Origin of the sequence: Lacrimispora sp. (assembly GCF_032078915.1) — a bacterium.
Taxonomy (GTDB): domain Bacteria; phylum Bacillota; class Clostridia; order Lachnospirales; family Lachnospiraceae; genus Lacrimispora.
This window is the reverse complement of record NZ_DAMAUN010000007.1, coordinates 57672-112719: the sequence shown is the minus strand read 5'-3', so window position 1 is coordinate 112719 and position 55048 is coordinate 57672. Positions and strand designations below refer to the sequence as shown.

Annotated in this window: 50 protein-coding genes and 1 riboswitch (1 of these 51 running past the window's edge); of the genes, 1 reads left to right on the top strand and 49 read right to left on the bottom strand. The window is 36.8% G+C overall.

The annotated features are described in order from the left end of the window. From RT269_RS04890 to RT269_RS30340, 44 genes are all read right to left on the bottom strand, one after another. Positions 1-253, bottom strand: a 253-nt coding sequence (locus RT269_RS04890; protein WP_313180911.1) for a hypothetical protein, incomplete at its 3' end; no start/stop codon positions are given. 636 nt (positions 254-889) lie between these two features. Further along, positions 890-1075 (bottom strand): hypothetical protein, encoded by a 186-nt coding sequence (locus RT269_RS04885; RefSeq protein ID WP_313180909.1) that lies wholly within the window; start codon positions 1073-1075, stop codon positions 890-892. A gap of 253 nt (positions 1076-1328) precedes the next feature. Next, the gene (locus tag RT269_RS04880; RefSeq protein ID WP_313180908.1) at positions 1329-2150 is read right to left on the bottom strand and encodes an AbiH family protein; all 822 of its coding nucleotides are present in this window, start codon (positions 2148-2150) and stop codon (positions 1329-1331) included. A gap of 87 nt (positions 2151-2237) precedes the next feature. Beyond that, on the bottom strand, positions 2238-3458 hold the full coding sequence (locus RT269_RS04875; protein ID WP_313180906.1) for a hypothetical protein: 1221 nt from the start codon (positions 3456-3458) through the stop codon (positions 2238-2240). Positions 3459-3863: 405 nt separating this feature from the next. After that, entirely contained in the window at positions 3864-4703 is an 840-nt protein-coding gene (locus tag RT269_RS04870; RefSeq protein WP_313180904.1) for a hypothetical protein, read from the bottom strand. A gap of 42 nt (positions 4704-4745) precedes the next feature. Further along, positions 4746-5339, bottom strand: coding sequence for a DUF6037 family protein (locus tag RT269_RS04865; protein ID WP_313180902.1), 594 nt, complete (start codon positions 5337-5339; stop codon positions 4746-4748). Then, positions 5340-5672 carry a DUF6429 family protein gene (locus tag RT269_RS04860; RefSeq protein WP_313180900.1) on the bottom strand — a complete coding sequence of 111 codons (333 nt, stop codon included), beginning with the start codon at positions 5670-5672 and terminating at the stop codon, positions 5340-5342. Positions 5673-6178: 506 nt separating this feature from the next. Continuing rightward, positions 6179-7804, bottom strand: coding sequence for a Cthe_2314 family HEPN domain-containing protein (locus tag RT269_RS04855; RefSeq protein WP_313180898.1), 1626 nt, complete (start codon positions 7802-7804; stop codon positions 6179-6181). Positions 7805-8062: 258 nt separating this feature from the next. Then, positions 8063-9193 carry an MBL fold metallo-hydrolase gene (locus tag RT269_RS04850; RefSeq protein ID WP_313180896.1) on the bottom strand — a complete coding sequence of 377 codons (1131 nt, stop codon included), beginning with the start codon at positions 9191-9193 and terminating at the stop codon, positions 8063-8065. A gap of 449 nt (positions 9194-9642) precedes the next feature. Further along, positions 9643-10797: an RNA-binding domain-containing protein gene (locus RT269_RS04845; RefSeq protein ID WP_313180895.1), complete on the bottom strand. Its 1155-nt coding sequence runs from the start codon at positions 10795-10797 to the stop codon at positions 9643-9645. Between the two features lie 300 nt (positions 10798-11097). Next, a complete protein-coding gene (locus RT269_RS04840) occupies positions 11098-11628 on the bottom strand; it encodes a hypothetical protein (protein ID WP_313180893.1) in 531 nt (176 codons plus the stop codon). Positions 11629-11710: 82 nt separating this feature from the next. After that, positions 11711-13669 (bottom strand): P-loop NTPase fold protein, encoded by a 1959-nt coding sequence (locus RT269_RS04835; RefSeq protein ID WP_313180891.1) that lies wholly within the window; start codon positions 13667-13669, stop codon positions 11711-11713. Positions 13670-14059: 390 nt separating this feature from the next. Continuing rightward, complete coding sequence (gene dprA / locus RT269_RS04830) at positions 14060-15454, bottom strand: DNA-processing protein DprA (protein ID WP_331664071.1); 1395 nt, start codon at positions 15452-15454, stop codon at positions 14060-14062. Next, positions 15447-15911 (bottom strand): helix-turn-helix domain-containing protein, encoded by a 465-nt coding sequence (locus tag RT269_RS04820; RefSeq protein WP_313180890.1) that lies wholly within the window; start codon positions 15909-15911, stop codon positions 15447-15449. The genes dprA and RT269_RS04820 overlap by 8 nt, the downstream gene beginning before the upstream one ends. A gap of 186 nt (positions 15912-16097) precedes the next feature. Further along, entirely contained in the window at positions 16098-16352 is a 255-nt protein-coding gene (locus RT269_RS04815) for a CPCC family cysteine-rich protein (RefSeq protein ID WP_313180889.1), read from the bottom strand. 29 nt (positions 16353-16381) lie between these two features. After that, entirely contained in the window at positions 16382-17491 is a 1110-nt protein-coding gene (locus RT269_RS04810) for an RES domain-containing protein (RefSeq protein WP_313180888.1), read from the bottom strand. Between the two features lie 222 nt (positions 17492-17713). Then, positions 17714-18322: a hypothetical protein gene (locus RT269_RS04805; RefSeq protein ID WP_313180887.1), complete on the bottom strand. Its 609-nt coding sequence runs from the start codon at positions 18320-18322 to the stop codon at positions 17714-17716. Between the two features lie 134 nt (positions 18323-18456). Then, on the bottom strand, positions 18457-19953 hold the full coding sequence (locus RT269_RS04800; protein ID WP_313180885.1) for a DUF3800 domain-containing protein: 1497 nt from the start codon (positions 19951-19953) through the stop codon (positions 18457-18459). 166 nt (positions 19954-20119) lie between these two features. Further along, entirely contained in the window at positions 20120-20608 is a 489-nt protein-coding gene (locus tag RT269_RS04795; RefSeq protein WP_313180884.1) for a YcxB family protein, read from the bottom strand. A gap of 45 nt (positions 20609-20653) precedes the next feature. Then, positions 20654-21100, bottom strand: coding sequence for a hypothetical protein (locus tag RT269_RS04790; protein ID WP_313180883.1), 447 nt, complete (start codon positions 21098-21100; stop codon positions 20654-20656). 360 nt (positions 21101-21460) lie between these two features. Further along, positions 21461-22390, bottom strand: coding sequence for a DUF5688 family protein (locus RT269_RS04785; protein WP_313180881.1), 930 nt, complete (start codon positions 22388-22390; stop codon positions 21461-21463). Positions 22391-22513: 123 nt separating this feature from the next. Next, the gene (locus RT269_RS04780) at positions 22514-24160 is read right to left on the bottom strand and encodes a recombinase family protein (RefSeq protein WP_331664070.1); all 1647 of its coding nucleotides are present in this window, start codon (positions 24158-24160) and stop codon (positions 22514-22516) included. Positions 24161-24177: 17 nt separating this feature from the next. Next, complete coding sequence (locus RT269_RS04775) at positions 24178-25110, bottom strand: recombinase family protein (RefSeq protein WP_313180878.1); 933 nt, start codon at positions 25108-25110, stop codon at positions 24178-24180. Then, entirely contained in the window at positions 25055-26722 is a 1668-nt protein-coding gene (locus tag RT269_RS04770; protein ID WP_313180877.1) for a recombinase family protein, read from the bottom strand. Before RT269_RS04770 ends, RT269_RS04775 begins: the two co-directional genes overlap by 56 nt. Before the next feature lie 80 nt (positions 26723-26802). Next, positions 26803-26964 (bottom strand): SHOCT domain-containing protein, encoded by a 162-nt coding sequence (locus RT269_RS04765; RefSeq protein WP_313180875.1) that lies wholly within the window; start codon positions 26962-26964, stop codon positions 26803-26805. Between the two features lie 57 nt (positions 26965-27021). Next, a complete protein-coding gene (locus RT269_RS04760) occupies positions 27022-27390 on the bottom strand; it encodes a type II toxin-antitoxin system PemK/MazF family toxin (protein WP_313180874.1) in 369 nt (122 codons plus the stop codon). A gap of 659 nt (positions 27391-28049) precedes the next feature. After that, positions 28050-28469: a sigma factor-like helix-turn-helix DNA-binding protein gene (locus RT269_RS04755; protein WP_313180872.1), complete on the bottom strand. Its 420-nt coding sequence runs from the start codon at positions 28467-28469 to the stop codon at positions 28050-28052. A gap of 398 nt (positions 28470-28867) precedes the next feature. Then, a riboswitch (cyclic di-GMP riboswitch) is annotated at positions 28868-28956 on the bottom strand. A 262-nt stretch (positions 28957-29218) separates the two neighbouring features. After that, positions 29219-30502, bottom strand: a complete 1284-nt coding sequence (locus RT269_RS04750) for an AAA family ATPase (protein WP_313180871.1) — start codon at positions 30500-30502, stop codon at positions 29219-29221. A gap of 253 nt (positions 30503-30755) precedes the next feature. Further along, the gene (locus tag RT269_RS04745) at positions 30756-31958 is read right to left on the bottom strand and encodes a TolC family protein (RefSeq protein ID WP_313180870.1); all 1203 of its coding nucleotides are present in this window, start codon (positions 31956-31958) and stop codon (positions 30756-30758) included. Positions 31959-31960: 2 nt separating this feature from the next. Continuing rightward, on the bottom strand, positions 31961-33109 hold the full coding sequence (locus RT269_RS04740; RefSeq protein WP_313180869.1) for a TolC family protein: 1149 nt from the start codon (positions 33107-33109) through the stop codon (positions 31961-31963). A gap of 12 nt (positions 33110-33121) precedes the next feature. Then, positions 33122-36169, bottom strand: a complete 3048-nt coding sequence (locus RT269_RS04735; RefSeq protein WP_313180868.1) for an efflux RND transporter permease subunit — start codon at positions 36167-36169, stop codon at positions 33122-33124. 11 nt (positions 36170-36180) lie between these two features. After that, positions 36181-37305: an efflux RND transporter periplasmic adaptor subunit gene (locus RT269_RS04730; protein WP_313180867.1), complete on the bottom strand. Its 1125-nt coding sequence runs from the start codon at positions 37303-37305 to the stop codon at positions 36181-36183. 132 nt (positions 37306-37437) lie between these two features. Continuing rightward, positions 37438-38016, bottom strand: a complete 579-nt coding sequence (locus RT269_RS04725) for a TetR/AcrR family transcriptional regulator (RefSeq protein ID WP_313180866.1) — start codon at positions 38014-38016, stop codon at positions 37438-37440. A gap of 417 nt (positions 38017-38433) precedes the next feature. Continuing rightward, positions 38434-39135 (bottom strand): GTP pyrophosphokinase, encoded by a 702-nt coding sequence (locus tag RT269_RS04720; RefSeq protein WP_313180865.1) that lies wholly within the window; start codon positions 39133-39135, stop codon positions 38434-38436. A 67-nt stretch (positions 39136-39202) separates the two neighbouring features. Beyond that, a complete protein-coding gene (locus RT269_RS04715; protein WP_313180864.1) occupies positions 39203-39904 on the bottom strand; it encodes an SIR2 family NAD-dependent protein deacylase in 702 nt (233 codons plus the stop codon). A gap of 50 nt (positions 39905-39954) precedes the next feature. Then, entirely contained in the window at positions 39955-41817 is a 1863-nt protein-coding gene (locus tag RT269_RS04710) for an ABC transporter ATP-binding protein (RefSeq protein ID WP_313180862.1), read from the bottom strand. Continuing rightward, entirely contained in the window at positions 41814-43577 is a 1764-nt protein-coding gene (locus RT269_RS04705) for an ABC transporter ATP-binding protein (protein WP_313180861.1), read from the bottom strand. Before RT269_RS04705 ends, RT269_RS04710 begins: the two co-directional genes overlap by 4 nt. 34 nt (positions 43578-43611) lie before the next feature. Continuing rightward, positions 43612-44316 (bottom strand): FAD-dependent oxidoreductase, encoded by a 705-nt coding sequence (locus RT269_RS04700; protein WP_313180859.1) that lies wholly within the window; start codon positions 44314-44316, stop codon positions 43612-43614. Between the two features lie 71 nt (positions 44317-44387). Next, positions 44388-45518, bottom strand: coding sequence for a flavodoxin (locus tag RT269_RS04695; RefSeq protein ID WP_313180857.1), 1131 nt, complete (start codon positions 45516-45518; stop codon positions 44388-44390). A gap of 51 nt (positions 45519-45569) precedes the next feature. Continuing rightward, a complete protein-coding gene (locus tag RT269_RS04690; RefSeq protein ID WP_313180856.1) occupies positions 45570-46013 on the bottom strand; it encodes a flavodoxin family protein in 444 nt (147 codons plus the stop codon). Positions 46014-46062: 49 nt separating this feature from the next. Beyond that, the gene (locus RT269_RS04685; protein ID WP_313180854.1) at positions 46063-46764 is read right to left on the bottom strand and encodes a nitroreductase family protein; all 702 of its coding nucleotides are present in this window, start codon (positions 46762-46764) and stop codon (positions 46063-46065) included. A 172-nt stretch (positions 46765-46936) separates the two neighbouring features. Then, positions 46937-47686 (bottom strand): MBL fold metallo-hydrolase, encoded by a 750-nt coding sequence (locus tag RT269_RS04680; RefSeq protein ID WP_313180853.1) that lies wholly within the window; start codon positions 47684-47686, stop codon positions 46937-46939. Between the two features lie 867 nt (positions 47687-48553). Further along, on the bottom strand, positions 48554-48799 hold the full coding sequence (locus tag RT269_RS04675) for a hypothetical protein (protein ID WP_313180852.1): 246 nt from the start codon (positions 48797-48799) through the stop codon (positions 48554-48556). Between the two features lie 35 nt (positions 48800-48834). Then, positions 48835-49056, bottom strand: a complete 222-nt coding sequence (locus RT269_RS30340; protein WP_442913811.1) for an ATP-binding protein — start codon at positions 49054-49056, stop codon at positions 48835-48837. A gap of 184 nt (positions 49057-49240) precedes the next feature. Between RT269_RS30340 and RT269_RS04670 the strand changes: the two genes are divergently transcribed. Further along, positions 49241-49831, top strand: coding sequence for a TetR/AcrR family transcriptional regulator (locus tag RT269_RS04670; protein ID WP_313180851.1), 591 nt, complete (start codon positions 49241-49243; stop codon positions 49829-49831). 1129 nt (positions 49832-50960) lie between these two features. On the opposite strand, the gene RT269_RS04665 is transcribed toward RT269_RS04670, so the two are convergent. The 5 genes from RT269_RS04665 to RT269_RS04645 form a co-directional block, all read right to left on the bottom strand. Beyond that, positions 50961-51170, bottom strand: coding sequence for a hypothetical protein (locus RT269_RS04665; protein ID WP_313180850.1), 210 nt, complete (start codon positions 51168-51170; stop codon positions 50961-50963). Between the two features lie 257 nt (positions 51171-51427). Beyond that, entirely contained in the window at positions 51428-51922 is a 495-nt protein-coding gene (locus RT269_RS04660) for an SDR family NAD(P)-dependent oxidoreductase (protein ID WP_313180849.1), read from the bottom strand. A gap of 63 nt (positions 51923-51985) precedes the next feature. Next, positions 51986-52957 carry an aldo/keto reductase gene (locus RT269_RS04655; RefSeq protein ID WP_313180847.1) on the bottom strand — a complete coding sequence of 324 codons (972 nt, stop codon included), beginning with the start codon at positions 52955-52957 and terminating at the stop codon, positions 51986-51988. A gap of 485 nt (positions 52958-53442) precedes the next feature. Further along, positions 53443-53667: a methyl-accepting chemotaxis protein gene (locus RT269_RS04650; protein WP_313180845.1), complete on the bottom strand. Its 225-nt coding sequence runs from the start codon at positions 53665-53667 to the stop codon at positions 53443-53445. Positions 53668-53964: 297 nt separating this feature from the next. Further along, a protein-coding gene (locus RT269_RS04645) for an alpha/beta hydrolase family protein (protein WP_313180843.1) crosses the window boundary here: on the bottom strand, positions 53965-55048 show its 3' portion. The gene runs 140 nt beyond the window's last position; 1084 of the gene's 1224 nt are visible here — the last part of the coding sequence; its start codon lies beyond the right edge, outside the window; it ends in the stop codon at positions 53965-53967.

The following is a 55048-nucleotide window of genomic DNA, read 5'->3' as shown; positions in this document are numbered from 1 at the left end:
TTGATAAAAAAACCTTTTTTGAGTCTAATTCCCTTATAGCTGACACTACTTCACCTATTGAGATTTTATGAAGATTCTCTACAATTTTTACCTTTTTTTCAATTTCAATATCATCAAAATTTTCATTCCATAAATATCCTAATATTAAAAAAAGTATATATTCCAATCTCTCTCTTAAAAGTGTTTGCCTTTCTACCGTTTTCTTCTCACTTACCTCTATTAGTCTATTTAACTTAGTTAGTACAAAATCCATTTTTTCCCTCCTATAATATACTCTTGGATAAATCACATAATGACTATTCAAATGCCCCAATGTGTCCTTGAATATTTCCTATTTTGGTTATTTTAAGATCGATATTTCTTGGTTAATCTTTCAAATAGTAGAAAAATGTCTATTATAATTTGTATAATCTTTACCTCAAGTGATAAGTATTATATGTTATTCCTTCTTTTTCATGGGGGAGCACACCCGATATCCTGCGCCCCCGAAAAAGATTACCTCTATTAATTTAACTCCATAGCCAACTTGACCTTATAACTGTGGTTACAGATATCATTCTCTTCCACATAATTTTTTAACCGAAAAATGATTTCGGTATCATCTTGAGGGCTACATCTAAAATATAGGCTTCTACATCAGTATTTTTTTCTCCCAAATCCACGACATCTTGTGGTTAAACCCTACTTTTTGCTTTCCATTCCACAACGCTGCATCAGAATCACGCACTCAACGTTCCTGTGGTAGAAGTTTTATACTACATGGCAGAAATAAACTGATGGATTTTTAGGCGGGGTAATATTTTTACCCCACTTGGTACAGTTTACTTCTGCTAAAGCTTTCAATAACGTAACGTCAATTGCTAAACCTTACAAACTGGAATTTGATTAATTACTTTTCTTTATATTCATTGTCCTTTTTCCTACTCACCTCCTTCACACCAAGAATCAAAAACATTAAAGCGAAAAAAATATAGGAAATCTCCATAAGTATATCACTATTTGTAAAATTCATTATTGCAGCAATTAAGCATATTATTGCTAAAACTATATTTACTACCGATGCTACTTTTTTCATATTTACTTTCCTCATAAATTCATAGTTATCTTTCAGCCACAAAATTAATCTATACCTTCTGATATTTCTCAATATCTTGAAGTTCAACAATTTGATCCTGTATACTCCAACAAGAAGCATTTACAAAATGAAACTCATTCCAATCATTTGCAGACAGTTGCAGTATGTTTTCAGCTACTTCTTTATTTCTAATCTTATCTCCATCACAAAAATAAGAAAAGCTCCAATTTGCATCAGGATAACAATTTTTTATCTACTTTAAATAAGGTATATCTACATCTCCCATTGACATTCCATAAACTCTTACAAGATCTATGCTCTTTCGTATTCTGGAATAAAAATATTTGCACTCACCCATACAGACTTCAACATCTTTTCTAAGTCTTTGTATATATCTTAAGAGGCATTTATATTCATTTTCCTCATTTTTGCTTTTCTGAGTATAATCATAATCTTCTTCACACATTGCTATCTTTTTTTTCAGTTCAATAATCCTATTATCATTTCCATGACCTACTATCAGATTATCAACTCCATCAAAACATTCGCCATGAACATAACAGATATTTTCATCTGAAATTTTATAAACTTCTTGAAGTGTATGTGTATAATTGATATTCAAGAAATAGTCATCCTTTGTAAAATATAGCCTTGAAGAATTATTTCTTATATTTTTTCGGATTAGTGTATAATTCTCATCTCTATCAAGCGTAGAGTTTACCCATTGGATAAATGCCGTCTTCAGTCTTTCTGCAACAATATCATCTTCCATATCAATATCTATAGGATCATCATTCTCCAAATACAAATCATCTGGGTATGTATCTAAAATAAAATTTTCATCAACAGCCCCCAAATGTTTCTCAAATTCTCTCCAAAAGATATCTTCTACAACCAAATCATATTCAAAATCCGGATATGTTCTATGTATTTTACGAAAAAATAATCCATACATATTTCCTATAGTTTCATATAAATCCGGTTGTTCCTTTATCAAATAACATCCAAAATAATAGTAACTACTAGGTAATCCATGATATAAATCAAATCCATTTCCAATAATATTAAGATTCAAGTTATCCCCCCCTATTTTCTGACCCCTTACCAATTTCTTATTATTTCTCTCTTTTAAATAATTTTCACTCTGGGGTAAAGTAATCTGCTATTCTTCGGAAAAATTATTATCTAACTTCTCAATCAAATTATTTTTTATTATATAACTTTCTATAGTTCGAAGATTCGGAACCACATTAAAGCCATTATTTCCTATTTTTGTTACTCTACCAAAAAAATATTGACTCAAAGCTGATTCTTTACAGTCTCTATCTCTGAAATAGCTTTTAAGATTCCAATCCTCAGAGATAGATCTGTCAAAATATAATTCACAATTAGTGATTACCGCATTCGCCGCCTGTCTTTTAGTAACATGTCCTTCTTGAAAATACTTCGCTGCTTTAGCAATATTACTATATATAATGCCATATATCTGACTAACAGAATAATATTCTAAACAGTGTTCAAATATGTATAGCGTTTTTTTACCTGGTGAAAAATCAAACTTTATTCTATCCATAGAAATCAAAAAGTATTCTAATACTTCTTCTAAAGCAATTTTTTTCCACATATTTATACATTCATTCAAATTCACTTCATATTTTCCAGAGAGAGCAACTGAGATCACTTCTTGATATTCTTCTTCACATATGTTGATTCTATAAGAAGCTCTCCTAAAATCAAAAATTTTTCCTGCTGCATCGAAAAAATCTATATCAGATCCTATTTCAACTAAAATCACTTCACTTTCATACAATTGCTGTAGAATCTCTCTTTCCATTGATTCCGAAGGAGCTAATTTCAATTTTTTATTATATAAAGATTCAATTTTTTTCAAATCTTCTGACAATGCACATTTGATTAATGCTCCAAGAAATATTTTGTTCGTAGTGGATAAATCATCCCACCTTTTATGATTTATATTTTTACAGTTATAATTTTCATAAATTAACTCTCTTTTTTTTATAATCCTCTGCTCCATTTCAATTCTGGCTTGTTCCGCCTTAACATGACGCAGATTCTCACATTTAGAACAATTACAAAAATCTTTCAATACATGTCCACATATAAGACAAAATTTTTCTGGTCTATTCCATGAATAACTTGACTTTGATTGTCTTGCCTCATATAAATTAATATTACAATATTGACAAAATTCATCTTCACATTTTCTAGGCGGAAAAACAGTATACAATTTAGATGGTGAAACATCAATTGCATATTCTTTAATCAGATCTTTCGCTTTGCCATCTCCATAATATTTGTTTATCAATTCATCAATCTGTTGTTCATCTAAATGTGCAATTTTATCATTCACTTTATCTTTCAACTGTATCACCTTTCAATATGCCATTGGTTTTCTTATTTTTATTTTCATAGGCTAATCTAATTTTTGTTTTAAACATATAATCTATCTTCTCTTATATAAAATTTCTTACTCCCTTTAGCATAGAGCCGCGCCATCCGTAATCAATTTAAATTTATCGCAGCGCAAAGTCCATAATCCCTTTGCATATTAATCATACCTCTTAAGTTTTTTTCCATGGACTACCCATCAATTCAAAAAACTCACGTTCATTTCATAATCCTTTTATTTACAGGGCTTTCCGCTACAGCAATACAACGGTCTCCACTTTATACTACATGGCGAAAGGAAATCGTAAAATTTGAGGTGTGGAATAATGATTTACCCAATCTAGGTGTTACCCCTTCTCCTGCTTATTATCTATATATTTTATTTAATCTGTAATAATAGCGGTAATAACGCAATTCCTACATCAACTCCCTTATCAGAAATCCATTTAATAATACCTTTTGCATTTTCCCACTTCTTTGATTTTCGATCTGAAGACTTAACAATTCCTTCCAATTCATTTATTTTACTTAAAATTTCTTCTATTTCCGTGTCCGGTAATGCTGACATATGTTCAATCTCTTTTCTAACATCGCCAAATGAAATACTAATATCAATTTTATTCTCATTTGTATTAGTTATTTGCACCATTGGCATCGTGCTATGAGGGATCGCTTCTTTCAATGAAGGATACCGCAAAGCCTTAAAAGACAACAATTTATTATATATTTGCTTAAGATTGTGAAATAACGCTTCTCCTGACACATCATCATAAAATGCACAGTTTTGAACATACTCATATAATCCATCACTAAGTTTAGGTACATAAGGATGATATCTTGCTGTTACATCTTTATATAATTGCAGTTTTGCTATTTCAGGTGTATCCTTATTATCATAATCAGAAATTGCCTTTTTCAAAGATGCCAAATCTTCTTCGTACATAGCTTTGAAACCAAATAATGGGTCTTTTTCTTTATCTGTTGCAATAATCATTTCCAATTTTTCTTTGATTGCGTTTAGTTCCGGTCTGTAATTGAACTCCCCGCCTCCAGTGCATGCCTTTCCAGACTTTGGTATATCCTTTTCAAAGCCTTCAAATATACCATCATATTTTGCAATTAGTGCTTGATATAAACGATATGTACCATTATTTGAACCCTGAGCCTCCTCACATCGCTTTATATCGTTTCTCATTATTTCTAATAATTCTGCAGTCACTATATTTCCTCCCATAATAAACTAAAAGTAGGTTTGATGCTATTAGATTACAATTATCTCACTTAATCTCTTTAATTCTTCATCATCATCACGATCCGTCCAACAGGAACTAATATTTTTTTTTCTGCTCATTTCTGCCTTTTCATCCCCAAAAGCACTCCTCGTCTTCTCATAATTTTTTTCACTTACGCTTTGTCCAATAGCATTTCTTCTCCATCCACAAAAATATATTTTTTCCTCTTCTTCAATTTTTCTTCTTTTGGAAACTACTTTTAATGTTTCTTTATAGTCTGGACGCACTTTGAATTCTTTCGGAATTTTTTTATTTAATGCTTCAAAAAAATCAAATGGTAGGAACTTATGTTTCGGATCATATTTTATTTCAAGATACTCTATTAACATTTTGTAATCTTCAATAAAACTCTCGACTTTATAACCCTTTTCGATTTCAAATTCAAAAACTTTTGGAACAGCACCCAGTGTTGTCAAGTATAGACGATACGGAATTATATCTGTCAAAAAAATACAACTAAAGCTCTTTCCATTATATTCAAACGGAAATGTTGCTCGTTCCTCTTTCTTTACCTGCATATCTCTATGCAGAACTTTTAAACCCGTAAATTCAAACATTTTCATCTAATCATCTCTCTTCCAATCTTCTATCCCGTATTTTTCAAGCAGCGCTTTCGCCTGTTCCATTCCTTCAACATAAATATGCACGTATTTGGACCGATGACTCCCCTGATTAATCATGCCCTCTTCTTCCAGTTCATCCAAAACCTTAAACGGATATCCTTTCCATGCGTTATTATCTAATACAGAAAACCTATCCTTCTCACTGAATCTTGTCAGATACATCAATGCCAGTGTCAATTCTTTTACTGCATCCTTTGCTGGAGTTTTTTCCATTCCCATCCCTTCTTTCTCTTTTGCGGAAAAGTATCCTTTTGCCAAAATATATACTGCCATTTTCCAAATTCCTTACCCTGGGGTAAAATCAGTTCCCTCATAGTTACTCCGCAGAAACAAAAACACACATGCATTTTTTCTCTAAATCGGCTGAAACCTTTGATTTACTGAGCCTTCCTCTCCAGCAAACAAACGGTCTCCACGTTCCTTGTTGCTGTAATTCGGATGACCATCGAACCCATTCCCCCCTTGGCGTCAGGTTATACTTTTAATAATTCTGACACTCATCTTTTCTTTTTCACAAATCACCTATGCTAATTATAACATGGCAACTGTTATTTATTAGTGTATATTTTGATAAATATACGTTCTGCCAATAATATAGTAAGAGCTAAATTTTACGGTGAAGATATAAGTATTCCCATCCATGTTAGAAGGACCAGCTATGCGAGTATTTTACTCGTCATTCTTGATAAATTCATTGCTACATACTTTCTGAATCTCATCATTCCATGGAACCAGAAGTTCCAGCATCTCAACATATAAAAAATCAGATTACCACGCAGCTATCTAATGTCCAAAATACTATCTAATAAATCCCCTAAATATTCTAGGTTATAGCATATTGCAACCAACAGATACCCCTCATATTTTTCCATAACATTTGTATAGATAGCACCTTTTCTAATTATATGAGTAATTTCATTCCTGTAATTATCTAGAAATTGATAGAAAGGATTTCTTTGAATCATTTGGCACGTTTTCATAATTTTATGATTTATTGGTTGATCCCTTAAGAAATCATTGAAATAAATTTCTTTTCCAGTATATTCAGGTAAATATTTTTCTATTAAAAAATGCGCAATTTTATCATAACTAGAAATGGTCCGAACTGCGGATAAGTAAATTAAATATTGCTTGTCCATCATATCAGTAACTATTTCTAAATCATATTTCATAAACTCATATTTTATATTAGTTTCAAAAAAAAGTGCATAATTACAACCTTTAATTATCTCAAAAAGTCGAAATACTATGTCTCCAATTATAATTCCATCCCGTCTATTTATATAAAATAAACGTTTTTCATTTCTTTTATATTCATTTTTCAAAATAACTGAAATATCAACAAGTTCAGATATTGCTAAATGATTAATTTGTCCTGTGGATTTTATTATGGCAATTGCGTTGGAATCCAAAGTTATATCAATATAGCTTATTAAATGCTTAATAACTTCCTCCAATAATTCAAATTCTGTATTTATTACTTTTAAAACATCAGCAAGATTCTCTTGAATCATTTGTTTGTCCACAAAAAACCTATCCTGATTTACATTTACCCTTTGGGTTATAACTTTTGTGAGATTTGCGGATTGGTTATGAGAAGATTCTTCACGATAACGCTTTAATTCTTCATACCCCTTTTGAGACTTTATTTCTTGAAATTTTTTCTTTAACTCCGAATTTCTGTATGAATCATTTTTTTTCAACATCTTTTCTATATAATATCTTGTATTATCTTTAGCATTTTTTTGAAATTGAATTTTAAACATAAGTCCAATGCAAATATAAAATCGTTCTATACTCTCATAAAAATGCTGAGCTAAATTAAAATAATAATACGCTGGAGAAAACATTAGATTTCTTTCATCATCATACAGAGCCATTTGATAAGCTAAATCCATTAACGTAAAATCTTTCGATATCCAATTCATAATTACATGGATATCTTCCACTATATTAAAGAGATAATCATAATCTTCAAGCATACGGTCTTTAGTATCTTTATAGGGATGTTTCTTAAAAAAATAAATTGTACAGTCATCTAACAAATCATTTATTCTCGCTGATTTTTTTACTATCAGTTTCATTTTCTCAATTTGTCCCTTTGTATACATACTTGATTTTATATTTCCACAAACGGATCCTATTTCAGTTCTCTTATTTTCTTGAAATTTGATATCAATATCGGCTGTAGTATAATAGCCTTCCCAATCTGAACTTTTTACTTCATACATTAATTTTTCTGGTATTTCATTACATCGCTCACAAATACCTCGATTTCTTCTTATCCACAAAGTGTTTTGATAACATATTGGACAGCGATATCTTCTTCTATGGTTTATTCCATCGCGTATATTTTTTGCATCACACATTATTATATTTTTTATAGTGTAATTAAAAGATATCACACCTATATTCCTTTCTCTTTAGTAACTACCATCTCCTTATAATTCAATACAAAAAGGGGATTTAACTTTCATTTAAAAATGCTATATGGGCTCTTATTCCCAACCAAAAACGGACACTGGGAGATATAGCCGGCCTCCTGATAAACGAACCATTCTCCATACCTTTACAGTCCTATATATTTTTTTGTATAGTAAACATTAATTCATTTCAATCAATAATCAGAACTTGCGAATCTATCTATTTATTTTATTTAGAATCTAGTTCATGATATAATATGTTATCTCCGTTTTACTATCTTCACTAACTATACTGAGCTCTTTGCCATTAAAAAGTATTTCTTTTATCACACCGAAATCTGGATGTCCATATGTATTTTTCTTTCCTGCACATAAGAAGAACTCAAAGTTTTCTTTTGCGATATCTTTAAAAAAATTTTTCGTGGAGCCATGATGCGGAACTTGCATGAACTGAATACTATCCCAAATACTTTTATAATTTTTTTTCAGCCACCCCCATCTTATTCCATCCGAAATGTTAATATCTCCAGTATAAAGGCAACCTGATTTTACTAAACCTCTCCACATTTTAATATCCATACCCCGCATTTTACATATTCTGTAATCTTCACCTCTAGCCCCTGAAAAAATAACCATTGAACTTTCATTTAAATACTTCTTACCAAAAACATTTTTATAAACATTAATTATTTTATATTTGGTACGTTTATCTTCCATAATACATTTTATTTCATCATACGATGAAGGCATTTTACCTAAAGCTTTAATAATCTCCCCCTCCAGAAGAGGATAATAAAAGCTTTGTCTATAGTTATATGGAACATATCTCCATTGATAAAAGTTTATGATAATACTACATCCAGAAGAAATTTTAGAAGGAATATCATCTATATTAATTTCTTGTTCAGAATATTCTTCAACAACTGGAATAATCTGTGGAGCCCCATCTATATTGATTCTATCTCTTCGATTATCTCCTGCACTTTCTATAATCCGTGCAAGAAGCATTTCTTCTTCTGAGTTAATATTATTTTTTAAACAGTATATTATTAATTCAAACAAATGAATTATAATTTCATTTTGCTTTAGATAAGGAACCACCATCTTATCAACCTTACATTTTTGAAGTAAATATGGCAATCCATTTATATGATCACTATGAAAATGTGAAATGAATACTAAGTCAATTTTTGAATCATCTTCAAATCTGCTGTCTATTGCTTTCTGTAATAACTTAAGGCTGGTTGTTGACCCACAATCATAAACAACTTTTATACCATTACAAAACTGTTCTGTATAAAAAGCCCCCTGCCCAATAGCGTTTATCGTACGCTCCATAAACATATTATCATTCCTCCCGCTTTCTTTCACTTTATTCTCCAATATGTTTTAAAAGGCAAACCGTCTCAACTCCGCTTGTTGCTGTAATTCTAATGATCGTTGAGTCTTATACTTTCTTAACGTCAGGATACTTTTCAAACAATTCTGACGCTCTTCCTCTTTTTTTAAGCACTGATTATAACATGATAACTCCCTCTTATTTTTAAGAGTCGAATTTTCCTATCCTTGTGCTTCCTAAATTCAAATCTACTACCTTAGGCCTCATATGAGTGTCGAGGATGAAATGTCTGCATTGTTCACTTTTCAAGGATGAGCGTCAAACTGTCTTTATACATGTATTTCCCATAGTTCTTTCCATTTTAGTTTACAAATAAAACAGCTTATACTGCTTTTATAATTCAGATAATAAAGATGGCTTAACTTTTTTCGACTCCTTAGAAAAACAAAATAACGTCACCAAAAAATAATATTTTAGACTCCTAATTATTTAACTTCGAAGTTCCACTAAACCCAAAAGCATGGGATAGGGAATTTAGAACTGGACTTAGTGCTAACTTAAAATTATTATCGTCAGTCCATATTCCATCTAACGAATTAACAATATTTCGGTCAACTACTTCCGAATCATTCCAACCTCCATAGCAAGTGGTATATCCCTTAGCGTTAAGTAGTGTTGCAAAAATGTGCCATGGTTTTGGAACATCTAATAATTTTAATATATCTCCGTAATTTTCAGTGGCTTCTATAATTGCTTCCTCGATTTGTGCCCAATCATATATTTGTTTTTCATGATATTGTGAGATTAACCGTATCTCAACCACTTCAATAATACCGTTATGAAAAAGTTGGGTATACGTCTTTATCAATTCATCATTTTTGTTTTTAGAAAAGATGCAGTACCCATCTGCATTATACCTAAAGTTCCAACTACTTCCGGAAAAAGGTCTAAAATTACTGTTTCTATCTACCTTTTCGATATTTACGAGATTCCCTAATTCAAAACTCCATTCAGGAATTATATGAAAGACAATTTTTGCACTATTACCTAAATTCCCGACGCATTCATTTGCCAATATCATGGAAATTCTGTCCCTACGAAATTGCCGCATTTTATCCTGCACACTATTCGTGTATAGAAATTCTTTACGCAAGTCGTCGATATCCATATAGGTAATTCCATTTGCATAGCGCATAAAAAATTCATCCTTATTACCATCCCAAAAACTATGGGGACGGGCATAGCTCTTAGGAACAGAAATGACTATTGCAATATCGTCACCATCCAATTCAACGGGTATGCACTCTACACCATGTAAATGTGGTCTGATTCGTGACAAAACAAGTTGTCTAAAAGAAGATAGCCAATTATCAAATTCCTTTAAGCTAAATCCTGCACCACTTAACTTTGTAGGCAGTCTATTTTCATCCTCCTGCATACCGATGATGATTGTTCCACCGTTTGTATTAGCAAAAGCAGCAATTTCTTTCATGAATTTGTCTTTATGTTTGTCGGTCATCTTTCCATCTATAAAAGAGTAATCTTTGTATTCTAATTCTTTGTTTTCAAAAATTTTATTATCTATTAATTCTTGCAAATGTAATTTAGTAATACCTTTAAAATCAAATAACATCATAAACATTCCCCCTTTTGTCTTTATTATATCATAATTTTTCTTAAAGTTAATCTTGAAATTTCTCCGATTGCCGCCATAGCCTTGCAAAGCCGGGTGTCAGTCAGAAAACAGTCGATCAACAACAAAATTGCGTTTCTGTAGAATAGCAAGCCCCAACCGCTTCATTTTGGGAAATGTACTTTACCTTCTATGGCGAAATCTTGATCCATTTTGCAACAGCCATTTAGTTGAATCGGCACGAAAAATGACCCATTATTCATGCTTCATATCCAGAAGAACTCATAATTTATGTACAAAAACTTAGAAATCCTCAAAAGACCCTTGTAAATTATCAATATATATTTTTGTTATAGGGTATGGATCAATATCGATAAGTTCTCGTGCAAGTTTATCTAATGATTCTGCTAATTGATAAAAAAATTGTAACGGCACTGAAAAGCTTCCACTATATTGAGGAAATTCAGATCGATAACGCATCCTATTAAATAAATTAGAATGTTGCTTAATTAAACTTTTTAATTGAGTTTGACCCATTTTTAAACTTTCGGATATTTTTTTCTTCTTTGCATCATCAAGCTGATTAAATAGATTAAACAGACTATGCTCCCTAATGACTTCCTGGTTTTTGTATAAAAGAACCTTAAAATATAATTCACATGAAAATGCAATATTTACGCATTCTGGAATAAGCAGATTTTGGTTTAATCCGCTTTCCTCACATATTTCCGTTCTCCCACATCTCTTTGCGGCAAAAAAGAAACCTCTTGCCTGAATATAACATTTTTCTTGCTTTGCTGGATTATGATCCACTATCGTATTTGTTTGTGCCATTAGTTTACCTCTTATAAAAATATATATTTTACTAGCCCTTTTGTAATAAGACTGCACCATTTTTACTATTTAATGAGGAATGTCAAATATTCAAATATAATTGATAAATACTACTTAGCTGATTACTCAACCATTTAAATTGCATCTTCTTAATCAAGTCGCTCTCTTCTTCATATATCTGAAATTCATCAATCATCTCTTGTATAATTGACATATCCCCCTTTCTATGTTCCCAAATCACATTGTCTGGATATAGCTCTTTAAGACACTCTCTAAATGTATTAATTTCATCTGGTTCAGAACCTTTAAGTTTTTCAATCCACGATGATGCAGGTATCTTATTTAAAAATGTTGTCCGATCTTGATTTTTATATTCTTCAGAGTTTATATAAAATTTCATTTGCTTAGCCCAATGTTCTTGATTTCCCAAGACTTTTTCAAGAGTTTGCTGCATGGTCAGGTCTTTTGCACCACTTAAAGAATGATTTATTTTATTGATAAGCATTTTACATTCTGCTATGGTTTCTGCATCTTCAATCATGAATTCTGTTGAAATATGTGGTTGATCACTTTTTTTCTTTACATTAGCTATCATGAAATCTACAGCTTTTTGTAATATCCCAGGATCAAACCCAAAATCCTTCAACCTTTTGAATTGAACTAAAATTTTTCCGTATAAATTAGTTGAGTATACACCATTATCTAATCGATCCAAAACTTGATTTATCTTCTCTTCTACCCAACTTTGCGGTTTAAGGTAGTAGTGATAATAAAGCAAACTATAGGGATCATTATCATCTAACTTATCCATTAACTCGGAAATAATATACTGTCTCGTTTCCTTTTCAAACTTCTCCCTTTCAAATACACTTGCCTTTATGTAGCTATCAATAGAGTGCAATACAAGCCTTTTTCTATATAAGATTTTTGCTAACTCATCTTCTGGTTCATGAACATTCCCTTTAAACTCTACACATAACATAAAACAGTTTTCAATGAGTACATCTAATATCTTGTCCGCATATAATGCATAAATATCTTCAATTATTTTGTATTCGTTAAAAATAAATTCTATCTTTGAGAGAAAAAACTGGAATGTTCTTAAATTATAATGTCCATTTTCATCTAGCTTATCAATAAAGAACTTCACCTTTCCATTTAATTTTTGCTTTAAATCACTACTTGCTTTACATCTATCTATTAATTTATGCATGATACTTGAAAAATCAGGTTCGTAAAAAATTGTTATACCAATTAATTTTTCTCGAATCTGCTTATATTCATAATCATATTTAATGTCAGGAAATATGCTTTTTCTTCTCCTCTCTAATTCTTCCACAGTAAGTTCCTCAACTTTTTGATTACCTACACTTCTAAACATATTATCAAGAGAGTTTTCTTTTGAAATTTTAATATCAGTCTGGGACGCAATTAAATACTGAAAAACTTTATTCTCATCCCTACTCACGCCAACTTCTTTTTCATTAGCCACTAGGATGACTTTTGCTCCTTCATGCTCTACTAAACCATTAATATATCCCAGTAAATCATTAATCTGACAATTACTTCTTTCCAAATCATCAAATACAAAAATATTCCGATTTAAAGCGATAAAATCTGCTATATACTCAAATGATTTATAACTCAAATCAAATTTTTGAATTATAGTATTAATAATTTTTTTAGTGGTTGCCAACACTGCGCTCTGTGTTTTTTCACTCTTTTTTTTATTTTCCCCATATATCTCAGGAACTGGTATGTTATTACTTAATCGTTCTTTCATTTCATAGATCTTTTTATCAATAACCGACCAGAAAACTTTTTCTTCTATTTCTTCTACTGACTTACAGCCATATAATGAAATATATTTAAAAGCCCTCTTTTTTCCATTTTCCTCGTGTTTTTCAATTTTCTCTTTTAAACCATGATTTATAAAATAGGTTTTGCCACTTCCCCAGTCGCCATCAATTAATATAGCGTAATTGTAATTTTCATCATCCAGGTATCGGATTACCTCTTCCTTTATATTTATCTCTTTCATATCCTTCTCCTTATATCTATTCTACATTTTCGAAATCATACTAAAGCATAGTAGGTATAATCTTAGATATACAAAGCACTCCAGACAGAAAACACTCCATATATTAATTTTGTATGAATAAGATTCGTTGATGGATTCAACTCATCTATATTCTAAGGTCATTTTATCAGTTTGACATTTAATGTTCATTTTAAACACAAAATACTTTTTCTTGCACACCGAAGTCATATATATCCACTATATTTTCTCCCGAATATTCCGTATAGAACTTAGTTTACATATTATTCAATTTTACTAATTATTTTAACATATTATATAACCTTTGTCTTTCTTTCCTTTCATAAATAGATGAGGCTGTCAAGAAGACAGCCTCAATTCTTATATATTTTGTCATTCATCTTCCTCATCATGAACATAGTTAGCCGTGATGACACTTACAAATATGCTGATAATTTCATCCAAAGTGTAAATAGATTCTTGAATCAAATCCATTAGATAATTATATAACATGCTCATATTTGTAAACTTAGATTGATAACTTATCTTTAGCTTTTCTAAAGCATGAATTTTTATATCATCATTTTCTATAAAATGTAATATCGCCTTTAGATACTGTTGCTTGATATACGGAGCCATTAATGTCGGATTGTTGATTTCATACCCTGCAGCATATATAACATTTTTATAATCCATACCACTTTTGATTCTATTCCCTATTTTATTATCAAGAATATACTTCAATCCTGTTTGAGAATTATTCAGCTTTTCTCCTGGATCTGGGCAAAAAATAGGGCAATTCTGCTTTTGAGCAAACTCAACCGAATGCATAGAGCCACTTTTTACTTCGCATTCCATTGCTACAGTAACCTTTGATAGGCCAACGATTAGTCTATTTCTATTTACAAATCTGTATTTTTCTGCCCTAGTCCCCACGGGATATTCGGATAACAAAGTACCTCCGTTAGATAATATATCCTCCGCCAGCTTTCTGTTTTCGGCAGGAGACACTTTTTCAAGGCCATGAGCAAGCACTGCAATAGTTTTCCCATTATTTGTTAAGCATGCAATATGAGATAAACGATCAACACCTGCTGCAAGTCCTGATATAATAGCAAAACCTTCATTTACCCACTGCGGTATTAAATAATTGATTGCATTAAATCCGAATTGTGTAGGTTTTCTTGTTCCAACAGATGCAATAGCCTTTTCAAATCCTTTATTGGGATTAGCACCTTTATAATACAAAAGTGCTGGAGGATTTTCTATTCTCATTAGATTCTTCGGATAATTATCTTTTGAATATATGGCCGTGTGAATATTGTTATCATCATTGATTTTCAAAACTTCATCTGCCTGTCTCAAGGCCTCAGCCATTTTATCATATGATGCCAATACATTTCTATATTCTATCCATTCTAAGTTTGTTAGGAAGATATCAGAATTTCCCTGGAACAGGCTAATTATCAAATCATGCTCATATTCAATGAGTTTTTTTCCTCCCTCTGTAAAATCTCCACAAGCTACCACTATCTTTTCTTTCCCACGTGGATCAGTATAGGTCCCAAGCAGAGTCTCCTGGGTCTTGAATCCGAGGGAGGCAAAGATACGGCAAGATAGATATTCACTGATACACCCATTGGTATAACTCATGGATTTATTGCGGCTTGGAACAGGTGGAAACTTGAGCATATAGCTACTTCCGTTATAAAGAATATTGATCTTATTTCCGTTTGCCCCACCGTAGGCCCTAAATTTATTTACCTCGCACGATGTAAAATCAATCATGAATATTTTCCTCCTCTCCCTCTGTGCCAAGATATTTTACGCGCAGATAGTCTGCCTGTTCCTCCGTAATCAATCCTGCCCAAAGATTAGAATTAATGGCTCCGTATAATTCTCCCCATAGACAGTCAAGATAGAGTACCTGCTTCTTTTCACCTTGTAAATATTCCTCTATAGCTTTTTGGACACTCCCCGGTAATCCAGCCTCTAGATATGTTTTTCTGTTTATATTTCCAGACACCGACCCTATTTTCTGAACCGTTTCCGGCTCCAGTTCCAACAGTTCCTCAATAGATAATCCAAGGGCCTTGGCCAACTTTGAAAGTGTTCCCACATTGCATCGGTCTAGCCGTGTTTTTCCAGAATAAATATCAGCAAGAGTCGACCATGGTATCCCACTAATTTTTGATAAACGATACCGAGATATATTCTTATCTCGCAAAAGTTGTTGTATTGTCATTTTCATCACCTGTTAATATTATATCGGTGTTCCGATGCAGTGTCAAGGAAAGCACTGACAGGAAAATTCAAAAGATTCCAACAACTTTTTAAGCAGAAACTATTCAATCTAGTTCTACTTATTATTTCTCCTTACAAATTTTAATTTGTCCCACATAACAACTTATCGACAAATCGGAAGTTCTCATTATACATTTCTCATTTCATTATCTCTTAGCTTGCGAACATAACATAGCATTTTCTTATCACAAGCACCAAATTGCCGGAAATTATCTTTTGCTTCGTTCAATGTCATTTCATGATTAGAGTCATTTGGCTCACTGTCAAAAGCTATAAACGGGTCATTTTCCCAAAAGCAAACAGGACAAATGTATCCACAATCTTCATTTGTAGGCACATTATAGGTGAAATATCCACAACAAGGACATTGATATTTTTTCACTTTTGTATTCCCCCTTTACAACTTCAAATTTATTGTAATGCATTTCCCCAAGGAATAGTATCTTTATCATTCCAAGATGTAAACATGAATTTGTCAAATCTAAAAAACTCTGTTTCATCATATGGATATTGTCTTCTATAATTTCCTATGTTAGTAATTAATCCTGTTCTTCTTACTCTTAATTCATAATCTTTATATGAAAGTGAATATGCAAGTTGTTTAAATAAAGCAAAATTATAAGAATCATCTATTTTAATGTGCTCACACAAATCTGAATACGCTTTTCCCTTCTTATACGTTGCAAATAAGGCTACATTAATTGCAATATTTGCAAATATTTCATCATCAACTCTTTTGGAGAAATATGCCACTCCATCAAACTCGAGTTCATTACATGCAAGCATTACACTCTGAGAAATTATATACTCTGACTTAAAAACACGATTTGATTCTTCAACTGTATAAGATGTTGCAATCATTAAAATCAAGAGCTTTAACCAACAATTCACCTTATCTTTTGAAAACTCATTTAAGCAATGATAATCCCTCATTCGAACTGCAAGATTAAATATTTTTTGCGTACCATCAACTAAAACTGGTGAAACATTAAATAAATGATCTGACGGTCTACCGGTCTCAATCCAACAAGCATATGATGAATTGCCTAAATACAGGCTCGGTATTCCAGAAATACTAAATCGGTAATTTCCCGTTTTGCCCCTTAACTCAATTGGTAGATGCAACATATCTTTTGATTTAAATCCTCTTGGATCATCCGATATTCTTGCTCGAAAAAGTTGAATTTCACTTCCCTTAATTCCTGGAAATGCATCACTATTAATAATCGCATTAACCGCAAAATTATTATCTGAACAATCCTTAATATAATTCTTAATTATTGCATGAGAACTTGATATATTTCCCTTGTAATACAAATTAATTGCATTATAAATCTTTTGTACATATTTATTTATCAAATCAATACTCTCTTGATTTGCGCCAGCTGACACTGCTTGACTTTTTAACAACCGATATTTACTTTTCAAATCCGAATAATAATCAATATCTTTATTTACTACGAATGGTGCATATAATTCTTTACATATAAAACCGTTATTTACCCAAGCTAGTCTTTCCATGATACAACATCTCCTTTATCATTATCCCCATAATTCTACAAAAAATTTGAAATTTGTCATGAACTCATTATATCAAATCAAAGTCTCAATAACCATCTTCAAATGCCCTATTTTCAGGTTTCCTTTGAACACCTAAATTCGGAGCTGTAGGCATAAAAAAGAAGAACAAGATTTCTCTTATCCTTCCCTTTTTAGATCTTACAGATCTTAAGTTGTGTTTGTTCAATCTTCAATAAAAGATTCTCTTTCACATAGATAATTCATTTTTTTAATGAATTTTTTCCTTGTTTGTGTATCACCACTATATAATCTGTTAATATAATCATTTATATATTGGATTACACGATTTGAAAAATCTATAACGTTTACATTAATTTTTGTATTTAGCCCATTTCCCTGCACTTCTATAATATGGTTGCAAGTTACACTTAACATACAACCACTTTGTGTTTCTCCTGAATGCAAAATTCCGCAACGAATACCTTTATAAAAGGCTCTTGCCATATCAAGTGAAATAAACACATCATTCAAATATGTCATTAACATTTCTTCATATTTTACTTCATTATAATTAGTTGAAATGCTACCATGCTCGAACTTATACATCGTATCAATCAAAAGACAGCAAAGTGCCATAGATGCAAAACCATTTCGCTGAACATTATCATTTAATAATTCGATTTGATTTATAAATCGACCATAGATTCTTTCTCTGAATATATTTATTGCAAAATTCCATGCTTCACTATCTGAATTAATTCGTAAGCATAATCTTCTATAATCAGAACAGGAGTAATTATCAGATATGAATATGCCTCTTTCTGTTTGCATTATTGTCTCCTCCACAACTTCTAATTTAACTTCCCATTATGCTTATAATGGGAAGTGCAAAACTCTTTCAGTGATAATTATTTAAGTTTAATTGCTGATTTAAATTTAACAGATATAAAGCTGGCTTTCATACATTATAAAATATCAGCGTACAATCCGTCTTTTACCTTAGTAAACACAACTTTAGACGGAAATAAGTTTTCTCCCATATCGGCAAAACCAACTATAGTCATTGCCCATTCTGATAATGCGATTGGAAGTCGGTAGCAATTTACATTGCCTGCTTCCACTATTGTAATCAATGGAATCATCTCCTGACTACAACCGACTGCTAAAGCATCGCAGACAATTCGGTCTTTTGTTATTTCGAGCAAAGGTTGCTTAGTGATGTCAAAATAAACTTTTGCTCCTTGTTGATTTAAAAAGTAATCCTTTGAGGCTTTACCTACTGGCTCAATCGGCAGTTTATGATGCATCTGTGTATAATAGTCAGATAAACATTCACAAGCATATGCGTTAAAATATTCACCTTGCATACAAATATCGCTTTTTATGGCTTCTACCGATTCAAAATGACTCATAAAATTCAGAAAAGCAATAAACACTATCAAATCATCTGAGTATATCCCAGAAAAAGACTTGTACCAAGATGTATTTAAATCAACCGCCACATTGTGTAACTTCTTGTAAAGGGAGAGTTGTTGTTCGCTAATGACAAACCAACTACTATTGAGGATTTTTTTACTTACTTGTTCTTCCTCTGACGTATACCTCAATGCATTATGTAAGGATTTCAGTAATTTTGAAATTAAACCCGCAAGCATATCAGCCATACGAATTCCACAGGAAGTTATTGAGTCCGCTTCTGCAACTGTAGTTAAACACCCGCGTTCAGCTGCTATTGCCGTTTTACCGTTTTCACCTTCTTTGTCTATGGTCAATGAATAGTTATCTATTGACCTTTCATTAAGATATTTTTTGAAACCATAGAACGAAATATCATAATTCCAGTCAATAGTCTTAATTATTGAGACATCATCCAGAAGTATAAGTATTTGGTTATATTGTTCAATTTCCTTTTCTTTCAATATTTCATTTGCTTTATCCTTTTCGATTTGAACAGCAAAGAATTTTTTCAAAAGTGTAACGAGCTCACCGGTATTCTCGTAGAAACCATTGATTATGTCTGCAGGCTGATATAAAACTACGGCTTTTGTAATTGAGTATTTCATGGCATCCATATCAACCAAAAAGCTGTTTTTATAATCTTTAAATAATTGTCTGATTATATATTCAATTTTACTTATGACTGCATAGTAAATAAGAGTTTTTTCATTAAACAGAGCTAAGAAATCTTCCAGCAAACTAACATTATCATTATTTAACGAGGCAAATCCATGCTCCAGTTGACTCTGACGGATAGTGGTGCTTTTCAGCTCACCTTTTGATTGACGATATTTATATTTTTCTTCAAAAGCAGTATATCTGTTAGACAAGTCAGTTTCGTATTCAGAGCGCCAACCAACGACCACAGTAATAAAGTTATCATAGTAGTTATCCGCAGTTATTGTCTTGGGGTTTATCTTCCTGCTATGCTCTGATTCATCGTAGTAGAAATTATATTCACTCATTGATTGGCCTCCTTTAGTGCTCGGTTAATACATTTAATGTATATTGAAATCTATATACTCCAACTTTCTATAATTGCTATAATATACTATAACCACAAAAATTCATAGTTTCCATTATTAAAAATAATCTGTATTTCAAATTGGAATTTGCTGATTCGTATTATGCTCATTTTATAAAGTGATTTAACAACAACTTTTTGAACTGCAATTCATCTTTGTCTGATAAAAATGCTCGTTTCGGAATCAATACATAGTTTGGTTTTCCCTGTAATAAATAAAAGTACCTATCATTCTCTATATAAGAGGAATAAATATCCCAACTTAAAACAGAGGATATGCCTTGTGATTCAAAACTGATATTTTCAGAAGAAAATTTCATTTTATATGGATGGTGGTATTTTTCTGTCAACCGAAATATCCATATTGGCTGCAACACATAAAGAAGCAATAGCATTGCTGTAAAAACAGCCACAATAATACTGAGTATAATATTCAATGTATTAAACTTGTAAATAATAATAGAAAATATGGATACTACTGCCGCTATAATTAGAGCAATAATATCTGATTTTTTTATTGTTTTAGATAACAATAAATATTTACGTCGTCCGTCAATCCATTCATTTTTTGTATATGAAAATGACACTTCTATCATCAAGTAACCTCCTTTGTTGGAATTTCTAATCAAATATATGTAGTTTTATAGTGGGCATACTTCATCCCTATAAGTTAACAGAAACTCCCTCTGCCACTCGCCCAGCTTTTGCTCGTTGTTCCAAATCCATTTATCAATGGATTCCGATTCATCAATCCATTCCTGCGGATAATTGAAATTTCCAACAAATCGAGGAGACTGGTAATCATGTATCCCTAGACAGAACATTTGATGAAACTCTTTCCATAAACAGCATGATAAGTATTGTGCTGTCAATTGTAAATCTTGCATATCTGCAATTTCATAATAAGTCCAGACCCCACCTCGCAAGGAGTTCCCATACCACTGAGAGATTACGCTGTATATTCGAAGACAATCAGGAATGTCAGCCGTTCCCATTTTAATTATCTCTAACATGAAATCCATATCAACATGATAAAAATCATTTATATCTGTTTCCTCAAGTTTTTTATATAACTTTTCAAATTCCATACTGTTCTCCATCAGTGGAATAATATAAATAATCCGTAGTTCAAAGCTACTTGACAACTTCCTATTTATATTCTTAAGATTCTTCCTTTATTGTAGTTATACAGCTATAATTTCAAAACTTACACCTCAATATGCTTCTATATAAAAGGTATACTAATTATAACATGACAACCTGTATTTTTCGATATCTATTTAGTAAGACTAAGATCCCCAATCCACTGAAAACCTTAGTCTTAACATTTTCAGAAGGAGCTTAAGTCTTTCCTGCCGAATCCTTCACATTTAGTACTACTCTTTGCTACCTAATTCCAGGGAAGCGGTATATCCGCATGTCATACTCATACTCAATCGGAAACATTATTACTGCATTTTCATTCCTAATTCCATATCACTCCCATCAATCATGGACAAGGTCTGTTTTTGACTATCGTACCTGTATATATTATCTGAAAGAAAATCCTCCTCAGTAAGTTCCGTCCGGTTTACTTCTCTTACAATCTCAATGAGAGTACCAATATCGGCATCAGCCATATCCTTTATAATAATCAGCTCGTGCACAGAAGAAGGCATAATCAAAAAATCTCCCCCCATTTTCTCACTGACCTCCTGCAATACATCCGGGCAGCTTAAATACGCAGCACCATAATAATCATGGTCATTGCCCAGCAGAAAAAGATTCTGGTCAAATAGAATTTCTTCAATAGGAATATCCAACATACCAGATATTCTTTGAGCCAATACACAAAATTCAAGCTTAAATAAACGATCCATATTCATTAATGCCTGCTCATGGATCTTCCCTTGATCTACATTCCAATGTTCCAATAATTGATTATTTATCAGCATGGAACCAATCTGCTCTCCATCAGTACAAACCAAACTTCGGTATACCACCGCCAAATCCTCCAACTTTTGATGAGGAATATTCTCTAATAATTCCTGATTTCTTTCTGCATTAACAATGCAGAGGAACAGATTACTTTTTATATGATCATAGGATAAATCTATATTGTTCTGAACTTTTATTTCATTCCGGGCTAAAATGTAGTTATCGACCATTAAATGCAACGTATCTCCCATCCCCATGCCCCTTTTTAACAGTTCAAAATAATCTTCTGCATACAAGAGCGGAGAAACAGCCTCTTTAGGATGGTGTATGGATATCCCATGAAAAAGCACTCCATTATTTTTTTCTCGTGGAATGACCGTTACTTCCACATCATTCAAATCCGATGGCAGGTATTCTTTTATCTTAAGTTTTACCTGCTCTATATAATCTTCTAATGTCATAATAACCTCCCATTTTTAAATATTTCACTACATGGCTACCACCACAATATTCTACAATCTATCCATTCTATAAAAAGCTATCACCTCCCTCCTATTCTTGTGCACCCATTCCAAAAGGTGATACTAATCTTCATAAAAATCCACTTTTTGTTCCAGGATAATACCGCATTTAAAGTGGATTTCTATTTTGGACTCACTGATCACCTTGATTCGGAGTACCAGATTCCTGATTAATTCCTCGTCAAATTCCCCAACTCTGCAGCTTACACCGTTTAAGCATGATTTCATACCGTCCACTCGTTGCTCATATTCACCAGCCAGTTTCTGCTCTCTCGCCAGCTTTAGTTTCTTTATTTTAAGGGCCTGCATCTCTTCCGCTATTTCCCTATACTGCTCATCAAAATCTTCATTAATGGCCCCTTGCTTGGCATTTTCTTCAATCAGGGCAAGAAGCTTCTTTTGTAATTTAGCTATTTCATCATCAAACTCCGTCTTTATGTTTTTGGTTGTGTAGCTACCAATCACTCTGATGAAGTTTTCTCTAAAGGCTCCTACGACTTCTCTCTGGTTCTCTACTACGCTGTTCACAGCCGTCATAATCGCTTCTTGCAGGTTTTTTTCCTTTAGGGTTGCGGAATGCTTGCATATTTTTGTTCCCTTTAACAAACGGCTCTCGCATCGCCACACGGGGGTAAGATTTCCGTTCCTCGACCAGGTCTGTCTCCGGTAAGGATGGGAACATTCTCCGCAGACAAGAATGTCCGAAAATACATATTTTGAACTGTACTTACTTTTCTCTTTTTTTGCACGCCTTGCAACGGATGGCTTATGCAGGCTTGCCCGCCTCGCTCTTTCTTCCTGTACCTGATAGAAAAATTCTTTAGGAATAATCGCTTCATGGTTATCCTCGATATAATATTGGGGTACTATACCATTATTTTTTACCCGTTTCTTTGTAAGGAAATCTACCGTATAGGTTTTTTGCTGCAGGACATCCCCCATGTATTTTTCATTCTGGAGTATCTTTGCAATGGTCGTATCATGCCATTTATCGTTTCCAGTCACCGTCTTAATGCCCTCCGCCATGAATGTATCCGCTATCTGCTTTGTGCTTAAACCTTCCATGTAAAGGCGATAGATTCTCCTGACTAACTTCGCCTGTTCTGGTACAATGACTAATTCGCCCTCCTCATCTTTTGTATATCCGAGAAACTTTTTATGGTTAACCATTACCACACCATTTTCATATCTTCGTGCGATTCCCCAACGTGTATTTTCACTTATATTACGGCTTTCTTCCTGGGCCTGGCTGCTTAAAATAGTAATTAAAAGTTCACCCGTAGCTTCCAGTGTATTGATGCCTTCCTTTTCAAAAATGATGCCGATATTTTTCTCCTTGAGTTTCCGTATGGCTTGCAGGGAATCCACCGTATTTCTCGCAAAGCGGCTGACCGATTTGGTTAGTACCAGATCAATTTTTCCGGCCATGCAGTCCTCTATCATTCCCTTAAAATCATCCCTTTTATTGATATTGGTAGCGGACTTTCCATCATCGGCATAGATACCTGCCAGTTTCCAGTTTGGATTCTGCTGAATCTTCTCTGTATAATAAGATATCTGGGCTTCGTAACTGCTTTCCTGCTGTTCTAACAACGTGCTGACACGGCAATACGCTGCTACACGCAGGGCTCTCAGCTGCACCTTGACACTTTTGTCATAAGCAGATTGCGGAGGTATAATGGATATGTTTTTCTTTTTTAACGCTTGCACGCATCTCATCCTTTCTCTCAGTTTTTATATGTTTCATCATCTTTTTTACCATCTTTATAGATTTCATAGACTTTCAGTCCATTAATAAATTCTACATCGATACGTCCATCTGCATAGATTGTCATCCGCTTGACGATCTGCAAAAAAAGTTCTTCATGAAATTCTGTTTGCAAATCCTTTTCAGAAAGAGCCTGTTTCATCTTTTCTGTATGATGGTCATAATCATGAACCTGCACAGTCTGATAAAGTATTTCTGCTCTTTGAAAAATCAGCATCGCCAGTTCTTTGGAGGAATATTGCTCATCTGCCTCCAGTTCCTTTATCCTTTGATCAAGTTTCCAAAATTCCGGTTGAAAACGTCTCGGAGATTCCTTTGGCTTTTTCTCCATTAAAGAAGGGGTTTTTATAATCTTGTTTACAGCCAGGACAAAAATTTCTTTTATCTGTTCTTCTGTAACCGCCCCGCTGATACAATGGACCCGGTTTTTATAAACATAATTTTTACACTTCCATTTTCTTTTTTCTGAGGGTCTTCTACAATTCCCCGCATACTTTCGGAAAACTTCTCCGCATTCTCCGCACCAAAGTTTGCCACTGAATGGGTTCTGGGTATTCATACTGTTGGGATGCGTGACTCTCCCTAACCTTCTGCGCTGCTTCTCTCTGTAATTTTGCACTTGTTCAAAGATTTCCGTCTCAATCATTTGAGGATGCATCTCATCCCCCAGATATTTGACATTTTCCAGGATCTTGCCGATAGAGCAATGATTCCAGGAGGGCTTATTATTTGCATTCATGATTCCATTAGCTGTCAGTTCCTTGGCTATGGCGTAGGTAGATATTCCTGAAAGGTAATCCGAAAAAACCCTTCTTACAATCTGTGCCTTTGTTTCCTCAAGATATACTTTTCCGTCTCGCATACGGTATCCTATCGGCATATGTCTTTGCATCGTCTCTGTCCTCCTTTCCACCGTTCTCTGTAAGCTCCAGTTTATTCTTTAGGAGGAAGGTTATAGATTTTCCTTCTTTAATGATTACCTGTTCCACACTTTGTAAAAATAAGTCCTCACGATAGTTATCCTGTATCCCTGGATGGCTTTCCAAAAGTTCTATAAGTTTTTCTGTGTAAAAAATTTCGTTCTCAAATCCACTTTCATCCAGAAGAACCCTACTCTTTTTCCGCATGGCATCTAATTCTATCTGAAGTGCAGTCTGTTTCTCTATAAAAATAGCAGGGTCAAGATATCCCTTTGCGGCCACGCCGCTTAAGATATGACTCTGCTTTGACAGTTCCATTATTTTTTCATTACACTCTCTAATTTCCTTTTCCTGCTGTTCATCTGCACGCAGTCTTTTTAAGGATTCCAGCAGAGGAGAAAGAATTTCCGTATAATTACTTGAGAGTTTATTCCACATCGAGGTAAATGCCTGTTGTATGACATCTTCCCGGATTGCTGTCATACTGCATTTCTCTTTATCTTCTATGTGCTGTATACAGCACCACTGCACTTTCTCATAAGGTTTTCCGATATAGATTTTCTGCCTCCTGAATACCCTGCCGCATTCCCCACATATAATCTTGCTGCTGTATGCGTACCGATTTTGTGGCTTTATGCTATCAACCTTCATCTGACCGCGGCGGTATTCATAAATCTCTTTAACAGCTTCCGCTTCCTCCCTGCTGATGATAGGATCGTGGTTTTCAGAAATTAAATACTGAGGTAATTCCCCTTTATTTCTTTTTCGTTTAAAGGGGACTACCTCAGTAGAATAGGTTTTTTGCAATATTAAATTTCCGGTATAAACCGGGTTTTGAAGAACTTTCAAAACCACACCGTCGGTCCATTTTTCAGCCCCCCTTACAGTTGGGATTCCTTTCTCGGTCAGTTCTCTGGCAATGACATAGGAGCCTTTCCCATTTAAGTATTCTTTATAAATAAAGCGTACTGTTTCCACTTCCTCTTCGTCAATCCTCAGTTCGCCATCTGAATTGGTGTATCCTAAGGCAGGGGTCGAGATGATAAATGTCCCCTTCTGAAACTGCTTGATTGCAGCCCATTTATTATTCGTTGAAATGCTCTCAGACTCTCCCTGAGCCAGAGAGCTTAAGATGGTCAGCAACAGTTCACTGCTCTCAGATGAGGTGTTAATATTCTCTTTTTCAAAAAACACCGAAATACCAAGCAGTTTCAGCTTGCGGATTGCTTCCACACTGTCAACGGTGTTTCTGGCAAATCGGGTAATTGATTTTGTTATGATCATATCAATTTTCCCATTTTCGCAGTCTCTCATCATCCGTAAGAAATCATCCCGCTTTTCCAGCTTCATACCGCTCTGTGCTTCATCCGCATAAATACCGGTATACTGCCAGTCACTTCTTTTGCTGATCATATCTTCATAATAAGCTGTCTGTGCAGTAAAAGAATGATGTTGTTCTCGGGAATCTGTACTGACACGGCAGTAGGCGCAGACTCGTTTCCTTGGCTGAAGCTGCATCATTACCTGAGGTTTTACAGGATTAATTTTGATTACCTTTTTCACTTTTCCCTGCTTTCCTGCCATGGCTTTTTCCTCCTTCCTAACAGAATTGCCTCCTGTTAGCAACATACATTACCACACAACATTCAAAATAGCTACTGTTTTTACACATATACTTTTGCAAGTAAAGGTTGAAAAGTCTGGCGGTTTAAAGCATCGATTTCTTCATATTCTTCTTCGGTAATTAGGCCATTCCGAAGCAGAATTTTTAAAAACTTCAATGTGATTTTATATTTGACTTCATTGGCTGCCTGTTCCTTGGACATAAATATCTCCCCCTATCTCTGATAGCATATTTCTAGTTTATAATCATATCATTTCTATTATATTTCTGCCGTTTTATTAAGCCCTACACTGATCTCCAATGCCTGATCTACTGAAAGCATCTGCAGCCTGCTCAAACTACCTATGTATTCTAAAAGCCGCATACGATCAATGGTACGTATCTGTTCCAGTAACACCACTGAATTTTTCTGGAGCTCTTCCATACACCCAACTTCAACATGAGTAGGCAACTCTCTTTTAGACCTTCTTGTGATAGCAGCGACAATGACTGTGGGACTATAACGATTCCCGATATCGTTTTGTAAAATAAGAACTGGACGGTTGCCCCCCTGCTCACTGCCTACGACTGGACTTAAATCAGCATAGAAAATATCCCCACGCCGTATGGATCTCTTTTGTTCCTGCAAAATATGCACCTCCTTTTCATTTGCTTAATTGCACAAATACAGGGACCACTCGATTTGCTCTGATAAAGAGCAAAATGATGAGTGATCCCCATCGCTTCTGACATTAAGTTTTAATTATTAGATCTTTAAAAGCTGTGCTTAATTTGACACTACTCCCCAAGCACACAAAGCTGCGACTATGTCGTAGCTCATAGGGCGATGGCCTAAACTGCAGCTGGCTAATACTACGCAAGCATAGTAAACCGCATCATGGGAATTTCACCCCCGCCAGGATCTCTGCCGGCTGCCCTCATTGCGTGATCCCCTGATCAGAGGGGGCTGTGACTGGACAGAAGTATCAATATAGGCTGACGGGGTCATTGCGAAACAGACTGCCACAGTCTGTTTTCTGGCCGGATGGGTACCGCTTTGCACCTTAATTGGCCGTCTTTGATAGGTGCAGAAAGAAATGAACAAACAAAATAGGTGATTTCATTTTTCTCTCTACTTGCCTACAGGTGGTCTTGGCGCATCCTCCATGGTCGCTTTTTCTTTTCAGGTTCCGTCAGCTAACGTATTTAAGTCATCGGATATTATATTTTCAAAGTACCAGGAGAGGAAATAAGAAAAACCCCCTCACTACTAATCCAGTTTCGTGAGAGGGTTGAGCCAATTTATTTTTAATTTTCCATAAGTTTTTTTAAACGATCCAGGATACGAACCTTTCTATTGTGAATGGTTTTTTGAGCCACACCAGTTTCCCTGGATATCTGATGCTCACTTTTATTCTGAAAAAACAAAGTGAAAATCAGTTCCTGCTCCTCTTGGGTAAGCTGTCCAAGACACTGATGGAGTTTTTCCGCTAACAGCTTGTCTATAACCGTATCCTCCACGCGAGCGGATGATAAGTCGGGAATCATATCCTCACCGTTGGTTTTATCCGTATCCAGGGCACTATAGTGAAATACACCATGTTTTGCGTCTTTTTCCTCCAGATACAATTCCCGTCTTTTCATTCTATAATAGGTTAAATATACGTCTTCACTGACAGGAACCAGCTGTCCCTGAACTTTAATCTGATATTCTTTTCTTTCTGCCATATGGCTTGTCCTCCGTTTCTGAATTTTGAAAGTGAATCAAAATGTCAGAAGCGGAGGGGAACGGCAACGCGGTTGAACCGGGTTAACATTCTCAAGCCCCATATCGGGTAAAGCATGTAAAATAAGAGAGTATTTTGTCGAAAAGAAAAAGTCAGCACTTTGCCTATGGCAAAATACTGACTTTTTTAGATCTGTAGTATAAACTTGTAATATTGAAGGACGACATGTACTAATTACACCGTCCTTCATGAAACCTCGGAAAAGGATAGGAAAATCGGGTCATAGCAAATACGCCTTTCACCATAGTACAATAGCGAAAGCCGGTATCCTGATGCCCTAATGCCCGTTAAAAGCCGCTAAAACTTATCCTTATGTAAAAATTGCAGCCATCATACGTTTTTTGCAACCAGGCTATCATAGTGTCATTAGACACCTTAGACCCTCAGCTTTGCGTCCCCATCTTTTGATGAGTTTGCTCTTTGCTCTATGCTTTTTTGAATATGATTACCTTTTTGTGCATTAGTTTCAGATAATGGTATCTCACAAAGTATATGATTGGTTAACTCTTATCAGCTTTTTCCATATAAAAATCCATCTATACATTTTATTATCTAGCTTACAAAGAGCTATATGGGGAGGTGCTATTCCCTGAATTGTGTCCTTTGCGATGCCAGTAAAGCAGGTTATGAACTGAAGTTTGCACGCTGACCAACCTACTAACCTCTTGGTAAAAAAGCAGCCATTGGTTCTTAATAAATATAATTCTTAATTATAGGAACAGTCCCATATTTTTTCAGAAGATAGTCCATTGATAAATTTGAATTTGAGAGGATCATAATATCTGCCAAAGTGTAGATTTTTGATTCCTGGTATTCATTTATATCCACGAAAGCTATCTCTTCCCTATTGAATTGTTGATTATTTAGAATCGAGCTATCATAAGTTGTAAAAATAAGCTGAGCTTTCTTGTTACTTTCCTGTTGAAACAAATCCACTATAAACTTCATAACATTCGGATGAATTTCTTTCGATACATTGTCAAAAATTAGTATCCCTCCATTTTGAAATAAATGGTGTATTTTAATAAACAAGGACAAATATTTCTTTGTGCTAGAGGAAACCTTTGCATAATCCATATAAGTTGTCCCATACTCACCTGTGGTTCGAGATTTGACGCGATATCCAAGCATGGGGATACCATGTTTAATGGTCAAATCCACTACAGGAATTCCAAACTTTTGAAGCTGTTCCAGACCATATTTAAGTGCATTAGGATTCTCCAGTATTTTGTATGTACCCTCTTCCATAGTCAAATCTCTATGAAATTGAAACGATTCGAATATATCGGAGCAGTAAACAATATCTTCCGCAAAAAATCTCTCAAATGGTTTCATTATAGCCGAGATTTCTGGGATATCCAGGCATGACAGAATTGAACAAAATAATTGTTTATCATGAGGACGAAAGCCTACCTTTTGAAGCAAGGTTTTTTCATACTTACGTCCAATGGAAATTTCTCTGTCTGTCCTTGTATATACCACATGATAATCTACCGTCATATGCTCTGTTACAATATTCTGATTTTTGATGGCGAAGCCGTATTCATAAACATGCTGCCCACTTATGAAAGACAGTTCCATTTCAGTAGGATTAAGGTTAGGGTCAATTAATTGATATGGAATAATCCTATCCATATTGTTCAACTTCAAAAGTGATATGAAATGATTTTCTGGATTGGGTTTATGAAAAAAAAGCTGATCTAAAATAAGAGAATGAAAACATGCAAAGGCGAGACATAAATTGGTTTTTCCACTTGCATTGTCTCCATAGATTGCTAAGGTCCTAATCAGATTTTTGTTGTCATCTCGGATAAGTTGGGGAAACTCCATGTAATTTAATGCACGCATATTTATATGTATTTCATTTAAAAAGGAACGAAAATTTTTAAAATAAAAGAATACTATCATTGCTTTTTCCTCCATTATATATTGTCTTAATTCTCTGTCCTTTTCTAATCTTTTGATAATGTTCATAATTACGAAGACCTTATTTTACTGCCAAATTCATTTCTCAAATGATAATATTATGGAAGATCCCAGGATAACTCCTGAGATCTTTTTGTTTCACTACTTATCTTTATTCAAAGATAATCTGCCTCAAATCCAGTCAAGCAAATACTCAGTGGCAGTTGCATAACTACCCGTCTACGTTTGAGACAGTTCTGCTGTTCTATCCGGTATTATAGATATAACCAAAAAAATCATATGAAATTAGCAGAGCTCTTTCTTAGTGAGAAGTCATAATAATTCCATCTACTGCCCACCTATACGTAACATAAGCCAGATACAAATCGTTATAAGTGCTCTTCAGCCCACTCTCTGCCTGTAAAAATCCTACTTGGGATTGTAAATATTGGTTCTGGCTGATGAGGCCATGCTGGTATGAGCGTTCAGCCTTACCCCATTCCAGCTTTGCCATTTCATAAGCGGTGTAAGCTGACTCATAAGCAGTCTTCGCCTGCTGTACAATCTGGTAATTGGATTGCATGGTGACGGCAATCGTCTGCTCGCTTTCAGAAATGCTGTCTTTCTTTGACTTCACCCCGGTAGTAGTCCGATTGGATACGGTGTGGCGATCACTTATTAGGGAGTAGTTGTTCCTAACTGCTTTTTCCGTGTCAGCTTCTAGGTCCATAGCAGAAAGTTCTTCCATATCAAGCTGTGGAATAGTTCCAATATTCGGTTCCGAATCAGAGGAATATCCTGTCATCAGGCATAGGGAACGGCGCAGATTGTCAACGGTATTTTCCATGGATAGCAGAGAGGACTGAGCAGCAAAAAGCTTTTTCTGGGCAGAGAGTACCTCTGACTGGGTAACTTTCCCCAGCCCATAGCTGATCTTTGCCGATTCCAGAGCTACGGTATCAGTCTCAACCAGCTTTTGGAGGGAAGAAAAACCCGACTGAACGCTGCTGTAGTTTATCATCAGTTGGTTGGCGTAGTAAGTGTAGGTTTTTACTGCCTGAGTGACATTCGAATTGGTACGATTCATGTAATTCAAGCTCCGCCCCATGGAATCTGTAGAGGTTTTCAAGCTCTTTACCGTCATGTTCAGCATGTTGTACTGGGCCAGTCCTTCGGGGCTGTCGGTTGCACCGGAGTCCTCTAATTCTTCAGCATCGTCCTCCAAGTCCCGGATATAACCCCTGGTTTCATCTAAAATGTACTGGAAGTTGCTGATAGAATTGGAAATTGATTGTGTAATATTCTGCACAGCAGGATTGAAGTAGCGGACTAAGTTTGACAACTCGTTAAATTCAACAGTCTGGTCATTAAGCCTGGTCCACTGCTCTTCTGTCACTCCGTCAGGAATCGTTTCTTCTGTCTGGCCGGGACCGGCACCGTAGGCAGAAAAGGTGGCGGGAACTGCAAGGACAGCTACAACGGCCATAGTAAGAGCCAAATGAAAATGACACCGTTTTTCCCTCATACTCAGCCCCCTCCCGCCGAAGCCAGACCATTGACACCATTTTCATAATTCTGGATTGCTTTAAATAGAGCCAGTTCTGCCGTCTTCAAGGCAGTTTCTTTCGCATTATACGTACTTTTCTGTCTCAAATACTCCAGCTTACTGGCAGACCCGATCTGATATTTCCGTTCCATTGTATCCATATTCTTCTTTTCCATTTCCAAGTCCACTTCTGCTTGGTCAAAAGTTGATTTCGTCAACAAAACTGACTGATAGGACTTCACAAGGTCTGTGCTGATATTCTGCTCGTTATTTGCAATGGTTCTCTTAAGTGTCTCCCTGGTTATACCAGCACTTGCGTTTTCCAGTTTTCTCTTATTCATTTTTAAAGAATAATTATTCTCCAACGCCCTTTCCTTATCCACCTCCGGGTTCATTGCGCCAATCGTCTCCCTTTCCATAGACGGAAGCTCTTTTATATCCGGGTTATCATCATACTTCCATCCCAGCATGATGCAAAGAACCTGCCTCGTCTCTTCAATGGATGCCGTCATCTTTTCAATAGACGTTTCGGTATCCTGCAAACTCTTCTTCGCAGACAACACCTCCATCTGCGTCCCAGTTCCTGCATTCAATTTCACCTGGGCGGTTTCGTAAACGGTTAGTAAATACTCCAGACTGTCCCTTGCGCTCTTCAGCTTATACTGCTGTTCAAAATAGAAAATCATGGAACTTTGAGCCTTCGCCACCAGATTGGCCTCCTCCTGGTCATAGGCCTTCTGGTATACCTGTATGTCCTCCACATTCCTATCCGCCTGGGCATCGGCATTGCTGGCACCTACAGCATTCTGGGCATCAGATATGGGATCATCTCCAGTAATGGCACTGCGGTAATCGCTGGCCGCATCACGGTAATACTGGGCATTCTCGTCACTGGTAATTCTGCTGTCCTTTTTCTTGTCGCTGATATCGAGCTGGTTCTTCTGAACGGTCACGTTATATTCATGAATCAAGTCCGCCAGCTCACCGTATTCCATCACATTGTCTTTAAGCCCGGCCCATTCCTCTGCAGTCCGGGCAAATTCCGGACTTCCGGCATAAGCCGTTGCCGGACTTGCGGCGGTTAAAGCCGCCGCAAGACAAAAAACATTGATCTGTTTCCACTTTTTCATAACAATTCTCCTTTAATCTTCATCCAATTTCTTATTCTTATCCTTCTTTCTTGTCATGATGGAATAATATACTGGTAACAATAAAAGCGTCAGGGCTGTAGATGTCAATTGTCCACTAGCCATTACAATAGAAACACCCCGCATTATCTCGCTGCCTTCGCCCCCGCCAAAAATCAGAGGAAGAATGGAAACTACAGCAATCAACATGGTCATCAGGATGGAACGGAACCGGTTAACACCTGCCTTGATGACTGCAGACCGTTTCTCCATCGTTTCCTGGTACTGATCAACCGTTTCTACATACAGGATACCGGACTTAACAACTGCACCAACCAACATCAAGAATCCAAGCATAGTGGTCATGCCGATTTTACTTCCTGTGGCAGCCATCAGGGCGATTGCCCCAATCATACTAAAAGGAATAGCAGTCATAACCATGATGGATAGCTTAATGGACTCGAACTGAGCCGCCATGACTACGAAGAGCAGGAATATTGCTGTTAAAATGGCAATGAGCAAACCGGTAATCTCTTCTGCTATGGATTCATCCAAACTGTTCTGGGCTCTTGTTACTGTGGTATCTAAATATTTATTTACGATATTTTCATTGATGTTCTGTACCACAGTCTCCTTGTCTTCCTCTGTATTCACCAAATCAGTAAAAGAGCCTGTTATTGTAACAATATACTCTTTATTCTTTCTGGAAATGGACGAGGGGCTGTCTTCATAATTAATGTCTGCAATGTCTGTCAGCGCTACAGAGCCACCCGATCCGTTGGGTATCAAAATTCCTTTTACTTTATTGATAGTATCATAAGAATTATCCGGGTACTCCACCATGACGGAAATCTCATCTCCGGATACAGTCATGGTGGTGGCTTCATATCCACTTAACATACCATGTATCAGGGAACTCACACCGTTTGGAGTAGTTCCTTCAGCAGCGGTCTTAATCGGATCTACATGGACCTTGATAACAGGGGCTGCATTTTCCAGATCCGAATGGACCTTAATCAGTTCTGGACGCTTTGACAGTTCCGCCACCATCTGCTCAGAGGCATTCTTTACTTCATCAAGCTGGGCACTCTGCAGGATGACTTCAAACTCCGAATTATTGCTCGACACATTCATAGATGAGGGGGATTCCAAAGTGATGCTGCAATCCGGGATTTGATTCATTTCTTCTCTCCACTTGTTTTTGATTTCTATTGTGGAAAGCTTTCTGTCAGACTTTAAATATACTGTTATGATTCCGGCATTGCTACTGCCTGAACTTAATCCGCTTTCGCCGTAGCTGGTTATATAAGAATCTATGTCTTCCTCGTTTGTGATGACAGACTCCACCTTTTTGAGGAGTTCATCCACTTTGCCTATACTAATACCTGGTCTTGTCTCCACCGAGACTTCGATAGTGCCTGAGTCCGTGCTCGGCATCAGTTCAACACCAAGGGTCGTGGCAAGAACCACTGTACCCACTAAAAGAAAAACAGACACTGACATGGCGATTGCCTTGTGGTCTAAAATTTTTGCAATTAGTTTTTCATAGCCATTCTGGAGAACTTTCACAATGCTCCCCACTGGTGAATTCCTCTTCTCTTCCGGGCGGAGATTTAAGTAGCACATAGGCACAATGGTAAGTCCCGATATAGCTGAAGACAGGGATGTGAACATCAAGGTAAATCCCAATGCTATAAACGTCTGTCCCGCCATCCCTTCTAAGAATGCCAGAGGGATGTACACCACGCTGTTGGTAATAGCACCGCCGATGGTCGCTGCGAATACATTACTTGTACCGTTCACAGCCGCCGCCATATAGGCTTTAAAGCCCTTTCCCTTTTGCTCCTTGAAACAGCTATCCAAGACGACAATGGAGTCATCCGTCATGTTGCCGATGGCGAGGACGATACTGCTCATGGTAATGACATTTAAAGAAAAGCCCATGGCTGACATCATAATTAAGGAAATCAACATGGATACGGGCATAGAGCTACCAACGATGAGAGAAGCTTTCCAATCGCCAAAAAATAGGAAAATGACAATCATGGCGATAATGACTGCAGTAATCATGGTGTTTCTTACATCGCTTAAAGAAGACAGAATTTCATCACTGGCATCATCTACCACAATGAACTCCGTTCCCGGATACTTCTTTTCCAAATTAGAGATAGTCTTTTTTACGTCTTCGGAAACGTCCACCGCACTGGACTGCTGCTGTTTTTTTATGGATAAAGTGATGGTATCCTCACCATTATACCGACCAATAGAATCTTTTTCTTTGGCAGCCTCGGAAACATCAGCGACATCTTCTAAGTTAATGGTCTTTCCGTTCCCTGTCACTAAAGGCACTTTCTTTAAGCTGTTAGTATCCTCAATTTTTACCTCAGCGCTGATGGATAACTCCTGCGTTCCCTCCTTCGTATTTCCTAAAGGAAAGGTGAAATCAGCCGCCTGAATGGCCTGGCTTATGTCTCCCATGGTTAAATTGTATTGGTCCATCTTCTCCGGAATTAGGCGAACTCTGACATAACTTTCCTGTCCGCCGCTGACATCCACACTGGCTACAGAGGAAATTTTCTCAAATTCCGGCACAAGGGTGTCATTTACGAAGCTATATATGTTCTCCTCCGCCAGCTTATTGACCGAAAGGACAACAGATGCCTCCTCATTCATGTCGATTTCCATGATGCTGGGATCATCCGCATCATCAGGAAAATCCACGTTGTCTATCTTTTTCCTTAAATCGGAATAGGCCTTATCCATGTCCGTGCCATATTCATATTCCAAAGTTATGATAGAGGCATTTTCTCGGGAAGTAGAATTGATATTTTTGATTCCTGACAAGGTTCCTACTGCATCTTCCACAGGCTTTGTCACTAGGTCGTTGATATCCTCAGGACTGGCTCCGGGATAGACTACATTGACTAGCAGTATGGGCATATCTAACTCCGGCGACAGTTCCATTTTCATGGAGAAAATTGAGGTGCCTCCAAATACAAGAAGGCACAGAATGGCCAAAACCATAGTAATAGGGCGTTTTAAAATTGATTTTACGATTCCCATATTGCACCCCCTTACTGTACAGAACTTGAAGATTCTACTTCTGTCTGTTCAGCCTTTTCGTTTTCTTCTGTGGTCTCACCCTCAAGGGTAACCATGGAGCCTTCAAACATCTCTTTGGTCCATGTAGTGACCACCTTGTCTCCGTCTCTTATGCCCGCCTGAACCTCTGCATACTGATCATCAGACAGCCCTACGGTGATCTCATTCTTCTTTAAGGTGCCGTCAGCATATGTATAAACGCAAGGAACTCCGCCTTCATAATATATACAATTTATAGGAACTGTCAGGACATTCTCTGCCTTTTGTGATGTGACATAGAGCTTCACCGAGATCCCAGTAGCAAGGGCCGTTCCACTGGGAACAGATGCCTTTACCTTAAATAAACCGAAGTTCTCGTCAATCATGGTGCTCACTTCTGAGATGCTTGCACTGTGGTCCGTGCCGTTCTTCTCCACACGGATGGAATCTCCCACCTGAAGCCCCGTCATGATACGCTCAGGCACATAAAAAGTGACCGCCTTTCCCCCGTCACCGGAAATGACGCATATGGTTGTCTGGGGAGAAATCATGTCATGAAGACGGACGTTGAAGCTTTCTATCCGGCCTGAGATGGGAGCAGTGACCTGACTGCTCTCTAACTGAATATTGTAATCGACCTTAGCACTTTCGTACCGGAGCCGTGCCAGCTCCGTATTATCAACCATGGTCTGATAAGCTGCATCGGACACATCCCCTGCAGCATGAAGAACAGCATTTCGGTCTAAATCCCTCTTGGAGTCCTCGTAGCTTACTCGCGCCGTTTCAACACTGATTTTAGCACTCTCTACCTGCTTGGTGTCGATAACACATAGAAGCTGACCAGCTGTAACTACATCTCCTGTCTTAATGCCGATACTTGTCACTTCTCCTGCCCCTAAAGGGGTCACGTAAGCAATGCTGTCCGGCTCAACGGTTCCAATAAGTTCACTGTCAACAGAAATGGTCCGTACTTGGGGATTCTGTGCTCTCACAACCGGTTGGACTTCCGTCACAATTTCTTCCCTGTTGGCCCTGATAATTCCGGGTACTATAACTCCCGTCAATGCCGCTGCAGCTACGATAATGCCTGCAATTGTCATTACTTTCTTTTTTGTCATAATAAGCTCCTTATTTTTAATTACATATATAATGAATGAATTCATTCAATAGTTTTTTAAAAATAATGCATATCTGTAAATTTCAGATATGCAATTAAAAATTCCATTATTTTTTATAACCATTCTGTTATCTTAACTAATAGTCGCGCCAAGAACTCGTAAAATTATATAGAGAAAGGTTTGTTCTTTCTCTTCCTTTTTATCCTCGAGTCCTGTGATATTAAAAAAAACGCTGAAACCACGGATAATAAACAATGCTGATTCTTCCGGATAAGCACAATTCCAGGAGCCATCCTCATTGCCCTGTTTAATCAGGGTGATCAATATCTGCAAAGCTGCTTCTGTCATTTTATTGGTGCAATATTCAATCATTGCCGCATCGTCTGAAATACCTGTAATTAGTTTTCCAAAATTGTCCGACTGCATTTTGATACCTAGCAGCTTATAAAGTCTTTCTAATGCTGTTTTCTCATTCCCATGCATGGCCAATTCAATTTCACCACGCTTTTCTTCTGCCATTTCATCGATAACAGCATAAAACATTTCACTCTTAGATTTAAAATAATGATATACTAGTCCTTGTGCTACATTCATACTTTTGGCTATATCTGAAATTTGTGTTTTATCAAATCCAAATTCCATGAAAAGTGCCTTTGCTGTATCTATGATTTCCTTTCGACGCTCTTCTACTGATTTTGTAATTCTTGCCATATGATACTCCTTTTATTTTCATATATCTTATAATATATCATTGAACGAATTCAGTCAACTGCATCTTACAACTAAATTATATGTTTAGTATACCACAATAATAACGAAAAGCATATACACCATCATCGGCGAAAAAGTCATTGCACTTGAGACAAAACATTATTCGGGATGAATACCGTGAGTCGTTGCGTGTTTGGAACAAAACAATTCTAGATTCACTTACTGTTATGAAATATGCACAAGATGACAAATTTCATTTACAGGATAACGTATATACCTTATGAATTGCCAGAAATGAACTATACTTATGCGAATCTTCTCAATAGTAGCAATATCTCAGAAAAATCACATAAAAATTATAATTTGCTTTTCCATATCAATCCTCTCTTTTTTAGCTTCAATGCGTAATATACCTCTTTATTTTTCGATACTAATACGGATCTGTTGCATCGTTTTTTCAGTATTAGCTAATATATTAGCGCAGTCCAGCAGCATAGCTGAATATTCCATCATGTCGTTTTTATCATTCTTATATCGCAGTGTATGCTCTAAGCTAGCCCAATAATCCATTGCAATTGTCCTCATTTGTATTTCTACCGGGACATACTCTGTTTTATCTGATAAGAATACCGGAATTTTTACAACAAGGTGTAAACTGCGATAACCGTTTTCTTTGGGGTGCTCAATATAATCCTTTCGTTTAATCAACGTAATGTCCGCTTGTTGTAGAAGCAGCTTTTCCATTACATATATGTCATCAATATAATTGCAGATTACCCGTACTCCGGCAATATCCAATATATGTTCCCGAACGGAATCCAGGGTAAGTGGGGCTCCATATCGCTCCATTTTATCAGCAATGCTTTTGATTCCCTTTATCCTGCATTCAAGATGATGGATAGGATTGTGACTGTTTCGGATATGAAATTCATCATCAAGTACCTCCAGTTTTGTATTGATTCCTTTCATTGCACTGTTATAAACCTGTATAAACTCCGCAAATTCCAATATAAATCGTCTTGGATCGCCAAGTCCTTCTATTTTAAGATTGTTATGAAAATCCCCAAACTGTTGTCTTAAGTCAGGGAGGTTAATTTGCATTTTCCGTTCGAGTATCATTGATTTTCTTCCTTTATTTTGTGGACGGTTGAAATTGAATGTTTTGAAATACTTAATCCCAATACCACTATTTCAATAAACGAAATACATCGTCTGCATTTTTACGAATATTAAGAACTGCTATGTTATCGAACGACGTCGACTGTGGATTAACTTGTACCACCTTAGCTTCGGGATTAATATTATTGAAATAGCCGCCGTAATTACCTTTCGATCCGGCTATAATAACCAATTCTGCCTGGGATATCCATTTACTGGCCCTGTGATATTCTACATCGGACAGCCCAATATGAGTGTAAACTGGAAATGATGCAATAACTCCTTCACATTTTTGGCATCGTGGTACTTTGCCTTGATTCCAGATATGAACATCATCGTAATGCTGTCCACAATTTAGACATTTATTAACTCCAAAGCTCCCCTGAATTTCAGCAACCATCTGCGAACCTGCCAGTGTATGCAAACAATCAATGTTCGTCGTAATAACACCTTGAACCATGCCACGTTTTTCAAAATCTGCTATTTTTTTATGGGTTATACTCGGTCCAGTAACAAACATTGCTTTTAAAAAAGCTTTTTGCATTAATTTATAATAATGATTAGGAGTCGTCCGTAAAACTATCGTGGAGGTGATCTGCATCACCTCAGGAATGTTCATATGCTGCATATCCATAATCCCCGCCGGCATTGAGATTCCCGCGCCTGTAATCACAACCGTAAATTTACTTGTATCAATAAGATCCTGTAATCGTGATATTTGTTTGTCCATATGGTTTTCCTCCTTTAATTGGTCAACAATAACAAATACCAATTTATTTTTTATGCAGCAGGCTCAAATTGGCTGTTGTAGAGCTCAGTATAAAAGCCCCCCATTTCCAAGAGTTCCTTATGATTCCCACTCTCAATAATATCCCCTTCTTTCATCACAAGAATCAGATCAGCATTTTTTATGGTTGATAAACGGTGCGCAATGACAAAAGATGTGCGGCCAACTGTCAGCTTATCCATTGCCTGCTGAACAATTCGTTCGGTACGGGTATCTACTGAGCTTGTCGCTTCATCCAGTATCAAAAGCGGCGCATTCTGGATCATGGCACGGGCAATTGTAACAAGCTGCTTCTGCCCTGCCGAAAGACTGGCTTTGTCATCCAGAATTGTATTATAGCCCTGTGGCAGTGTCCGAATAAAGTGATGAAGCCCAACTGCCTTGCAGGCAGCAACTACTTCTTCGTCGGTAACGCCTGGTTTTGAATAGACAATATTTTCTTTTATGGTTCCCTCAAAGAGCCATGTATCCTGCAATACCATACAGAACAGCTCATGGACATTTTCCCGCGTAATTTGATTTATTGGCATTCCGTCAATACAAATCTCGCCGCTATCAATTTCATAAAAACGCATGAGCAGATTAACCAACGTTGTTTTTCCTGCACCAGTAGGACCAACGACAGCGATTTTCTGTCCGGCTTTTACCTTTGCGGAAAAGTCGTTGATAACTGTTTTATTCTCCTCATAACCAAAGCGAACATGCTTAAATTCTACATCACCTTTGATATTTTCTAACTTTTTGAGTTTTTGGCTTTCGTCAGTCAATTCTTCTTCATGGAAAAATTCAAAGACACGTTCACTGGCGGCGGCGGTTCTTTGAAGTTGCTGCATAGACTGGGCCAATTGAGATAGTGGCTGCGTAAACAAACGGATATATAACATAAATGCCACAATGACACCGAACGATATTGTGCCGCTCATAGCTAATGCTGCTCCGACCACGCAGACGCCCACATAGCCAAAGTTCCCTATGAATGTCATGATTGGCTGCATCATTCCCGACATAAACTGGGATTTCCAGCCGCTCTCATAAAGCGAATCGTTAATCCCCTCAAAAGTCTCTTTTGCCTTTTTCCCGCCGTTATATGCCTTAACAACATTGTGCCCCGAATAAATCTCTTCAATATGGCCGTTGATGCTGCCCAGGCCCTGCTGCTGCACCTTAAAATGTTTTTGCGATTTTGACATGATGACCATCATAAGAGCGAAGCCAATACCAGTGGCGAAAAGAGCTACAAGTGCCAGTATCCAGTTGGTGTAAAACATCATAATCAAGGAACCGGCAAACATAGTAATCGCTCTTACCAGATTATCAATGCTCTGATTCAATGTCTGCCCAATGGTATCGACATCATTGGTCACACGGCTGAGGACGTTGCCATAACTTGTTTTATCAAAATATTTAAGGGGTAATCTGTTGATTTTTTGTGAAATATCCGTCCTCATGTTTTTTGATATTTTAGCAGTCATTGTTGCCATGATGAAATTCTCGGCAAAACTGCAAATGGTTGATAATGTATAAAAGAAAACCAGTACCATACCAATATCAAATATGGCATTAAAATCAATATCACCAAATATGGGCTGTCCGTTTACCAGAGCAGGAAGTCCTTTCATGATTTCATTTGTCATATCTTTCAGCCTATCCGGGCCAACAATCTGGAGTACCGACCCCGAACCTGCGAGAATAAGAGCGGCCAGGATTGCAGGCATATAACTCCTGCAGTAGCGTATTAGCTTACCCCAGGTTCCTGTAAAATCCTTTGCCTTTTCTCCGCCTCCCATGCCGGCAGATCCACCCATCGGTCCTCCTGTAGGACCGATGGGCTGATTTCTTGTATTCTGTTCACTCATGATACCAATTCCTCCTCACTTAATTGCGAAGCAGCAATTTCCTTATATACAGCACAGTTGCGAAGTAATTCTTTATGGGTTCCTTTCCCGACAATTTTCCCTTCGTCAAGTACAATAATCTGATCTGCATCCATAATCGTTCCAATTCGCTGCGCCACAATTAAACTTGTTACGCCTGCTGTTTCTTTTTTTAGTTCACTGCGGAGCACACGGTCTGTTTTATAGTCAAGAGCCGAGAAGGAGTCGTCAAAAATGTAGATCTCAGGTTTACGGCACACCGCTCTTGCGATGGAAAGCCGTTGTTTCTGGCCGCCTGATACATTTGTTCCACCCTGTGCTATGGGAGCTTCATAATGCCCATCCATTTTCTCAACGAATTCAGCCGCCTGTGCAATTCGCACAGCATTTTTCACACTGTCCATATCATATTCTTCTTGGCTGCCGTTATCTCCGTAAGCGACATTGTATTCTAAAGTTCCTTTAAAAAGAACAGCCTTTTGCGGTACGTATCCAATTTTATTGAGAAGCGATTCCAGCTTATAATCCTTTACATTCACGCCGTCAACCAGTACTTCACCCCCGGTTACATCAAAGAATCGGGGAATAAGATTAATTAATGTTGATTTGCCACTCCCGGTAGAACCAATAAAGGCTACAGTTTCACCTTGCTTGGCAGTGAAGCTTATATCTTCTAGGACGCTCTCCGCTGCATCAGGATATTTGAAGTTGACAGACTTAAATTCGATTTCACCTGTGATGCCTGGTTTTCCATCCGTCTTGTTACCATCCAAAATACGGGGCTGGGTGTCAAGCACCTCGTTGATACGCTTCGCTGAAACACTGGCACGGGGTAGCATAATGAATACCATTACAAGCATCATAAATGACATGATGACCTGCACGGCATAACTTGAAAAGACGGTCATGTTGGAAAATACTGTCAGCTTATCCATAGCGCCCGCAGAATCAATCAGATATGCCCCTATCCAATAAATGGAAAGTGAAAGTCCGCTCATGAGTGCAGTCATAACCGGCATCATCATCGACATAGTACGGTTGGTAAACATTTGCGCATACGTAAGTTCTCCATTTGCTTCTTCGAACTTATTTTCCTGGTAATCCTCAGCATTATAAGCGCGGACAACACGTAATCCTGTAAGATTTTCCCTTGCTATACGTGTGATATTGTCGGTAAGGGTCTGCATTTTTTTGAACTTTGGCAATGCCAATATCATGATAGCCACAACTGTGATAACAAGGATTAAGACAGCAAAGACCATGACAACAGACCATTCAAAACCTTTGCCTACAATCTTAGTAATGGCCCAAATAGCCGTAATCGGCGCTTTAATGGCTAATTGCAGAGCCAGTACGACCAGCATTTGAATCTGTGTGACGTCATTTGTTGAGCGGGTAATCAGGCTGGAGGTTGAAAAACGGTTGATTTCTTCCATCGAAAAGGAGTCTACCTTATTAAATAACATACTGCGCAAGCGGTGCGACAGGGATGCGCCGATTCTCGATGCAAAATATCCTACAGTAATTGCGGCTCCAAGGCTTCCCAAAGCACACAGCAGCATATATCCGCCATTAAGCCAGATGGCGTTCATCTCACTGCCCGGTGTCTGAGTCAGCTTCGTTACCTCGAACATAAAATCGGGGAGCTTAAGGTCGAGCCAACTCTGTACAATGATGAAAATAAGACTAATGCCTGCCATCAGCCATTCCTTCGTTTTGAGGTATTTGAGTATTTTTATCAATAATATTGCCTCCTTGTGTATATAACTTCTGCTGTTATTTATATCCTTCAAAATGGTCATTCAGCATATTGTTCTTTTGAATCCCTAATCCTTTCAGCAAGTTCCTGATGCTCTTAATAACCCGGCCAGATCCAGCAGTATAGTAATATGCTTCATTTCCAAGCTTTTTAGCCAACTCGGTAAGTTTGGCCTGCGCTTCTTCAGATTTATGCATATATGATAAATGAATTTTCGGATTCTTATCAGCGATACTGTCAATTTCCTTCTTAAAAAGGTGATGCTGAGATGAAGGGTAGACTACATACACTTCCCTTTGCTGATTACTTCTTATTGATTTCAAAATTGAGAAAATCGGTGTAATACCTACACCAGCCGCAAACAGAACCACCGGTCTTTTGTCATCTCTCAGCTTAAAATCACCAATAGGGCCTCTGATACTTATTTCTGCATTAACTCCATGATCAATGATAAACTGCTTGTATGAACTGGGCGTTTCACCAGTTCTGAATCCAAGCAGTACATATCCGTCTTCAGGTATTGATGCAATGGATAACTCTCTAAATGGCCTTCCTTTAACTCTCTCGTCTTTTAGAGTGAAATAGGCGTATTCACCTGCTGCCCACGTAAAGCCCTTTTCAACTGCCACTTTAGCCGTATAATAGTCCGAAAAGTGATGATTCACTTCCGTAATACATCCTTGATGTTTCTTGAATAGTATTTTAAATTCAGTAAATGTCATGTTTTTTCTCCTATTCGTATTTGGGTTGAAAATTTTGATATTTGTACTTAAACTCTTTTATCCTACTTCTTTTATTTCGCAATTCCTACTTCTTTTAAGAACTCACTGACGGCATTTTCATTTCTCGCTGAAAGCCCGTTTATGACTGATGCGTCCGGACAAGCGGATGTAATCTGCTCAGGAGTGGAACCAAGTCCGAGACCTTGACTGGTCACAATTGGGATAATTTTCTTTTCAGAAAAATCATATTCCTCAAGAAAAGTAAGAACTGCCTGCGGCAATCTGCCCATCCAATTGGGATAAATTAAAACAACCGTATTGTAACCTTCCATACGTTCTACTTGGGTAATAAGCTCAGGGCGGGCGTTCTCAAAAAATTCACTGCGGTGTCTATTCATTGTATCGCCATAGGTTTCAGGATATTTTTCACTGACCCCAATAAAGAAAAGATCACCGCCTGTCGCCTCATGCGCCGACAACGCCAGTATCTCCGCATGACCAAGCACCTGGTCATCCTGTACTTTTAGACTGGCGGAAGAAACTGCGTCCACCGCATCAGATGAATATTCTCTATTGCCGGCCAGAGAAAAATAAGCCACTAAAACATCGCTGTCTCCCGTCATGGATACCATACCTGTGGATATTTTCTCCGTTGAAACACTGTTCGCAAACGGGCTAGGGAAAAAACTTATCCAAAAATAGCTTGCTGCTATTACAATTATTGCCATTGCTGCTCCAATTACTAATGCTATTGATTTTTTAAGTTTAATATATAACGCAATTTGTTTAGCATGTTGTATGACATGGCAAATAATAGCTACTAAACCTAACCGGGAGAAAAACACATGCAATCCATGATGTCCGCCAAATAAAGCAATCAAACTTTTTATTTCAAATATATAGCCTATCATGGCAAGAATCCCCGAAATGAAAGTAAGGGTCCAAGTTACAATCAAAAACTGATTAACCCTGTATCGCTGTTTTACTGATTTCTCCAATTTATCTGTTTTATATGCCTTTTTAACTGAGGACATCCATTTCCTATTTATATATAAATGTACAGCAAAAAGCAGAAAGCATATTGATCCGGCAATGTAATGAAAAACTTCTTTGCCAACCCATCCAGATAAAGAAAGAATGAGAAAGAGTAACATAAATACATCAACTATGATTCTTGAAGTTTTGCTTTGCAATTTAATCATGACACCTCTCTTCGCAAAAACTTAACCATTATTCTTTTTCATCAAATCCCTCTAAATCTTACTAATATCCATAAAAAATTTAATTGCCCCCGCTATATCCTCTTCATTGGGACGCCCTTTTGCTATGCCGCCTACAAGCTTAAATGGCCCGAATGTGTCAAAGCCAAGGCAGCCATAAGTGCCCATCATCTGTGCTCCTTTTAAATCTGTAATTTGCTTGATTGTGTCTAAACGAGGCTCTTTTGCACCATAGGTGTATATTAGAAATACCTTTTTTCCACTTGGAAGATTCTTTTCTGCATATTGCAGCACGCTATCATGGAATTTTGAATAGTAATTGCCAGATGCAAAACCAATCAGGTCATATTCTGAAAGGTCGGTATGCTGATTACTGGATGCCTCAATCAAAGTTACATCGCCTTGTCTTACTATTGCATCCAATATTTTTTTTGTATTTCCATGATGCTCTGAATGATAAATAATAGCCGTTTTCATAGTGTTCTCCTTTCGCTCTCCTTGATGGGGGGATCTTGACAATCACAAATCACTGCTGTTCATACAATATTTCTACTTTAAACTCTTTTCCCTTTGTTTTTGGAATAATGCCGGTTACCTTTTCTCCGTCCTGCTCTAGGGCTGTCACGGCATGTCTGGCTGCAATTCCTATATCAATTTTGTTTAACTTATTACGCAACATTACACGCATTATGCCACGCCCCAAATCCTTAATAATTATTTTTCCATCTTCAAAGTTTAGTTTCCACGGCTGCGAGTTCATAGCAGATGGGGCCAGGCGTACGGCCCTCGCGACAGCATTATCTATCTGGCTGATTTCTTTAACAGGCAGCCGTTTAAATTCATCAAGATTTTTTCTTACAGGAATATCCGTTCCGCCAAAGGCAAGAGCTATACAATAATTTCCTTTGTTATCTTTGGGCTTCGGGTTCATGAACCAGCCACTTCCAAGACCAATACTTTGAATATATAAATTTGCTTTTTGCAATACATAACCCACATTTGCATAGGCTGCATTGCTGTCGTCACAGTAGCTTAACAAGTAATAGGGGGCAGATTGACCGTTATTTACTGCGTCGGCAGAAGCAATCTCAAACTTAGCATACTGACCGACAAGCTGATCAGCTTCTGTAGCATACTGAAGAATATTCTCCAGTGTTTTTTTCTCCAACGGAGCTTTATTATATTTTCTCACCTGTCTCCGTACAAAAATCGTTTCATATAATGTCATTTTCATTCACTCCTTTACGAAATATAGGGTATTCTTTTCGGCTTCTTTTGCCTCCATATCCGGAAAGTCTGCACATGAGCACCACTCGGCGGAATGAGGAAATATTGAAATATATAGGAACAATTGAGACCTCTCTCAAATTGCCGGGAGAGGTTTTAATTAATATTTACCCTTACAATTCTTTAGCTAACTCTAAAAGACGTTGATTTACATTGTCTTTATATATTCCTCCATGATAACAAATTGCAGTTTCAATATCATATTGAGTAAGTTTTTTGATAGAATTGTAAGCTGTAGTTTCATCCACCGATAATCCTGGCCTGGGCCCAAATAATTGACCTTCAGTGACATCGAGTTCATCTCCGGCAATAAGTGTTTTACTTTGATTAAGATATAAGCAAATATGACCTGGCGTATGACCCGGCGTGTGTATGACAGTAATACCTCCGCAGTACGGTAAAACTTCTTCATCTTTAACCGTCTTATCAACTTTGGCCTTTTCGTATGGCTTGGTTTCCTTGATCGTTCTTTCCATCTGCTGTCGTCGGTCGTCAGGGAGAGCTGACAACATCTTCGTTATTTTTTCCGAATTCATTCTTATTAAAGGCTTATCACCTTGGATATATGGCTTCTCTTCTTCATGGGTCAGTACTTCCACTTGATAATTAAGCGATTTCAACATTTCTGGTAAGCCGCCAATGTGATCAAGGTCTTGATGAGTTATGATTATCTTGTTAAGATCACTAAATGGGACACCAGTCTGACCCATAGCTTTCTGAATTTCCGATAAACTGGTAGCTAACCCTGCATCAACTAAGATTACCGTTTCCTTATCCCATAAGAGTGTTGGATAAATTTTAGTATGATACCCCATCATATCCATCGTCAGTTCCAGTGTTTCTACACCTTTTGCTACATTCATTTTTTCCCAAAGTTCTTGTTATGAACTTTGGCTCACCTTCCTTCTATTTTAGAATTCCAACTGGTTTCTTAATTTTATCAACTCTGTCAAAAAAGATTACAAATTCAATTCATTTCTGCCGTTCCATCCTTTACGAATGTCTCGCATGTTATTTTGATTTTTTCAAATCCATTTTAGAAAACAGTACTCTTCCGGTATTTATAATCTCCTGAGGACTCTCGAGAACTGTTTTCGTAATACTAGTCATGTAAAACTATTTACAAAATTTGAACATAGTATACATTATTGAATGAACTCAGTCAATGTTATTTTATTGGTTTCCTATTAAATATTGGTTAAGTTACTTTCTTGGTAAATACCAAAAATGAGTGTTAGTCAATTATAAATAATGGTTTGGATCTTCCTATCTTTCATGTAACTCTGTAGGTCATTCTAAACTGACTTTTTTTCCTTTACTAACAACACCTTATGAATTTTAGGGTCCCATAGCTGTTTTAAATCTGTCAGAAGATACTTGTCATTCCGATGGCACATCAAGAAGCACTTATACTTATTCTCCATTTTGAAAATTTCATAATTCTTAAGACCTATTTTTCAAAGTTTTACTGAATATCCCCCAGGTCCTCAGTAATAACCTATTAAAAATATTCATTGTTCTTACGAATTTTCTTCAATCCAGTCCAACAGAGTTTCTGATGCAATCGCATATCTTCCCATTTGACAATGGTTCTGTGCAGTTGTTTCATTATCAAACAATATAGTTGCCTGGCATCTGCAACTTATAACTTGCATCAAGATGGCCTCTCTGCTCCGCGATTAATCCATTCAATCTCTCAAAGTAACTACCTTGGAGCGCTCCGGCAGTGATCATTGCATAAACATATTTTGCTTTACGGAGACCCAACTTTTTACAAACTGCTCAATAATTGGTGATAAACTGCTAAAATAAGCCGGACATACGATGCCCCTCCGCTCATATGGCAGGTTAATTAGTTCTTCCCTCATCATATCTGCAATCAAAACGATTTTCGTATTGCCTGTTTGTTTCGCAAAATCCTGTGCAACTGCCAGACTGTTTCCTGTTCCCGAAAAACAAAATATAATATTTTCCATAATACCTTCCTTTCTTAATATACTCTTGATTTGTTTTACTTCCTTAGGCATAAACTCTTCGCTGGACATGCGTCAACGCAATGACCACATCTTACACATTTTTCCGTATTCCATATCCACTCATTTGTCTGATGGTTCACGGTAATTGCTTTGGGGCGGCATTTCTTTGCACATTTACCGCAATACAGACATTTATCTACATCGTTATGCACATCTCCTTTAAGTTGCTTTATAAATTTAATTAAAATATTACTCATAAGATTTTTCCTTTCCATTTATAATAATGAGATTAACTGTTTGACAACTTCTATGCTACATGATAATATTTTATTGTACTATCGTTGATTATTCAATGAACGATAATTATATATCGTTCAATAATCAACGGATTTGCAAATCAGTTGATTATCAATTGCTTTTACTATTAGGAGCGGATTTAGAATGAACACAAATAATGAAACATCACGCGTGTCAAAAGAAAACAACCCGAAAATTGATTTAAGAGTTATGAAAACGAAACGTGCAATTAGTAATGCTTTATTAGAGTTACTTCAAAAAAAGAGTATTGATAAAATCACTGTCACAGAACTAACACAAAAAGCAGAAATTAATAAAGGGACTTTCTATTTACACTATACAGATATCTACGATTTATATCAGAATGCCCTAAAAGAACATCTAAATAAAATAGTTGATGAAATTGATTTCATGAATCAAATATTTACTGAACCTGATAAATTCTCTAGGAACCTAGTCATGCGCTCTATCCAGAAATCTATCTTTATGAATGATCTTTTCTTTTCAAAGCAAAATATACCATTCAATCAAAGCGCACAGTATTATTTTTGCAGCGCCTTAGCAGCTAAAGTTCTATCATGTCACCAAATACCTGCAACACATGAAAATGAAATTAAGTTGAAATTTATTTTTTCAGGTTCCGGTTCTCTTTTGCGTTATGATTCACATGAAGATACTGAACTTATCATCAACGTTATTTCAAACACAATTAAAAACCTTTTTCCCAAGTTTTAAATTTCTTCTAAAAAATGTATTAAAAGGCCTCGAACCATAAGTACCTGGTTCGAGGCCTTTTAATACGTTTTCCTTTCATGCCATGCCATCTTCCCCACAGAGAAATAGTATGTCAAATGTAGAAAAACCGTATCTTACATTTTATACTTTACACTCTATTCTCATAGATTGCAGTTGTTCGTACTTCATATAATTCTATCCTTCCTGCGCTTGCCAATTCGATACCAAATACACTGTTAGCCAAAGCCAATCCATGACCTCCTTTTTCAAAAATATGGAACACTGTCGGAATAAGATATTTCACGAGTTCTGAACTAGTACCGCTGCCTCCTCGTAGGTATGTTAAATAAACGTTCTTGGTACCTGATTATTCACACACTTATCCAAAGACATTTCCTCTTTCTTCACTTCATACTCATAGCCGAGAAGAAGTTTCAAGAAATCCTTGTGTGCGAATTCACCGGAAAGCTTCATAATACTTGCAAGGCAGTTGGCGCATTACGAATGGCTCGTGTCGGAGAATGAACGCTGGCATAATCATAAGCTTACCAACCTTTTCATTAACCAAGCCAAGATTACAACGCTCTGTAACCGGTTCACCCAGTTTTCACGCTGATATCCTTACCACAAGCCCCCTTCACGAAACGCCTTCGCTTCGCACTGCTCTATATTTAAATTCCGTTCCTCCGGTTTATGTACTGCACGCATCACAAAACTGACAAGTTCACCTTCGCACAGAAAATCATTTGGACGAAATTTATCATCCAGAATAGTGTTCTCATCAATGAGATTTTCATCCAATACCGTCTGCACTAGCTTTGCATTAAATTCATACCGATAGATATAACAATACCTTCCGTCATATACAGAATTTCCAAAACTCTTTACTGCCTTTAAAAGCTAATATAGGAACTGGCCTCTGGGCATTTCTTCAAATGGATGAAAGAATTTAATACATGGATCCAACAGCCCCATAGCCATTGCTTCTTTCAATAGTTCTTTCTGTGGAATGCACTGACAATCTTCATAGGGAAGTTCCGGTAAATTAATAGATAAAATCGGTTGCTTTTCTTTTTCTGCACTGGAAACAGCTCCTGCCGGCCTTAATGATAGATCCGGATTCCATTGTTCAGACGTAAGCCGCTGTATTTGAACTGTAAAGCAGTTCTATTTTTTGCTTTATAATCTCCTCCGCAAAAGAATCCGCCATCTTAAGTGCTCCATAATCATTGGTATGTGTCGTATCATTAAAATAATTTTTGCTGGTATCCACACCCATATCACATAAGAGCCGAAAACAATAGCTATGTAAATCAATGACCGGAACATCACACTCCATGCCTACTCTACAGAAGCTTTACCTTATCTTTTAGACTTCCTATCATTTTGCTAATTACTATTATTAATTCCTAATTTGCAAAATTACAAAAGATAATCATCATACCAATATTTAGTAAATTCCTTCAACTACTATAGTTAAACATGCCGCACTTGATTCAATCAGGCCTGAATACGTTTATCACTCGAGATAGGCGGATGAAAGCTCGCACCCTCTTCAACGTCTAGCTGCCAGTCTTGAAGTGGATCGTCGTTGACTTAGTGACCTATAAGACCGCCATCAACGAGAATGCTCTGGCCAGTGATAAAACTAGCTGCATCACTGGCAAGCCAGAGCACGGGTTGGGCAATCTCGTAAGCCTGTCCGAGACGTTTAACGGGAATGTTCGCGCTCAAATGCTTACCGACACCACTTTCCAATCCGCCCACAAAACGGTCCAGCATGTCGGTGACGATAGGCCCAGGGGAAACCGCATTCACACGGATGCCTTGCCCTGCAAGCTCCTGCGCCGCGGACTTGGTGAGGCCTTCCACAGCGTGTTTGCTCGCGACATAAACCGAGGAACCAGGTGTTCCTACATGGCCCCCAACACTACTCGTATTTATAATTGCTCCACCGCCGCTATTGAGCAGTACGGGAATCTCATGCTTCATCGAGGCGAGCATGCCCCACACATTAATATCGAAAACTGGAATGTTGTTGGACCCTAATGCAAACCCTTGACCGAAACAATCATACTGGCTAAAGAACATCTACGAGCTAGCCAGTAAGTCGATGCCTGTTACTCCTTTTTTTAATGATTAATTTCTCTTCATTTAATGAACTATCAATCCATTTTTAAATTTTATTGTTATATTACTGTCTGCTATCGCATTCGCCGGTACGGCATCTTCAATCCTTGCAAGATCACTTTCACTCAGACTGACATCCGCAGCTCCCATCGTCTCCTGAAGCTGAGACACTTTTCTTGCACCAATGAGTGGCATAATATCTTCACCTTGAGATAATACCCAGGCAGTAAGGAGCTGCGGTACAGTAATTTGCTTTTCAACCGCAATTTCTCGCAAGGCTTCAAGAAGTAAAATATTTTTATCTAAATTTTCTCCATAAAAATGTGGAGAACGATTTCTCAGTTCCTGTAATCGCTCTTTCGAGAGCAATCCGTGCGACAGTATGCCAAACGCTACAACGCCAATTCCCAGTTCCCTGGCTGTCGGCAATAGTTCTTTTTCAATTTTACGCTTAAAAAGTGAATACTCTAACTCTACCAGACTTATCGGATGAACTGAATGAGCCCGCCGTAAGGTTTCTGCATCAACTTCAGTAACTCCAATATGTTTCACATAACCTGCTTTGACCATCTCTGAGATTACTCCTATGGTCTCTTCAACGGGAATTTCCGGATCAATTCTTCCAGGCTCATAAAGATCTATATAGTCCACACCCAGCCGTTTAAGTGAATAGGTAAGATAATTTTTTATCGCCAGAGGTCTCGAATCAATACCATAAGGTATACCATTCGGGGCAACCAAGCCCCCAAACTTGACAGAAATAAAGATTTTATCTCTGTTATAACCTTTAATCGCTTCACTAATCAGCATTTCGTTATGACCGGTACCATAAAAATCACCCGTATTAAGGAAAGTGATGCCTGCATCCAGGGCGGCGTGAATAGTCGCTATGCTTTCCTTCTCATCCGCTGGTCCGCCAAACATGGACATTCTCATACATCCGAGTCCAAGTCTTGAAACTTTTAATCCATTTTCCTCAGTTTTAAGATATTGCATAGTTAATACCTCCTGTTTTTTTATTTCTCGAATTATTTTAATGTATAGAATTAATAAGGAATAACGATTCTGTATTTTTTCATCTCGTTCTTTTAGCTACTTAATTGAATTATTAGCGCTACTGCCAGTCATGGGCGTAAGACATCCAAATCCTATAAACATTTATTCTGTAATTAATACCTCTATTTTATTTTGAATTTATGTATCTCTACATTCAATTCATCAGCAAGATAAGACAATTCCTTTGACAACCCGACCATCATCTCCATGGAGGCAAGCTGATGATCTCCCATTGCAGACATTTATTCAGCGCTTATTTCAGATTCCTCTACCACCGAAGCGATATTAAGAGTCTGGGCTGACATAGCCTTTGATTTGTTGTTTATGTTATTCATTACCCGGGCTGCCTGCTGGAAGTTTTCAACTAAGCTTTCATGAAAAAGCCTGATTTTGACAAAAGCTTTCTGCATTATGCCCTATGCGGCCTACCGATCTTTGACAAGCTTGTTTACCTTACTGATATTATCTACTGTAAGGGTTGACAATCCTGTAGTTTTATTTATGATTTCCACAATTTCCTTTGGCGCCTTTATTGAACCGTTGACATGATTTCTAATTTCATCTGTAACTACCACAAAACCTTTCACCGCATCACCAGCCCGTACTACTTCTATAACTGCGTTCAATGCCAGCAGATGAGATAGAAACATTCCTATACACTCGTAGTTCATTTGTAGTAAATCTAAATGCTACTGTTTACCTCTCAAAGCTAAGGTCAGCGTTTGTGAAATATTTATTTTGACAGTAATCCCTAGACTACCAACGATAGCCTGGGGATTACTGTGATTTTATTTTTCAACATCACACTAAAATACTAAATGTCCAGCATCTTTACTACCTATTCCATTATTTCATGCCCAATTTTCCATGACTTAGAGTTTGGTTCTTAAGGAACAAAGCATTCTTTTTTGTTAAAATTTTGTTTTTTAATAAAATATTCTTTAATTCTACAAATTATCTTCAATCCAGTCAAACAGAGTTTCTGAAGCTATTGCATATCCTCCCATTTGGCAATGATTCTGTGCTGTAGTTTCATCATCAAATAAAATATATTCTTTCGGGCATTTCAATGCTTTAAACAAACGCTCCGCCTCTCCATAAGTAACTTCTGCTATCCCATCCAGAACCAGCATCTTACAAGTAATTTTCTCGATAATATTCGTATTATTATATTTCTGTAATTCTTCCACAACAGCCTTTACATCGTTTTGAACTCCTTGTTTCCATGCATAGTCTGCTATCATTGTCTTTAAAGACTGAGGAACCATGATATTAGGTATTTTGTCTATTTTCCCCAGATTCTCGGCTATTCCACTTCCCCAATCCATGTTCCCTGGATCCGTAATACATAATTTAATACGTTTTTCATATGCAACAGCTCGCGGAGCAAGGAAACCACCAAAGCTTATGCCCATGATACCAATACGTTCTGCATCTACCCCAGGGATATTGATTGCGTAATCCACAGCTGGAGTCACAACATTTTCCCAATCTGGTCTGAAAGGAAGTCCTTGCAGACGTAATGCAAACCCCTGACCTGGCCCATCAAACACTAAACAGTGTATTCCTCTTTTTAAAGCCATGTCATATACCCACACCGTATCTTCTGCCCATGTATCACGTCCTGGCGTAATAATCAGTAATGGAGCTTTTTCTCCTGCAACTGGAGAACGATAAAAATGTCCTGGCAAATAAGTATCTTCATAAGGAATTTCAATATATTCTCCCGGATATTCGGATAAATTTAAATAGTTTTCAAAACACTCACGACTTTCTAAACTGTATTTTTTCATACGTGGATCTTCCGGCTTGCTAAAGTACATAAGGCCAATCCGATAATAGCTAGAAGCTCTCAGGTATTCCTGACTTGCAGAAATTTTCTTTCCCTTTGCTTTTGCTTCTTCTGCTTTCTTTTTCAGCTTATCTCCCCTGTTGGACCATGCATCTATCCAACCCTCTTCATCATCCGACTTCATATGACCTATTGTATCCACAATTTCTCCAAAATCAGTCATTCCGTATTGTATTAAA

Excerpts from the sequence above, each read along its gene's own strand:
- RT269_RS04885 (WP_313180909.1), bottom strand. The coding sequence starts at position 1,075 with ATGAAAAAAGTAGCATCGGTAGTAAATATAGTTTTAGCAATAATATGC.
- RT269_RS04865 (WP_313180902.1), bottom strand. The coding sequence starts at position 5,339 with ATGAAAATGTTTGAATTTACGGGTTTAAAAGTTCTGCATAGAGATATG.
- RT269_RS04860 (WP_313180900.1), bottom strand. The coding sequence starts at position 5,672 with ATGGCAGTATATATTTTGGCAAAAGGATACTTTTCCGCAAAAGAGAAA.
- RT269_RS04845 (WP_313180895.1), bottom strand. The coding sequence starts at position 10,797 with ATGATGTTATTTGATTTTAAAGGTATTACTAAATTACATTTGCAAGAA.
- RT269_RS04840 (WP_313180893.1), bottom strand. The coding sequence starts at position 11,628 with ATGGCACAAACAAATACGATAGTGGATCATAATCCAGCAAAGCAAGAA.
- RT269_RS04835 (WP_313180891.1), bottom strand. The coding sequence starts at position 13,669 with ATGAAAGAGATAAATATAAAGGAAGAGGTAATCCGATACCTGGATGAT.
- dprA (WP_331664071.1), bottom strand. The coding sequence starts at position 15,454 with ATGATTGATTTTACATCGTGCGAGGTAAATAAATTTAGGGCCTACGGT.
- RT269_RS04820 (WP_313180890.1), bottom strand. The coding sequence starts at position 15,911 with ATGACAATACAACAACTTTTGCGAGATAAGAATATATCTCGGTATCGT.
- RT269_RS04810 (WP_313180888.1), bottom strand. The coding sequence starts at position 17,491 with ATGGAAAGACTAGCTTGGGTAAATAACGGTTTTATATGTAAAGAATTA.
- RT269_RS04805 (WP_313180887.1), bottom strand. The coding sequence starts at position 18,322 with ATGCAAACAGAAAGAGGCATATTCATATCTGATAATTACTCCTGTTCT.
- RT269_RS04800 (WP_313180885.1), bottom strand. The coding sequence starts at position 19,953 with ATGAGTGAATATAATTTCTACTACGATGAATCAGAGCATAGCAGGAAG.
- RT269_RS04795 (WP_313180884.1), bottom strand. The coding sequence starts at position 20,608 with ATGATAGAAGTGTCATTTTCATATACAAAAAATGAATGGATTGACGGA.
- RT269_RS04790 (WP_313180883.1), bottom strand. The coding sequence starts at position 21,100 with ATGGAATTTGAAAAGTTATATAAAAAACTTGAGGAAACAGATATAAAT.
- RT269_RS04785 (WP_313180881.1), bottom strand. The coding sequence starts at position 22,390 with ATGACATTAGAAGATTATATAGAGCAGGTAAAACTTAAGATAAAAGAA.
- RT269_RS04775 (WP_313180878.1), bottom strand. The coding sequence starts at position 25,110 with ATGCAAAGACATATGCCGATAGGATACCGTATGCGAGACGGAAAAGTA.
- RT269_RS04770 (WP_313180877.1), bottom strand. The coding sequence starts at position 26,722 with ATGGCAGGAAAGCAGGGAAAAGTGAAAAAGGTAATCAAAATTAATCCT.
- RT269_RS04765 (WP_313180875.1), bottom strand. The coding sequence starts at position 26,964 with ATGTCCAAGGAACAGGCAGCCAATGAAGTCAAATATAAAATCACATTG.
- RT269_RS04755 (WP_313180872.1), bottom strand. The coding sequence starts at position 28,469 with ATGGCAGAAAGAAAAGAATATCAGATTAAAGTTCAGGGACAGCTGGTT.
- RT269_RS04750 (WP_313180871.1), bottom strand. The coding sequence starts at position 30,502 with ATGAACATTATCAAAAGATTAGAAAAGGACAGAGAATTAAGACAATAT.
- RT269_RS04745 (WP_313180870.1), bottom strand. The coding sequence starts at position 31,958 with ATGAGGGAAAAACGGTGTCATTTTCATTTGGCTCTTACTATGGCCGTT.
- RT269_RS04740 (WP_313180869.1), bottom strand. The coding sequence starts at position 33,109 with ATGAAAAAGTGGAAACAGATCAATGTTTTTTGTCTTGCGGCGGCTTTA.
- RT269_RS04735 (WP_313180868.1), bottom strand. The coding sequence starts at position 36,169 with ATGGGAATCGTAAAATCAATTTTAAAACGCCCTATTACTATGGTTTTG.
- RT269_RS04730 (WP_313180867.1), bottom strand. The coding sequence starts at position 37,305 with ATGACAAAAAAGAAAGTAATGACAATTGCAGGCATTATCGTAGCTGCA.
- RT269_RS04725 (WP_313180866.1), bottom strand. The coding sequence starts at position 38,016 with ATGGCAAGAATTACAAAATCAGTAGAAGAGCGTCGAAAGGAAATCATA.
- RT269_RS04720 (WP_313180865.1), bottom strand. The coding sequence starts at position 39,135 with ATGATACTCGAACGGAAAATGCAAATTAACCTCCCTGACTTAAGACAA.
- RT269_RS04715 (WP_313180864.1), bottom strand. The coding sequence starts at position 39,904 with ATGGACAAACAAATATCACGATTACAGGATCTTATTGATACAAGTAAA.
- RT269_RS04710 (WP_313180862.1), bottom strand. The coding sequence starts at position 41,817 with ATGAGTGAACAGAATACAAGAAATCAGCCCATCGGTCCTACAGGAGGA.
- RT269_RS04700 (WP_313180859.1), bottom strand. The coding sequence starts at position 44,316 with ATGACATTTACTGAATTTAAAATACTATTCAAGAAACATCAAGGATGT.
- RT269_RS04695 (WP_313180857.1), bottom strand. The coding sequence starts at position 45,518 with ATGATTAAATTGCAAAGCAAAACTTCAAGAATCATAGTTGATGTATTT.
- RT269_RS04690 (WP_313180856.1), bottom strand. The coding sequence starts at position 46,013 with ATGAAAACGGCTATTATTTATCATTCAGAGCATCATGGAAATACAAAA.
- RT269_RS04685 (WP_313180854.1), bottom strand. The coding sequence starts at position 46,764 with ATGACATTATATGAAACGATTTTTGTACGGAGACAGGTGAGAAAATAT.
- RT269_RS04680 (WP_313180853.1), bottom strand. The coding sequence starts at position 47,686 with ATGAATGTAGCAAAAGGTGTAGAAACACTGGAACTGACGATGGATATG.
- RT269_RS04675 (WP_313180852.1), bottom strand. The coding sequence starts at position 48,799 with ATGGAAAATATTATATTTTGTTTTTCGGGAACAGGAAACAGTCTGGCA.
- RT269_RS30340 (WP_442913811.1), bottom strand. The coding sequence starts at position 49,056 with ATGAGTAATATTTTAATTAAATTTATAAAGCAACTTAAAGGAGATGTG.
- RT269_RS04670 (WP_313180851.1), top strand. The coding sequence starts at position 49,241 with ATGAACACAAATAATGAAACATCACGCGTGTCAAAAGAAAACAACCCG.
- RT269_RS04665 (WP_313180850.1), bottom strand. The coding sequence starts at position 51,170 with ATGGAGTGTGATGTTCCGGTCATTGATTTACATAGCTATTGTTTTCGG.
- RT269_RS04660 (WP_313180849.1), bottom strand. The coding sequence starts at position 51,922 with ATGTTCTTTAGCCAGTATGATTGTTTCGGTCAAGGGTTTGCATTAGGG.
- RT269_RS04655 (WP_313180847.1), bottom strand. The coding sequence starts at position 52,957 with ATGCAATATCTTAAAACTGAGGAAAATGGATTAAAAGTTTCAAGACTT.
- RT269_RS04650 (WP_313180845.1), bottom strand. The coding sequence starts at position 53,667 with ATGTTTCTATCTCATCTGCTGGCATTGAACGCAGTTATAGAAGTAGTA.